This is a genomic window from Defluviitalea raffinosedens (assembly GCF_016908775.1).
Taxonomy (GTDB): Bacteria; Bacillota; Clostridia; order Lachnospirales; family Defluviitaleaceae; genus Defluviitalea; species Defluviitalea raffinosedens.
The window spans coordinates 173,015-230,685 of sequence record NZ_JAFBEP010000002.1 but is presented as its reverse complement, the minus strand read 5'-3'; the positions used below and the strand labels follow the sequence as shown (position 1 = coordinate 230,685).

The following is a 57,671-nucleotide window of genomic DNA, read 5'->3' as shown; positions in this document are numbered from 1 at the left end:
TTCTATATCTCCAAGCATCGGATTTTCCGTAATTTTATCTATATACATGTGATCATTTAACATGAACATAAGTCTTCCATATCGATCCTGAGTGACATCCAGAGTGATATCTCTTGTTCTTTTTGCTTCAGATTCATTGAATCTTTTTACAGTAGTCAGGAATTTTGGCACTTGACTTTCATCCGTGCCTTCTCTGGAAATAACTCTAAACTGCATGATTAATCCTGTTGTATTAGGGTCAGGAGGAGCACCGAAATCAAAAGGAGTACGCGCTGTATTTGTTAATATAATGTTTGAACCAACGGGTTGCTCACTAAAATCAATGATTACATCCACCCGCTCTGCCGGTGCTATAGTGATTTCATCCACAGTAACCGGTCTTTGCAATAATCCTCCATCGGAACCTATCTGTACAAAGGGTTGGCCGGAGTCTAGTCTCATGCGATAAAACCTTTGATTAGAGGCATTTAAAATACGGAAGCGATATTTTCTTTGTTCAACTTCCAGGTAAGGCCATATCTTTCCATTTACAACAATGAAATCTCCTACAAAACCTGGAATAATCGAAGGATTGGGAAATTCGGGAGGAGGATTATCTACTGTTCTGGGATAGAAAAGAGAACCATCCTCATTAAAAGACTTATCTTGAATGATTAAAGGAATTTCATATTTGCCTGAAGGAAGGCCAAGAGAATCCTCCTGTTCGTTACGGATAATATACATTCCTGCAAGGCCAGCATAAACATTTAAACGAGTAATTCCCAGGGCATGGTCATGGTACCAGAGTGTAGCCGGTTTCTGATTATTAGAGTATTTATAAACCGTATGTGCAAAACGAGGACCACATTGTGCAAAATCTCTTGAAAACTAGGCTTCCGGATGGCCGTCACTTTCAGGTTCTACTTCAGCTCCGTGGAGATGAACGACTGTACGGACATTAGGCATATCTTCACCTGAGCCATGAATAGTATGGTCAATTGGTAGCAAATGTCTATCAGGCAGATCGTTTATCCATTTTATATGGACACATTCGCCTTGAGTTACCTCAATTGTAGGGCCGGGAATTTCTCCTTCATACCCCCATACTCTCGTATTGGGAAGATTCGAGTGGAAATTATGCAAAAACTCTTTCATTGTAACTTCATAATAAGTAAAACATTTGAATCGTTCCTTTGGCTGTAAAGTTCTTGTAAGTGGAAGGGGATCTACAAAAGGCTCAAGAGTCATGGCATTCCTCCTTAAATGAGTTTTTACTATAATATGTCAATAAGCATGATAAAATGCTAATGAAAATATCTTTAAAAAATTCATACTGCTATGTAGAACAGTGATATATTCTATTAGATAAATGCAGTTTTTGTTAGGAAATTCATAAAAGGTATGATAAAATAAATTAAAAATCTATTATGTTTTCAGGAATTTTAAGTTGATCATGCAATAAATCTATGACTAAAATATATTTATAAATACGACAATTAAGAAAGGCCAGGAAAGAGACTATGAACAGACAGCGTTTTAGAGCATTCATAAGCTTTGTAGCACTTATGAGTCTTCTCATTTTTATTGTTACAGGGTGCTCGATAGAAATTGAAACGGAAAATGAGAAAGAACCAAGTGGGAACCTAAAGGTTCATTTTATAGATGTCGGGCAAGCAGATGCCATACTTATTGAGCAAAATAATCAGTATATGCTCATTGATGCAGGCAATAATAATGACAGTGACTTGGTTGTAAATTATCTTACAGAACATCATGTTGACAAATTGCAATATTTGATAGGAACCCATCCCCATGAAGACCATATAGGAGGAATGGATGCAGTTATTAACAATTTTGATATAGAGCAGATTTTTATGCCGAAGGTGACAAGTACTACTAAAACCTTTAAAGATGTCATCATGGCTGTTAAAAATAAAAATCTTAAAGTTACCACTCCTAAAGTTGGAGATTCCTATACTTTGGGAGATGCAGAGTGGATGATACTTGCGCCTAACAGCGAAGAATATACAGAACTCAACGATTATTCTATTGTCATTCGCTTAGTTTTTGGAAGTAATTCTTTTATGTTTATGGGGGATGCAGAAAAAACATCGGAAGAGGAGATCTTGGAGCTTACCTACCAAGAACTTGAATCGGATGTTCTAAAAGTCGGTCATCATGGCAGCCATAGTTCTACATCAGATGAATTTTTGGAAGCTGTTCATCCACGTTATGCTGTGATTTCCGCAGGGAAAGACAATAAGTATGGTCATCCTCATGAAGAAACAATCACTAAGTTGCAGCAAGGAAATATAGAAATCTTAAGAACAGATCAAAGTGGTACGATTATTTTTTCAGCAGACGGAAAAGGAAATCTAGTCTATGAAAAGGAGTATTAGAGGTGAATTATGTTTATTACGATTGACAGGTTTGAAAATGGATTTGCTGTTGTAGAATTAGAAAACGGCAAGGTTATTGATATGCCGAAAGAACTTATCCCTGAGGGTGCGAAAGAGGGAACAGTTCTTGAAATACGCATAGATGATCAGGAGACAGAGAAGAGAAAGCGGGAAATAGAGGAGATGGCTAAAGACTTATGGACATAAGAACAGTTATTTCTTTAGCCTGAAAGAATTGACTTTACCACTGATACGCTCGATTTTTTCTTCTTTGAGTAAATAATCAATCAGATGTCTTACGAAACTGTTTAAATCCGTAATGCCTAATCTTTTTTTGCTCCAAATGACGGAAACAGTTTCGTTTTTTATTAGATTTCGGATTTCAGGGATAGTGATTGATTCATTTTTTTCTAAATATTTAATGACTTTTCTTGCGCATTTTTTGTAAAGCCTGTTAGCCAGTTCTATAGGGAGATTTTTTTCTTTTATGATCCCTATATACATGAGAACCATTGTAATAACAGTGATGGAAAGGATATATAATACATACTTCATAATTAGCCTCCTATTTCAGATGGATAAAATTATTCTCACGCAAACTTTTCATATATATGAGCAGTCTTTCTAAAACGGGATGAGCCTTTTCGCCGAAATTCTCTTCTAAAAGGTTTGAGAGATCACCTATCGTATTGGTTCCGTCACATTTTTGCCATATAAATGAACCAAACTCTTCCAATTCTACAGTAGTCTTCAGAGGGGTTTTAAATAACTTGTTCATCAAACGATCAAAAGTTCGATCTCTGTTAATGGTTAAGAGTACCTTATCCTCTTTGACTTCCCATAGTATTTTTTCATTTCGTACAGGGATCATTTCCAGTACATTTCTGTCGTTTTTCATCATTTTACCTTCCTTTTTACAGTAACTAACTTAATTATAACATTAAAGAAGGAATCTTAAGACAATCTATTCTTTAAGATTCCTTCTTTGCATTATGAAATAAATATTATTTTTTCACAGTTTTCTCTTCTGTTTTCTTAAAGAATACATAGTATATCAATGATAGTATGACTAAGCAGAAGAGGATGAGAGCACCTAATTGTCCTAATGGGTAATTTCCAACTGCAAGATCTACATTGGCTGCAGCAAATCCTGCCAGTATTATTCCCATTAATCCTTCCCCTGCAATTAAGCCGGAGCTGTACAATATACCATTTTCAGTTTTAGCTTTATTTTCTTCGTTATTTTTAACCAAGAGATCAAGCGCACCTTTTACAAGTCCACCAACCATGATTGGAGTGGATAAATGAATTGGAAGGTAGATGCCGATAGCAACTGGTAGAGAAGAAATGCCTAATACTTCAAATATCAATGAAGAAGAAACACCGATAAATACAAGATTCCAAGGCAAGTTTCCATCCATAATACCTTCAATAACAAGTTTCATAAGAGTTGCCTGAGGTGCTCCCAATTCTTTAGAACCAAAGGTGTAGGCATTGTTTAATAGAATCATGATGAATCCGATTGCTACTGCAGAAGCAGCTACACCTATGATTTCACCAAGTTGTTGTTTCCATGGAGTTGCTCCTACAAGATAACCTGTTTTTAAGTCTTGTGAAGCATCACCAGCAATTGCTGCTGCTGTACAGATTACTGCGCCTACGCAAAGAACGGCAATCATTCCGGGTTTGCCGCTGGCTCCAGTGGCTTTCATAATGATGGTAGTGAATAATAATGTTGCAATTGTCATACCTGAAACAGGGTTGGAAGAACTTCCAAGAAGACCAACGATTCTTGAAGAAACGGTTACGAATAAGAAACCGAATATTGCAATCAATATAGCGCCCATTATTCCAACGGGGATAACAGGTAGTATGCCCATTAACACGATAATAACAATGGTTGCAATAGTTACATATTTACCATTCAGGTCTTTATCAGTTCTTTCAATTTCACCTGAAGCTTTTATTCCAAAACCTTTTACTGCATCTCTGAAGGATGAAATCATAACAGGCAGAGATTTAATCATACTGATAATACCACCGGCTGCAACGGCTCCGGCACCTATGTAGCGGATATAATTAGACCAGATTCCCCAGTAACCTAAGTCTTTGATTAAGTCTGCTGCTGGCAATACAGCTGATGTCAAATCACTTCCAATGAAAGTAATCATGGGGATAAAAGCAAGCCATGCCAATATTGCACCGGCAAGCATATATGCAGAAATTTTTGGTCCAATAATAAAGCCAACGCCAAGAAGAGCAGGTAAAACATCCATACCAATAGCTGCTCCATCAAATCCTTTTATCGGAGTTTCAATTTCAGTTGGGAACAGTTTTAATCCATCCCCTAAGAATTTATAAATGAGTCCTATTCCACCACCGGCAAAGATCAATCCCGCACCGCTTCCACCTTCTTCTCCAGCAAGAAGAACTTCAGCACAGGCTGTTCCTTCCGGATATGGTAATTTACCATGTTCTTGTACAATCAAGTATCTTCTGATAGGGATCATGAATAATACCCCAAGTGCACCACCTGCTAAGGTGATCAGAGTCATCGTTAATGCGCTGGGTGATTCGCCCCATAAGAACAACGCTGGTAACGTAAAGATTGCACCGGCTGCAAGGGATTCACCGGCTGATGCGATGGTTTGAACCATGTTGTTTTCCAGAATAGATTTTCTTTTTAATATAACTCTAACAATGGTCATAGATATAACTGCAGCTGGTATGGAAGCTGATACAGTCATACCAACCTTCAGGCCTAAATAAGCATTTGCTGCACCGAATACTACGGATAGCAATATACCCAATACAATAGATAGACCTGTAAATTCAGGCATAACCTTGTTAGCTGGAACATATGGTGTAAATTTTTCACCATCTGCTCCTGTGGCTACATTTTTTTGTGCCATATTCTTTCCTCCTTTATCATAATAAAATTATAAAATGTAATACTTGATTTTAATTCGACAAATAATTCCGATTTCCTTTTTAGTTAAAAAATTTTTTAATTGATACTATTGAATATATTTGCAATATTATTTCAATATTAACATATAAAGAGATTGTAAAGTTTGAAATTTTATATTACAAATCTTGTAAAGTTGTTCTATAAGATGAAGATTAAATAATAGTTTAAAAATAATCTTTGATTCTGATATTTGTGTATAGCTAGTGTTATTTTGGTTATTAGAACATAAAATGAGTATTTGCATTATTTTCAAAAATAAAGAGATATATGATGAGTATATCACTATTTTATAAGTGTAGATATCCACTTTTATGGTGGAATTTTAAGGGGGACATTATGTGCTAGCAAAAAAGATACAGTCGAATACAGAAAATGATTTAGATTTACCAGGTTTTTTTCAGTTTCACCAATGTATTTACTGATAACCTGGGATAAATCTATTTTATATATCTCCTATTGATTTCTTTAGCTTATGACTTGTGCAGCCATGGTTTTACCGGTTCCGGGAGGACCAGCAAACACAACGCTTAAGTCCTTGCCGTAGGACAATTTTGAATCAAATCCCCATTGATTGAGCACAACGTGTTTGAATTTGACTTGATTGGCAGCATCTTTTAATTCTTTAATCTGTTCTTTGGGAAGCACAACATCATCACAATTGTATATGGGTTTTAGGAGAGTAGCCTTTTTCTCAAGGTTATGGCATGTTTGATTGTAACAAGCTTAGTTAAGATGTCCTTCGCTTATGAATTGGCTGTGATTCCAAATGGATATATCTGTTCTTGACAGTACAATTCCCTTGAATTTATTGGAATTTTGTTCCCCATCTTCCTCGGATTGCTTAAACAAAAGAAAAAGTTGTAGTTATAGCAACTTAAGCAGATCTTGAAGGTACTGAAAATTGTTTTTATACGGCATATTTTTAGAAGATATGTCAAATTTGCTATTAAAATAAACGGACATAGACAAGTCCCCCCTAATGAAAAACATATTATTCTTCAACTGCCATACCAGAGATTTTTAGAATAGCTCTCTGGACAGCGTCTTTTGAGTTTTTCCATGGTTCTTCTTTGAATCTGTAGTCGAATTTTTGGATGAACCAATCCAGTTCTTCTTCTATTCTTTTAAAATTTTCAAGTTGAATGGGAAAAACAATCTGAGTAAAATGATTGTATTGCTCCTTATTTAAAGCGGAATTCGCGCTTTCAATAAGGAAAGCAAAGTGGTTTAAGCAAAAGCCTTTACCATCAGACACTAAGGAGACAAATTCAGGATCTTTTTTCCATAGATAAAAAAAAGTGTCCATATAGCGTTCGAAGGTTTTCTCAATCTTATTGCATATGTAGCAGTCATCATAGATAGTATTGAGGTCTGAAGAAATAGGATTTTTATATGGTTTGGAAGGCACTCTTTTCTTAATCAGTCCGGACAGAAAAGAAGAGTTGCGGGGGGCTGAGTCCTTTTGTGAATCTATTGCGTTAGAAAGAAATTTATTAACTTCCTGGAAATGAGTATGAAGTATAAGTGCCAGACCAAGACGATTGTTTTCGTTAAAAAGCATTTGATAATGATGGGGACAAAAACCACTTTTATTGGTTTCCATTCGAATGTCATCTTCCATGTAAGATGCTCCAAGCATAAAGTCGACGCTTTCTCTTTCTAAAGCCTGGTGCAATGTGCAAAAAGGGCATTCCGAATTTTCTTTAAATGCATCAATAACTGGTATTGTATAAATTTGTTCTTTCATTTAACATCACTCCATGGTTTAAATACTCTTAGTATATCATGGATATTTTTAGAGAGGAAGGAAAATATGAAATATAAGCAAATAGAAGACAAAATCATATTAAAAGCAGAGGACAGCTTTGAAATAGAGCAGATTTTGGAATGCGGACAATGTTTTAGATTTCATAAGCTCGCTCAAAATGATTACGTGATTGTTGCCAAAGGAAAGGTATTAAGAATTCTCCAGACAAAAGAGGAGATCATTCTTTATCCGACTTCCGCAGAAGAGTTTGAAAATTTATGGAGTTCTTACTTTGATTTGGACAAAGACTATGATATAATTAAACGACACTTGGCTGAAAAAGATATCCATTTGGCCCGGGCAGTTCAGTTTGCTCCCGGAATCCGGATTCTTCGCCAAGAACCCTGGGAATGCCTTATATCCTTTATCATTTCACAAAATAAGCAAATTCCGCATATCAAACAAGTAGTAGAGAATATAAGTAGAATGTTTGGAAAATATATTTGTACTTTTGAAGGATATGATTACTATACCTTTCCTACAATTGAGCAATTGGCAATGGCAAATGAACAAGAGCTCAGAAATTGTAAAGCAGGCTTTCGGGCACCTTACATTATGGATGCATGCCAAAAAGTGAAGAATAAGGAAGTAGAGCTTGAAAAGCTTGCAAATATGCCCTATGAAGAAGCCAAAAAAGAACTTCTGAAAATAAAGGGTGTAGGACCAAAGATTGCAGATTGTGTTCTTCTATTCGGCATAGGTCATGAGGAAGCTTTTCCTGTTGACGTATGGGTAAAAAGAGTAATGGAATACTTCTATTTTAATAGAGATACAAGTCCAAATGAGATTCAGGCTTTTGCCAAAGAATACTTTGGGAATTTAGCAGGGATCGCGCAACAGTATTTATTTTATTATGCGAGACAGCTAAGACTTGGCAAATGAGGAGGAATTCGATGCTGGGAACGACTGTAAACGCTTTGGCAATTTTTTGTGGGGCGTTAGTGGGGATGTTTTTAAAAAACGGCTTGAAAGAAGACTACAAACAGATCGTATTCCATGGAGTTTCTTTAGCCGTACTATTTATTGGAGCGTCAGGTGCTATCGGAAATATGATTCAGCCTTCAAGTCACCCCATACTGTTTATTATCAGTCTTATTCTTGGAGGACTCATTGGTCAGTGGTGGAATATTGAATTGAGACTGGAGAATTTAGGGGACTATCTTCAGAGTAAAATGCAAAAGGGGGATAAAGGCGACAACATATCCCAGGGATTCGTTTCTGCCAGTTTGCTTTTTTGTGTAGGGACTATGGCCATTATGGGGGCTTTGGAGAGCGGTCTCCAGGGAGTACATAAAACTTTGTTTGCAAAATCCGTATTGGATGGTGTTACTTCTATTTTATTATCTTCAACCTTAGGTATAGGGGTCGCCCTGGCTGGAGTTTCGGTATTTATTTATCAGGGGGCAATTACTTTACTGGCTCAGTGGATTGAACCCTATATGACTGCTGATATGATCAGAGAGATTTCAACCGTTGGCGGTATTTTAATTTTTGCTATAGGACTCAATATGCTGGAGATTAAGAAAATAAAAGTCGGTAATCTGCTTCCGGCAATTTTTATTCCGATTTTGTATTATCTTCCTTTCGTTCAAGAATTATTCTTAAAATTAAAAAGTCTATTGAATATTATTCTGTGATACAAAGAGAAAATGTTAGTAAATCAAAGAAAAACGAAGAATATTTGAAGTAATTTATGGAAACACTAGCTAAAGTGTAATTTTAGGTGAAATATAGCCTTGCACAAACAACATGCTTTTATTAATATTATTTTTGTAGTTAGCACTCAATTGTGATGAGTGCTAATAAGCCGAAAAATAATGAGTAAAAAGTACATATTCTGAAGGAGGTTATACAATGAAACTCAAACCATTAGGTGACAGAGTGGTTATTAAGCAATTAGAAGCTGAAGAAAAGACAAAATCTGGTATCGTTCTTCCCAATCAGGCAAAAGAAAAACCTCAAGAAGCTGAAGTTGTGGCTGTAGGACCTGGCGGAGTAGTAGACGGAAAAGAAGTTAAAATGGAAGTAAAAGTTGGCGATAGAGTAATTTACTCAAAATATGCCGGAACAGAAGTAAAAATTGATGATGAAGAATATATCGTTTTAAGACAAAGTGATATTTTAGCGATTGTAGAACAATAATAGATCAAATTCAATTATAAAAGGAGGATGTAAACATGGCAAAGCAAATTAAATTTGCTGCCGAAGCCAGAGCAGCATTAGAAGCTGGTGTGGATAAATTAGCGAATACAGTAAAAGTAACTTTAGGACCAAAAGGACGTAATGTCGTTTTAGATAAAAAATATGGTACTCCATTAATTACTAATGATGGTGTTACTATTGCTAAAGAAATCGAGTTAGAAGATCCATTTGAAAATATGGGCGCTCAATTGGTTAAAGAAGTTGCAACCAAAACCAACGATGTTGCAGGGGACGGTACAACTACTGCTACAGTATTAGCTCAGGCTATGATTAAAGAAGGACTTAAAAATATTGCAGCCGGTGCAAATCCTATTATTTTAAGAAGAGGTATGCATAAAGCAACTGATAAAGCAGTAGAAGTAATCAAAAATGCCAGCCAGACAATCAACGGCAAGCAACATATTGCAAGAGTTGCAGCGATTTCTGCCGGAGATGATGAAATCGGTAACTTGATTGCTGATGCTATGGAAAAAGTATCCAATGACGGAGTAATTACTGTTGAAGAATCCAAAACCATGCACACAGAATTAGAAGTTGTAGAAGGTATGCAATTTGACAGAGGATATCTGTCTGCTTACATGGCAACGGATATGGATAAAATGGAAGCAGTTCTCGAAGATCCATACATCTTGATTACAGACAAGAAGATTTCCAACATTCAGGAAATCCTTCCACTTCTTGAACAAATTGTTCAACAAGGTGCAAAACTCCTTATCATTGCTGAAGATGTAGAAGGAGAAGCATTAACTACATTAATTCTGAATAAATTAAGAGGAACATTTAACTGTGTAGCAGTAAAAGCACCAGGATTTGGTGACAGAAGAAAAGACATGCTTAGAGACATCGCTATTTTAACTGGCGGTACAGTGATCTCTGAAGAAGTAGGCTTGGAATTAAAAGAAGCTACTTTAGATATGCTTGGAAAAGCTGCAACTGTTAAAGTTCAAAAAGAGAATACTATTATTATCGGTGGAGCAGGAAAGAAAGAAGACATCGATGCAAGAGTAAAACAAATTAAAAATCAAATTGAAGAAACAACTTCTGAATTCGATAGAGAAAAATTACAAGAAAGATTGGCTAAATTAGCAGGTGGTGTTGCAGTAATTAAAGTTGGAGCTGCAACAGAAACTGAAATGAAAGAAAACAAACTTCGTATCGAAGATGCTTTGGCAGCTACAAGAGCAGCAGTAGAAGAAGGAATTGTTGCTGGTGGTGGTTCTTCTTACATTCATGCGATCAAAGAAGTTGCAACTTTATTAGATACCACAACAGGCGATGAAAAGACAGGTGTAAAGATTGTGCTTAAAGCTCTTGAAGCACCTCTTCGTCAAATTGCAGAGAACGCAGGATTAGAAGGTTCTGTGATTGTAAATAATGTAAAAGAATCGGAAAAGAATGTTGGATTCAATGCACTTACAGAAGAATATGTGAATATGATTGATGCAGGAATCCTTGATCCAACTAAAGTAACAAGAAGTGCTCTTCAAAATGCAACTTCCGTTGCTTCTACATTATTAACAACAGAATCTGTTGTTGCAGATATTCCTGAAAAAGAACCAGCTATGCCTGGCGGAGCTCCAGGAATGGGAATGATGTAATAAATTTTACTTAAAAACAGCTTGTCCTTTGGGCAAGCTGTTTTCTTGATATTTAGAATTTTATATGTTACCATATACATTATTAAGCAATCTAATTTGTGATTAAGAGATGATAAAGGGGTGAAGATGTGGGAGATATATTTAAAGAACAGCTTGTGTCCAAGAAACGTACTGCAAAAGATGGTATGATTACGGCATTGGTTATTCTTGCTGCAATTTTACTGGTTGCTGCATCATTCCTTTTTATTCCTCAGGCTTTTGTACTGGTCGTGATTATTGTAGCCTATGGAGCATATTGGCTTGTACAAAGACAAAACATTGAATATGAGTATAGTTTTACAAACGGTGATTTGGATATTGATAAGATCATCAATAAAAGCAAGCGTAAAAGACTGATTTCTGTTTCTGTTAAAGATTTTGAAGCAATGGCTCATGTGGAAGATAAAGACCATTCCCATGAATTAAGTGGTTTTGAAAAAACTTTGGATTTTAGCAGCGGAGAGATCAAATCCAATACATATGCTGCAGTATTCATGCATAATAACCAAAAGGTAAAAATGATTTTTGAACCTAACGAAGAAATTTTAAAAGGAATTTTTCATTTAATTCCTAGGAAATTGCATATAAAAAAGTGAGGCGGTATGACCCGCCTTTTTTAGTAGAATGGATTTATTGCTTGATACAAAATTCTACATAAAATTTGAAGAAAAGACATACTTGCAAATAAAAAAGGAAACATATAAAATAGTTGACAAGGTTACAATCTTTTGATACACTTTAGCGAAAAAATTAAGGAGAGGTTGAGAAATGCATAAAATTATTAAACAGGGAGTAACATTTGATGACGTTTTATTGATACCTGCCTACTCTCAGGTTCTTCCTAAGGACGTAGATTTATCTACGAATTTGACCAAAAAGATCAGATTGAATATTCCTGTAATGAGTGCGGGGATGGATACTGTGACTGAGTCAAGAATGGCTATTGCAATGGCACGTCAGGGAGGTATTGGAATTATACATAAAAACATGTCCATTGAACAGCAAGCAGAGGAAGTAGATAAAGTAAAACGTTCTGAAAATGGCGTTATTACAGATCCATTTTCCTTATCTCCTGAACACTATGTATATGAAGCCAATGAATTAATGGCAAAATATCGTATTTCGGGAGTTCCTATAACCGAAGGAACTAAACTGGTGGGAATCCTTACCAACAGGGATTTGCGTTTTGAAACCAATCATAATAGAAAAATAAAAGAAGTTATGACAAAAGAAAATCTCATTACTGCACCGGAAGGAACGACTTTAGAAGAAGCAAAAGAGATTTTGTCAAAGTATAGAATAGAAAAGCTGCCTATTGTAGACCAGGAAGGAAATTTAAAAGGACTTATTACGATTAAAGACATAGAAAAAGCAATTTTATATCCTAACGCTGCAAAAGATTCAAATGGCAGACTGTTAGTAGGAGCAGCAGTTGGAGTTACAGCGGATGTTCTTGACAGAGTAGCAAAATTAGTAGAAGCAAAAGTGGATGTGATCGTTATAGATACAGCCCATGGACATTCCCAGGGTGTGTTGGATACTGTAAAGAAAGTAAAATCCGCTTATCCAGAATTGCAAGTGATCGCAGGAAATGTGGCAACCGGTGAGGCAACAAAAGCCCTGATTGAAGCAGGGGCTGATGCGGTTAAAGTTGGAATCGGACCTGGATCCATTTGTACAACGAGAGTTATAGCAGGGGTCGGTGTTCCTCAGATTACTGCAATTTACGATTGTGCTGAAGCTGCAAAACCTTACGGCATTCCGGTTATTGCTGACGGAGGAATCAAATATTCAGGAGATATTGTAAAAGCAATTGCCGCTGGAGCCAGCGTAACGATGATGGGAAGTTTGTTTGCAGGTTGTGAAGAAAGCCCTGGAGAAACCGAACTGTACCAGGGAAGAAAATATAAAGTATACAGAGGAATGGGTTCTCTTGCAGCTATGGAAAAAGGAAGTAAAGACAGGTACTTCCAGCAAGATGCTAAGAAGTTAGTGCCTGAAGGTGTAGAAGGCCGTGTTCCTTATAAAGGATCTGTTGAAGACAGTGTTTACCAATTGATGGGAGGCCTTCGTGCAGGAATGGGGTACTGCGGAACGAGAACTATTGATGAACTAAGAGAAAATGGCCGATTTGTTCAAATTACCGGAGCAGGCTTAAAAGAAAGTCATCCTCACGATATTCATATTACAAAAGAAGCGCCTAACTACAGTGTAGAATATTAGTTTATGGTAATCCGGATTGACAGCAGTCTTTCCGGATTTCACAATTATCGCTGATGGAAGATGCTTAATCCGACGATATCCATTGCAGCTTTAAACAATAAACTATTTTTAGGAGGAAAGCTATGAATCACGAACTGATTATTGTATTGGACTTCGGGGGTCAATACAATCAACTGATCGCAAGAAGAGTCAGGGAAGCCAATGTATATTGTGAAGTGCTTTCTTATGATACATCCATAGACGAAATTAAAAAGAGAAATCCTAAGGGAATCATTTTCACCGGCGGACCAAGTGTTGTGTATGAAGAAAATGCACCCATGGTAGAAAAAGAAATTTTTGAGCTGGGCATACCGGTATTGGGTATTTGCTATGGTTCTCAGCTTATGGGTCATGTTTTAGGAGGAAAAGTAGCTAAGGCAGACCAAAGAGAATATGGGAAGACAGATTTAATTGTTCGTACAGACAATCCATTGTTTAAAGATGTAGAAGAACAGACCGTTTGCTGGATGAGCCACACCTATTATATTAGCGAGCCGCCGGAAGGCTTTGAAGTCATTGCCACTACTGGAACCTGTCCTGTAGCGGCTATGGCAGATACCAAAAGAAAACTATATGGTGTTCAATTCCACCCAGAAGTTATGCATACGCCAAAAGGTACTCAGATGCTTAAAAATTTCCTGTATGATGTATGTGGCTGCAGCGGCGACTGGATTATGAAAGACTTTGCAGAGGAATCCATCAAGAAATTAAAAGAAAAAATAGGTAATAAAAAAGTACTTTGTGCTTTATCTGGAGGAGTGGATTCTTCTGTTGCGGCAGTACTCATTCATAAAGCGGTAGGAAAGCAATTAACCTGTATTTTTGTAGATCACGGCCTTCTTAGGAAGAACGAAGGGGACGAAGTTGAGAAAGTATTCAGAGAACAGTTTGATATGAACCTGATTCGTGTTAATGCCCAGGACAGATTTTTAGACAAACTAAAAGGTGTTACAGATCCTGAAACCAAAAGAAAAATCATCGGAGAAGAATTCATTCGTGTATTCGAAGCCGAAGCAAAGAAAATTGGAACGGTAGATTTTCTGGTACAGGGAACCATTTATCCTGACGTAATTGAGAGTGGAACTAAAAATGCAGCGGTTATTAAAAGCCATCATAATGTTGGCGGACTCCCTGATTATGTAGATTTTAAAGAAATTATCGAGCCTTTAAGAGACCTCTTTAAAGACGAAGTGCGAAGTCTAGGAAGAGCCCTTGGCATTCCCGAATTCTTAGTATCAAGACAACCTTTCCCGGGCCCCGGCTTAGCCATCAGAATTATAGGAGAAGTGACCAGAGAAAAAATAGCCATTCTTCAAGAAGCTGACTATATATACCGTGAAGAGATAGTCAACGCAGGCCTTGATAAAGAAATAGGACAGTACTTTGCAGTACTTACCAATTTACGTTCCGTTGGAGTCATGGGAGATGAAAGAACTTACAGCTATACCATAGCCCTTCGTGGAGTATCTACAACGGACTTTATGACAGCTGATTGGGCAAGAATTCCCCATGATGTATTAGCAAAGATTTCTAATAGGATTGTGAATGAAGTAGAACACGTTAACAGAATCGTTTATGATATAACCAGTAAACCACCAGCAACAATTGAGTGGGAGTAAAACTAAAAGCCCTGTAAACCGTGAAGGTTTTTAGGGCTTTTTCATTTGGATGAGTTATGATATGTTATAGTATAGAGATTGGATTTAAAAGCACTAAAACATAGTAAGAAATTTAGATGCAAATTATTATGAATAGATATTCAAAATTGTTCAAACCATATAGAAAGAATCATTTTGATATTTATACTAAATAATGTTACAATCAAAGAAATGAACTATCAGGAGGAATGAATATGGAAGATAAACAACTAGCGGCTATGATCGATCATACTGTTTTAAAGCCGGATGCAAAAGAAGAAGACATCAGAAAGCTATGCGAAGAAGCAAAAGAATATGGATTTGCTACGGTTTGTGTAAATCCCTGTTATGTGCCAATGGCAAAACATTTATTACAGGACAGTAATGTAGGCATTACAACCGTAATAGGCTTTCCTTTAGGCGCCAATACCATTACAACCAAAACTTCTGAAGTACAGGAAGCCATAGAAAATGGTGCTACAGAAGTGGACATGGTGATTAATATCGGTGCTTTAAAAGATAAAAAATATGATTATGTTAGAGACGAAATTAAAGCAGTAGTACATACTGTTAACAAAAGAGCAGTGGTTAAGGTGATTATAGAAACATCTCTTTTAACCGATGAGGAAAAGGAAAAAGCTTGTCTGCTTGCAAAAGAAGCGGGAGCAGATTTTGTAAAAACTTCTACCGGTTTTTCTGGAGGAGGCGCTACCAAAGCCGATATTGAATTGATGAGAAGAACTGTAGGAGAGACTATGGGGGTAAAAGCATCCGGAGGGGTACGAACCCGCCAGGACGCTGAAGCCCTTGTAAAAGCAGGAGCGAATCGCATTGGAGCCAGTGCTTCTGTAGCTATTATAAAAGGAGAAAAGAGCAATAGCTCTTATTAATCGAACATTATACATAAAATCAAATAAAAAGTTCGAAAAACTGTTGACAAGAAGTATTATAGTTTGCTAGAATACTTCTGTAAACATCAATAATAAATGCGTTCACTTATATAAATCTAGAAATATGGTCTAGATGTCTCTACCGACAACCGTAAATTGTCTGGCTATGGGTGAAACGAATGTTTTAGTAATAATTCTGCAGGATTATTATGTTCGTTTCCCATTGGTATGGAAACGAACTTTTTTGTTTTAAGGAAAAGCTATTGATTTTTTTAATCAAAATTACTTAAGGGGGATATTAAAGTGACGCAAGCAAAGAGCCAGCTTCAAAACAATAGCTTCTTAGAAAAAGTATTCAGACTAAGTGAGAACAATACTAATGCAAAAACAGAAGTCATTGCAGGGTTTACAACATTTATGACGATGGCTTATATTTTAGCCGTAAATCCTGGAATGTTAGCAGCTGCAGGAATGGATCAGGGTGCAGTATTTACAGCGACTGTTTTGGCAGCGGTTGTTGGAACATTAGCCATGGCATTTTTAGCAAATTACCCATTTGCATTGGCACCTGGTATGGGACTTAACGCATATTTCGTTTATACTGTTTGTTTAACAATGGGCTACAGTTGGCAAATTGCTCTAGGAGCAGTATTTGTAGAAGGAGTTATATTTATTATTTTAACGTTCTTAAATGTTCGTGAAGCAATTTTTAATGCATTTCCACAAACATTAAAGCATGCAGTTGGTGCAGGAATCGGTTTATTTATTACTTTCATCGGCTTCCAGAATGCAGGTATCGTTTCAGGAGATGCGGCAACTCTTGTAACTTTAGGAGATGTAACAAATGTTGTTACTTTCTTGGCAATATTGGGAACTTTGATTACTGGAATTTTGGTTGTTAAAAGAGTAAAAGGCTCTATACTTATTGGAATTTTAATAACTTATGTATTAGGAATTATAGCAGAATTAGTTGGATGGTATGTTCCAAATCCAGAAGCAGGACTTTATAGCTTAATTCCATCGACATTGTTCTCGGCACCTCCAAGCATAGCTCCAATAGCATTTAAACTGGATTTAAGTCAAGTATTTTCATTAAGTTTCTTTGTGGTTGTATTCGCATTCTTGTTTGTTGATTTATTTGATACTCTAGGAACTTTAATCGGTGTATCCAGCCAGGCTGGAATGTTAGATAAAGAAGGCAAACTTCCAAATGTAAAACAGGCATTATTAGCTGATGCAATTGGTACAACTGCCGGAGCATTATTTGGTACCTCTACCACCACTACTTATGTAGAAAGTGCTTCAGGGGTAGCAGAAGGAGGAAGGACAGGATTAACAGCTTTTGTTACTGCAATCTTCTTTGTTATTGCATTATTCTTCTCTCCAATTTTCTTAGCGGTACCAAGCTTTGCAACAGCACCTGCCCTCATCATCGTAGGATTTATGATGATGCAATCTGTAGGTAAAATAGATTTTACAGAAGCAAGTGAAGGAATTCCTGCTTTCCTGGCATTAATAGCAATGCCTTTAGCATACAGTATCGCAGAAGGAATTGTATTCGGAACAGTATCCTATGTAGTGATTAATGCAATAACAGGAAAAGCAAAGAAAGTTCATCCTGTAATGTATGTTTTAGCAATTATCTTTGTACTGAAATTTATTATAGAAAAAGTGGGTTAATTTTATACATTACTTCATTACTTTGTATGACTGGCGGATTAAGTGGGAGTACCCACAGGGAATACAAAGTAAAAAACGCCGACCGCCTGGGCAAACAGACCGTTTGAATCTGTTTATCCAGGCGGTCTTTTCTATTTAAGAAAATAGGAGGCGAAAACATGCAAAGAAATCCATGGAAAGGCTTTAGCGAAGGAGTTTGGCAGGAAGAAATAAATGTCAGAGATTTTATTCAGAAAAACTACAGTCCTTATGAAGGCAATGAAGAATTCCTGGAAGGTCCAACGGAAAGAACCAAAGTTCTATTAAAAAAATACACTGATTTATGCCGTTTGGAGTCGGAAAGGGGAGGGGTGCTGGATATAGATACCACCAGGGTATCTTCTCTGCTGACATATCCGCCAGGATATCTTGACAAGGAAAATGAGATCATAGTAGGGTTTCAAACAGATGCGCCTTTAAAAAGAGGTGTTAATCCTTTTGGCGGTATTCGGATGACAAGGCAGGCATGTGAAGCTTACGGATATAAATTGGACCAGAAGGTTGAAGAACATTTCGAATACAGAACGACCCATAATGACGGCGTATTCAGAGTGTATACTGACGAAATGCGAAAGGCCAGAAAAAGTGGTGTAATTACTGGCCTTCCTGATGCTTACGGCAGGGGAAGAATTATTGGAGACTATAGAAGGGTTCCATTATATGGTGTAGATTTTCTGATAGAGGAAAAGAAAAAAGATAAAGCAAAGCTTGGCAAGCGTTTGATGGACGATGAAAATATCAGACTTTCTGAGGAACTTTATCGACAAATCGATTTTTTGGAAAAGTTAAAACAGATGGCTCAAATGTATGGATACGATATTTCAAAACCTGCATCCAATTCCAAAGAAGCAGTTCAATGGCTATACTTTGCATATTTAGGAGCTATAAAAGAACAAAACGGAGCAGCCATGTCTTTAGGGCGAGTGAGTACATTTTTAGATATTTACTTTGAACGGGATTTAAGAGAAAATCTTTTTACAGAAGCAGAAATTCAAGAAATCGTAGATGATTTTGTCCTGAAACTTAGAATGGCAAGAGAACTTAGAACACCTGAATACAACGAGTTGTTTGCAGGAGATCCCCTTTGGATTACGGAATCCATAGGAGGCATGGGAGAAGACGGAAGAACTTTAGTGACGAAAACCTCCTATAGATTTTTACATACCCTTTATAATTTAGGTCCAGCGCCGGAGCCGAATTTAACCGTGCTGTGGTCTAAAAATTTGCCAAAACCATTTAAACGTTATTGCAGCAGAGTTTCTATTGAAACAGACTCGATCCAATATGAAAATGATGATATCATGCGGGAAATCTATGGAGACGATTATGCTATTGCCTGCTGTGTATCGGCTATGAGAATAGGAAAGCAAATGCAGTTTTTTGGTGCAAGATGTAATCTGCCCAAAGTACTTTTAATGAGCTTAAATGGTGGTGTGGATGAGATTACTAAAGAGCAGATAGGTCCCAGCAGAAAACCGATTTCAAGAGACATTCTTAGCTACGAAGAAGTGATGGACCGGTTTTCCTTTTATCGTAAATGGCTTTGTGAACTGTACGTTAATACCATGAATGTGATTCACTATATGCATGATAAATATGCTTATGAAAAATTGCAAATGGCGCTGCATGATACAGAAGTTGAAAGATTTATGGCTTTTGGGGTTGCTGGTCTTTCAGTTGTTGCGGATTCTCTTAGTGCAATAAAATATGCAAAAGTTAGTCCGATTCGAGATGAAAACGGCTTGATTATTGATTTTGAAATAGAGGGAGATTTCCCAAAGTATGGTAATGATGATGAGAGAGTAGACAGTATTGCAAAAGAACTGGTAAAAGATTTTTATGATGATCTAAAGAAAATTCCGGCATATAGGAATGCAAAACATACATTATCTATCTTGACCATTACTTCTAATGTGGTTTATGGCAAAAAAACTGGAAATACGCCTGACGGACGAAAGAAAGGAGAACCCTTTGCGCCGGGGGCAAATCCCATGCATAACAGGGACACAAAAGGGGCTTTGGCTTCTCTTAATTCGGTGGCTAAGATTCCTTATGATTGCTGCAGGGACGGAATATCCTGTACTTTTAGTGTTGAGCCCAATACTTTAGGGAAAACAGAAGAAGCCAGAATTGACAATCTGACAGCTATATTGGATGGATATTTTGCAAAAGGGTCTCATCATTTAAATGTAAATGTTTTAAACAGAGAGAAACTTCTAGAAGCTATGGAACATCCGGAAAAATACCCTAACTTGACCATTCGCGTATCTGGCTATGCAGTGAATTTCCATAAACTAAGCAAAGAACAACAAGAAGAAGTTATTAGCCGAACATTTCATGGCAAATTATAAAAAATGGGAGGAGATTCAATATGAAAAGAGCATTAATTAGTGTTTCTGACAAAACTGGGGTAGTGGAATTTGCAAAGCAAATCAGTGAATTAGGCTTTGAAATTATTTCCACAGGAGGAACTGCTAAAGCGATTATGGATGCAGGCATCAAAGTCATTGGAATTTCTGAAATTACGGGCTTTCCAGAATGCCTGGACGGAAGAGTAAAAACCCTCCATCCTAACATTCATGCGGGACTTCTGGCGATCAGAAGTAATCCAGAACACATGAAGCAATTAAAAGAACTGAATGTGGACACCATTGATTTGGTAGTAGTGAATTTATATCCTTTTAAACAAACTATTTTAAAAGACAATGTAGAATTGGAAGAAGCCATTGAGAATATTGATATCGGCGGGCCTACAATGATTCGTGCAGCAGCTAAAAACTATCAGGATGTAGCAGTGATCGTGGATCCCAAAGACTATGATAAGGTTATAGAAGAATTAAAAGCAAAGGGTGAAGTATCTAAAGAAACTAAATTTTATTTAGCGTCTAAAGTGTTTGAGCATACGGCAAGTTATGATACCCTTATTGCAAATTATCTCAGAAAGCAAAGAGGGGCTGAGGACTTCCCGGAAACTCTAAGCTTAACCTTTGAAAAAGTTCAGGATATGAGGTATGGAGAAAATCCTCATCAAAAAGCTGCATTTTATAAAGAAATCGGTAAGAACACAGGATGTCTTAGTTCTGCCATTCAGCTTCATGGAAAAGAACTTTCCTTCAATAATATTAATGATACCAATGGGGCTCTGGAACTTCTTAAAGAATTCGATGAACCCACCGTGGTGGCCTGCAAACATGCAAACCCCTGCGGTGTAGGAAGCGCTGACAATATTTATGATGCATATATGACGGCTTATAAAGCTGACCCAGTGTCGATTTTCGGAGGAATCGTTGTAGCCAATCGTGAAATAGACGAAAGAACCGCAGAGGAAATGAATAAGATCTTTATTGAAATCATTGTGGCACCTTCTTATACCGAAAAAGCTTTAGAAATTCTAAAGCAAAAGAAAAACCTTCGTATATTGCAGCTGGATCACATTTCTGTTAAGCAGCCGAAAGGCTCTTATGATTTGAAAAAGGTAGCAGGGGGATTACTGGTTCAGGAGGTAGACAATGTATTGCTGCCTGAAGAAGAACTCAAAGTAGTAACCAAAAGACAGCCTACCGAAAAAGAAATGGAAGATTTATTATTCGCATGGAAAGTTGTTAAATATGCAAAATCTAACGGAATAGCTATTGCTAAGGATAAGCAATCTTTAGGTATAGGACCGGGACAAGTGAATAGAATTTGGGCTTGTAAACAAGCTATTGAACATTGTATCGAGCAAATAGGGGAAGAGGCATTAAAAGGAGCGGCTCTTGCCTCTGATGCATTCTTCCCGTTCTCAGATTGTGTAGAGGCAGCGGCGAAAGCAGGAATTACTGCGATTATTCAGCCAGGGGGCTCTGTACGAGATCAGGAATCCATTGATGCCTGTGATCAATATGGAATAGCTATGATATTTACAGGTATGAGACATTTTAGACATTAATAAAAGGGTAATGTGATCATCGTTCTAATTGATATGAAAAAGTATATTAAGAAAAGATAATGCAAAATATACCCTATATGAAGACCTTACAAAGGGTCTTCTATAGGGTGTTTTTAATTTAAATTAAAATGATGCGTTTAGTTTATAATAATAATGTTGTATTTTATACTGAAATAAATTACTATAAATGTACAATACTTATTAATAACAAATTAGTGCTAACAGATAATGGATTGCAAGAGGAAGGGTACGAATGAATGGTATAATTGATGATAACTTATTACAGCAGATTAAAGCATATAAGAAGCTCTTTGACAGTGTCAGAATTGTAGAACCTTTTACAAATAAAATTCTTTTCAAGGACGGGGAAATCATAGAAGATTCTGCTTTTTGTTATACTTGTGAAATGGAACATAAAGCGTGTACAAAATGTATTGGTCTTGAAGCATTAAAAAGCCAGAAATCTTTTATGAAAATACAACACGTTGGAGATAAAATGTTATTGGTTTTCTCTGTTCCAATAGAAGAGAACGGGAAACTGGTCTTAGAGCTGATTAAAGATATTAGTGAGGGATTGGTTATTGAAACAATCTATCGCAGTCGGGAACATGACTTGCAAAATATTGTGCAAGATTTAAATACCCTGATCATGAAAGATCCCTTGACCAATCTTTATAACAGAAGATATATGGACAGAATGTTACCTCAGGAAATCAGCAAGTGTGATAAAAAACATCCATTATCTATTGCCATGATTGATATTGATCATTTTAAGACGATTAATGATACGTACGGTCATAATGTAGGAGATATTGCCATAAAAGCAATTGGTGACATATTATTAAATTCTATCAGAAATGAATCGGATTGGGCAGCAAGGTATGGAGGAGAAGAATTTTTAATATGCTTGCCCAACACCAGCAATGAAAAAGCCTATAAGGTTCTGGAAAGAATCCGAAAAACTATAGAAAAAACAATGATCAGATTTGACGATAAGAAAATTAATATTACCGCTTCCTTTGGATTATTTACGATAGACAGCAGTGAATTTGCTGTGGATGAGTTGTTTAAATTTGTAGACCATAAACTTTATCAGGCAAAAGAACAGGGACGAAACAGAGGTATTAAATAAAACTTGATTTTTCAAATTTCATCGGATGTGTTACAATAGTACATGGACATAATAAGCAAAGCGGAATACATAAGATGAATTTAAGGAAACGTAGTTGAAGGAGATGTAATTTAATGAAGTATGTTTTAGACACTCACTGTCATACAGTTGCCAGTGGGCATGCTTACAGTACAGTGCAGGAAAACGCAAAAGAAGCTGCTAATAAGGGCTTAGAACTGATCGCTATTACAGACCATGCCGCAACGCTTCCCGGCGGCGCCCATCTGTTTCATTTTCATAATTTGATTGTAATTCCCAAAAAGATCTATGGCGTAGAAATTTTAAGGGGAGCAGAAGTTAATATTTTAGATTTTGAAGGCCATGTAGATCTGGAGGAAGAAACATTGGAAAATCTTGATATGGTTATAGCCAGTTTCCATCCTCCATGCATAAAACCTGGAAGCATCCAGGAAAATACGAATGCATTGATTAAAGTGATGCAAAATCCCCATATAGATATTATTGGACATCCAGGGGATCCGAGGTATCCTATAGATATTAAAGCTGTCGTTGAGGCGGCTAAAGAATATGGTACACTTCTTGAGATCAATAACAGTTCCTTAAAGCCAGACAGTTTTAGAGCAGGAGGTTCTGATACAGTCCGGGCAATTATTAATGAATGCATTAGGATGGATATGCCGTTTGTTTTTGGAAGTGATGCGCATATATCTTATGAAGTTGGAAATTTTGAACACATTGAAAAACTTATTGAAGGAATGGAAATACCGGAACATTTGATTGTGAATACATCTGTGGCATTGCTAAAAGGTTTTTTAGCTTGACTTGTGCTCCTTTCATACTATACAATATTAAAGAACTGGTATGATAAAGTTGGAAAGGAGTACTCCAATGAATTCAAAAATTAAAGATGATGCTACGGACCATCTTTTCGAGGCGATTTTACTGCTTGAAAATATAGATGAATGCTATTCATTTTTTGAAGATATATGTACCATTCATGAGATTAAATCCCTGGCACAAAGATTAGAAGTGGCAAAGATGCTAAGACAACGTAAAACGTATTCGGAGATTACTGAGAAAACGGGAGCTTCAACAGCAACTATCAGCAGAGTCAACAGGGCATTGACTTATGGCTCAGATGGATATAATATGGTACTTGATCGATTAGAAAAAAATAATAAATTATAAACCCTTTCCACATTTTGTTGGAAAGGTTTTTGTTTAGAAAAGAAAAAAGGAGAATAGGTATGAATTTAGTAGAGGGTTTGAATCCAAAACAAAAAGAAGCGGTACTGCAGACAGAAGGGCCGGTATTGATTCTGGCAGGAGCAGGTTCTGGAAAAACAAGAGTACTAACCCATAGAATTGCTTATCTTATTCAAGAGAAAAATGTTCTTCCATGGAAGATTCTTGCAATTACATTTACAAATAAAGCTGCTAAGGAAATGAGAGAAAGAGTGGATCAGCTGGTTGGAAAAGGAGCTGAAGAAATTTGGGTAAGTACATTCCATTCAGCCTGTGTAAAAATTCTTAGAAGAGATATAGATAAGATCGGCTATAGCCGTTCTTTTACTATTTATGATACGGCAGACCAGAAGGCACTGATTAAAGAATGCCTGAAAGAATTAAATTACAATGAGAAAAATTATCCTGTGAATTATGTGCTGGGAGAAATCAGCAATCAAAAAAATGAGTTGATTTCTGCCAGTGAGTATGAAAAAAATAGTGCAGGGGATTTCAGAAAAGAAAAATTAGCCCATATTTATACCCTTTATCAGAAAAAATTAGCAGGAAATAACGCCTTGGACTTTGATGACATTATTTTTAAAACCGTAGAATTATTTATTTACCATCCAGATGTCTTGGAACATTATCAAAACAGATTTGAATACATCATGGTAGATGAGTATCAGGATACCAATACTGCCCAGTACAGATTGGTAAGATTATTGGCCTCAAAGCACGAAAATCTTTGCGTTGTAGGAGATGATGACCAGAGTATTTACGGCTGGAGAGGGGCAAACATAAGAAATATACTGGACTTTGAAAAAGACTTTAAAAACGCAAAGGTCATTAAACTGGAGCAAAATTACCGTTCTACCAAGGTAATATTGGATGCAGCCAATGCAGTGATTAAGAATAATTATGGAAGAAAAGCAAAGGCGCTTTGGACGGAAAATGAGCAGGGAGATTTAATAGATGTTCGTGAAACGGAAAATGAACATGAGGAAGCAGAGTTTGTTGCAAATGAAATTGTAAAGCAAATCGAAAAAAGAGGAAAAGAATATAAGGATTTTGCTGTGCTCTATCGCACCAACGCTCAATCCCGTGTAGTAGAAGAACACTTTATAAAACATGGAATCCCTTATCGACTGCTTGGGGGTGTCAGATTCTACGAGAGAAAAGAAATCAAAGATTTATTGGGATATTTAAGAGTGATTTTAAACCCTTCGGATGATTTATCTTTAAAGAGAATTATTAATGTACCCAAGAGGGGTATTGGAGATACAACCATTGGTAAAGTAGAAGAAGTTGCTTCAAATTATGATATGAGTTTTTTTGATGTGATCAGAGAGGATGAAATCGTATCACAATTTGGACGAGCAGCATCAAAGTTAAAAAAGTTTGCAGATTTAATTGGAGTTTTGCAAGCGCAATCCCAGCTGGGAACCGTTATGGAACTTATTGAGAATGTACTGGAACGCACAGGTTATTTAAAAGAGCTGGAAGAAGAAAATACAGAAGAGTCAAAAGAAAGAATACAAAACATCAAAGAATTGATATCTAAAGCAGCAGATTATGATCAAAATGCAGAAGAACCAAGTCTTGAAGGATTTTTGGAGGAAGTTTCTCTTGTGGCGGATATTGATAACTATGATGCAGAAAATAATGCAGTAGTATTAATGACCCTTCATAGTGCAAAAGGGTTGGAATTTCCTTATGTTTTTATTACCGGTATGGAAGAAGGTATCTTCCCCAGTTATATGAGTGTTGTATCCGAAAATGAAGATGCAGTTGAAGAAGAAAGAAGATTGTGCTATGTAGGTATTACAAGGGCAAGGCAAAAACTTTATTTATGTTATGCCAAGTCCAGGATGCTCAGGGGGCTTACACAATATAACAGGGCTTCTAGATTTATTTCCGAACTTCCCCAAGAACTGATTGCCGTCGGAAGCAAAGCCAAAAAGGCAACGGATCCTTTAGCTGGAATAAGACCAAAGAATAAAGTACTGCATACTTATACACCTTATCAGGGTGCTGTATCAAACAACGCCAATAGTTCTTCTGACAATTCTCCTCTGGAATTTGGATGCGGAGATTTAGTGAAACATATAAAGTTTGGAGTAGGAACGGTGGAAGATATTCGCTATGCAGGAGCGGATTATGAAGTTACAGTATTATTCCCTAAATTTGGAAGCAAAAAATTAATGGCCAGACTAGCGAAATTGAAGCTGGTTCAATAAAATTAATTTATAAAAAGTGGAATAAATCGAAGTAATTCTATAAAAAATAAAGATAATCAAAGATAAATGCATTTATTTAATTATTTTGGCAAATTTAAACTCATGGAAAAATTGTAATAAAAAGTAAATTATGTTATAATGCATTCAGTTAATCGATTCAATGAATGATTCCGATTTTCTCTATAGAGACAATATTAACCAGGAAAGTGGGATGTCATGAAGAACGAAAATAGTCCTGAAATTGTGAGATTAATTGAAGTTACAAAGAAGTTTATTGAATTTGCCGGGAAGCTTCTGGATAACGGGAAGATAACGCAGGAGCAGTATACCGCCATGACCCAAAACAAAATTCGTTTTCTTAATGACATGGAGAGAAAATTAATCAGCAAATAAAAATACAGACCAGGGAGTCTGTATTTTTTTTATATATTGTTGTATCATAGAAGAATACAATATATTTATGATGCTCACTACATAAGAATGCTTTATATAAGGAGAAAGAATATGGAAAGTATGAAAAGAATGAAAGAATTGATTCGTATTCTAAACGAGGCGTCTAAAGCGTATTATCAGGAAGATAGAGAAATCATGTCCAATCAGGAATATGATGCTCTCTATGATGAATTGGAAAGATTAGAGAAAGAAACCGGCATTGTATTGGCGGATAGTCCTACTCAGAAGGTAGGGTATGCACTCCTTAGCAGTCTTCCAAAAGTAAGACATAATCAAAGGATGTTATCCCTGGACAAGACGAAGGACATTTCCAAGTTAAAGAGCTTCTTAGGGAATCAGAAAGGGATTCTTTCCTGGAAATTGGACGGTCTTACTATTGTTCTTACCTATAGGGAAGGGCATTTGCAGCAGGCAGTCACCAGGGGGAACGGTGAAATAGGCGAAGACGTAACGAATAATGCAAAGGTATTTAAAAATATTCCTCTGCAGATTCCTTTTAAAGAGGAATTGATTTTAAGGGGAGAAGCAGTGATTAAGTATTCTGACTTTGAAAAAATCAATGAAAAGCTTTCTCCAGAAGAACAATACAAGAATCCCCGGAATTTATGCAGCGGCAGTGTAAGGCAGCTGAACAATGAAGTTACGGCCAAAAGAAATGTTTACTTTTTTGCTTTTAGCCTTGTTACTGCAGAGGGGAAAGACTTTGGAGATTCCAAGTTAAATCAATTAAAATGGCTGGAAGCCATGGGGTTTGATGTTGTGGAACATAAACTGGTAGATAGGGGAAATATTGAAGAAAAAGTTTATGAATTTGAAAAGAACATTCCATTAAACGATTTTGGCTCGGATGGTTTAGTTCTTACCTATGACAGTATATCTTACTCTGAATCCTTAGGAACCACGGCTAAGTTTCCAAGAGACTCTATTGCGTTCAAATGGAAAGATGAAATGAAGGAAACCAAACTCTTATATATTCAGTGGAATACCTCCAGAACCGGATTGATTAATCCTGTGGCTGTATTTGAAAGTGTGGAACTGGAAGGAACAACAGTAAATCGTGCCAGTGTACATAATTTAAGCATTTTGGAAGAACTTCAGTTGGGTATTGGGGATACCATAAAGGTATATAAGGCCAATATGATCATTCCTCAGATTGCGGAGAATTTAACCAGAAGCAATAATATTGAAATACCCAGGGAATGCCCTGTATGCAAAGGAGAAACGGAAATAAGGCAGCTTAGAGAAGGTAAAGCCCTATACTGTACCAATCCTAACTGCAGTGCCCAAAGAATTAAAGCTCTGACCCATTTTGTTTCCAGAGATGCTATGAATATTGAAGGCCTTTCAGAAGCAACCCTTGAAAAGTTCGTTGCCAAAGGTTTCATAAAAGTCTTTATTGATATCTATTATTTACATAATTATGAAGAGGAAATAAAGAATATGGAAGGATTCGGAGAAAAGTCCTATAATAATCTGATCCATTCCATAGAGAAATCAAAAGATGTTGAACTGCCTAATTTTATATATGCTCTGGGCTTAAATCATGTAGGTTTAAGCAATGCCAAGTTATTATGCAAACATTATCAGTATGACTTAGACAGAATCCTTCAATGTACGATGGAAGATCTCATGGAGATCGAAGGATTTGGAGGAGTGATTGCCCATTCCATATTCAGTTACTTTAGTCAGGAGGAGAATAAAGAGCGAGTTAAGAAGTTGCAAAGTGTATTAAGGATCAAAGAAAAGCAAAAAGATGATAATGTCCAAGTTCTGGCAGGCAAAACTTTTGTAATCACAGGGAGTGTGGAACACTTTAAAAACAGAAAAGAATTAAAAGAAAAAATAGAATCCCTGGGAGGAAAAGTGACAGGAACAGTAACGGGTAATACGGATTATTTAATTAATAATGATATTCACTCCAATTCTTCGAAGAATAAAAAGGCAAAAGAATTGGGTATTCCGATTATCACAGAAGAAGAATTTTTAAAATTTCTTCCTTAGTCCTAAAGGAACAGATGATCTTCAATCTGTTCCTTTTTTATTTAAGATATTCTTTGGGATGGGAGTATTCTTCCTTAAGAGAAGTCTCAAAATAAGGACAATCAATTGAGAAATCGTCATCAATGCATTGAGATACACTGGTTGTTCTGTCCAATGTACATTTTCCATCGAGCTGATGACGGCATTGATGCGTGCAATTTATATCACTCATATGAGACACCTCCCCATATAGTTTGCCCAGAAAAGAGAGAAAAAAATTCGACAAAGATTACTTGGAAATATTTAAATATTACAAGATTATTTCAAATTACTGATATGCTTTTATCAACCATCAAATTCTGATATAATTTTTATATGGTAAAATCAGTATGACAATTAAGGAAGACTAAAAAGAGTATGGAGGTAGAATAATGAAGTTTTTCAGATATATAACGTTTATATTAGGATTGGCATTTTTCTTAAATTTATCAATGGTACATAATGTTTATGCAGACGCATTGGCGTTGAATTATGATGGGCAACTTCATATCTATAACGAAGCGCCCATTAAATTAATTGTAAAAGGAAAAGAAGTCCAATCGGTGATGCCTCCCATTATTTTTAATGGAAATACACTGGTACCTACCAGAGAAGTTTTTGAGGCAATGAATGCTGTTGTAGAATGGAAAGCTGCAGCAAAAGAAGTTTATATTGGCATGGATGATACATTGGTCATTCTTAAGATCAACAGCAATCAGGCCTGGGTGAATGGGGAAAGTAAGAATATTCCCATGCCACCCAAAATTATTAATGATAAAGTTATGATCCCAGTTCGATTTGTTGCTGAAACAATAGGATTTAATGTGCAATGGTCGGAAGCTGCCCGGGAAATAAAGATTGATGCGCCTCAAAATGGCGGGGAAAATCAAAATGTTGGCAATCAGGCAGGAAATAAAACAGATGAGAATAAATCAGAAAACAAAGTAGATGTTCAAGAGCCAGGGTATACAATTCCTTCAACGAATGTTTCGAATCTTCCGACTCAGTTGGCATTCAACCCAATCATTTTGGAGTCTGATGAAGATATAGCTGATACTTCACCAGCTCTTCCAATTACGAGTGTTTCCAATCCTACGACCGATATCGTGGCTGTTAAAGCCTTAGATGCGTCCAGTGGATTATATCAGTTTAAAATATCGGCAAGTTCGCCCATTACTTCAATTGAAGATATGCTTTTAGACAATAGTAGAATAGTTGTAGATATTATCAATGCAAACTTAAAGGTTTCGGACACCAATATAGAAGTATCCAACAACCCCTTTGTTAAATCTATAAGGTCCAGTCAATACAGTTCCAATCCGAAAACTGTAAGAGTAGTATTTGATTTAAAGACTCCAGCATCTTACGATATCACTATGGCATCTGACAGAATGAGTGTCATTGTGCAACTTAGGAAGTCCATCATAAAGAAAGTAGAATTAAGCCAAAATACAAGCGGAGATCTATTGACGATCTACGGCAATACAAGTCCTGCGGCTAATGTATTCCGCCTGACCAATCCCAACAGGCTAGTCATCGATCTTCCTTATTCGGAAGCAGCTTTACAATCCATTGAAAAATCTGTACAAGGTCAATATGTAACGGGAATCAGAACAGCGCAGTATGATTCCAATACCTATAGAATTGTACTGGATTTAAACGGGCAGCCAGAGTACATCCTATCTCAAGTGGGAAGTGACGGGATATCGGTTCAAATTCTTACCCCAACCTATAAAAATATCCAGTACAGTAATGGAGACAGTACGTTGGTTCTGTTAAAGAAACCTTCACAGGCTTTCAACATTAACAGCATTGTTCATAAAGATGATTACATTAATAAAGTGTATAAGCTTATTTTGCCTGGAGATTATTCTTCGACATATGGTTATGGTACTTTCCATATAGGGGATGGCAAAATCGATTCCATTCAGATTGGGAAAAACAGCGAAGGGAAAACAGAACTTACTTTTAATGAAAAAAGTATTTTTTCATATAATGTGAGTGAGAATTCAGAATACATTATCATTTCCATTGTGAAGCCAAGCCAAAAGTATAGAAAGATTATTGTTTTAGATGCAGGCCATGGCGGAAAAGATCCGGGAGCTTCAGGGAATGGAGTTATTGAAAAAGAAGCCAATTTGTCTATTGCTTTGAAGCTTAATGAACTGCTTAAAAATACGGACATCAAAGTATATACAACCAGAACCGCCGACACCTATCCAACGCTTCAGGAGAGAGCTGCACTGGCAAATGAGGTAGAGGCAGATATATTCTTAAGTATTCATAATAACTCATTTAACGGCCAACACAGAGGAACTGAAGTCTTATATTTCCCAACCAGCAATGATCAAGGACCTGGACTGACGGGGAAGAAAATGGCGCAGATTTTCCAAAATGCCTTGGTAAAAAAACTGGGAACAAAGGATCGAGGAATTAAAGCACGTTCAGAACTTTATGTACTTAAAAATACAAAAATGCCTGCAGTGATCACAGAAATTGCTTTCGTGGATCATAAGGAAGATGCAGCACTTCTTAAATCTGATGATTTCAGGCAAAAAACTGCTCAGGCGCTTTACGAAGCCATTTTAACAATTTTTGAACAATATCCTACGAACAGATAAGAGGGGAGCCTTTCGGGGCCCCTATTTTTTTATTGTATCAGACAAAAATGATGTAAATTATTTTCTAAAAATGAAATTTAAATTTGGTAAAAAATATGATAGTATAGTATTATGTAGAAAAGGCACAATGAAAACAGCTTGTACTTACCTACCTTATGGTATAAAATGGTAAATAATAAGGAGGTAGGTACAATGAGTGAATCAACGTATTTTTTTATTTTGCTCTTTATGGGGCTAATGTTTGTTTCACCGGCCTTTTCACAGCAAATTTCATCCCATCAGATTAATATTGTAAAGGAAAAAAAGGTGGAAGAATTATTTGCAGAACTTTTAGGGGATACTTCTAAAGAAGACAAAATTATTCCGGAAGGAACAAAGCTCCTTAGTTATTCACTTGAAGACCATCATTTAATTTTGGACTTCTCAGAAGAAATCAAAAACTATGGTGGAACTTTAAGAGAGCAGTGGATTGTATCCCAAATTTTATCCACAGGTTTTTCAATGCCAGAAGTAAATTATATTACAGTGCTTATTGAAGGACAAAAAGATTATTTTCCAGAGGGAACTATAATAGATGCGTACAAAAAAGAGGATTGGCTAGAAGAAAGGATGAAAAATGAATGGAAAGAGTTGACAAAAGAGAATACGGGATGATAAGACCTGTAAAAATTACACGTAATTATATTAAATATCCGGAAGGATCTGTACTTATAGAGATGGGAGAAACAAAGGTGATCTGTAATGCCAGCGTAGAAGACAGAGTTCCACCTTTTAAAAAAGGCACAGGAGAAGGTTGGGTTACTGCAGAATATTCGATGCTGCCAAGAGCAACTGAAACCAGAAATCAAAGAGATATTAATAAACTTAGAATGAACAACCGCTCTGTAGAAATTCAAAGATTGATCGGACGTGCTTTACGTTCTGTGGTAGATTTTAAAGCATTGGGTGAAAGGACAATTACACTGGATTGTGATGTCATCCAGGCGGATGGAGGAACGAGAACAGCCTCAATCACAGGAAGTTTTGTGGCTTTGGCAGATGCCTGTTATCATCTTTTACAAAAAGAAATGATTAAAGAGATGCCTATTAAAAATTTTGTTTCTGCCATTAGTGTAGGGGTTGTAGAAGGAACGCCTCTGCTAGATTTATGTTACGAAGAAGATAGTCGTGCAGAAGTAGACATGAATATAGTCATGACGGACAAAGGAGAATATATAGAGGTACAGGGAACAGGAGAAAAATATCCCTTTTCTTATGAAATGCTTAACAATTTGCTTGAATTAGGCAATAAAGGGACCAGAGAACTCATTGAAAAGCAAAAAGAAGCATTGGGTGAAATTGCTAATATTATCGGGGGAAGTAATGAATGAGAAGAATTATATTTGCAACAAAGAACAAAGGGAAAATTCTGGAAATCAATGAAATTATGAAGGATTTGAATATAGAAGTTGTATCTATGGAAGAAGCAGGCATAAATATTGACGTAGTAGAAGACGGAACTACTTTTGAAGAAAATGCCATTATTAAAGTGAAAGAGATCATGAAAATTACAGATGACATTGTTATGGCAGACGATTCAGGCCTTGAAATAGACTTTCTTAACAAAGCGCCGGGTGTTTATTCTGCTCGCTTTGAAGGAGAAAATACACCCTATGATATAAAAAATAAAAAGATTTTAGACATGTTATCAGGGGTTCCGGATGAGAAAAGAACGGCAAGGTTCGTATGTGTGATTGCAGCGGGATTTCCTGATGGAGAAATCATTACTACAAAAGGAACTGTAGAAGGACGAATAGGATATGAAATAAAAGGGGAAAATGGTTTTGGATATGATCCTATTTTCTATGTCCCGGAATATGATATGACAACAGCCCAGATGCCAAGAGATTTAAAAAATAAGATCAGTCACAGGGGAAAGGCATTGGAGCAAATGAAAAGGGAGCTAAAAAAGCGACTGGGGGAATTAGAATAAATGAAGCTTTTGATTTTCAGTGATACTCATCATGCTCTTTACGTTGCAAAAAGTGTTATCGAGAGAATTAAAGACAGAATGGACATGTTCATTCATTTGGGGGATCATGATTTGGATGCAGTAGAACTAAGCAAAGAGTTTCCTGATATTCCTGTTCATTATGTTGCAGGAAACTGTGATTTTGGTTCCTCCTCTCCAACGGAAAAGATTATCCGTGTCGGAGGCAAAAAAATATTAATGATTCATGGTCATAAGCATAATGTGAAATGGGGGTATGACAGAATAAGCTATTATGGAGAGGAAAAGGAAGTGGATGTAGTACTTTTCGGTCATACTCATATTCCTTTAATTGAATATAGCGGACGCGTTCTGATTTTCAATCCAGGAAGCATAAGCCAGCCCAGGGGGACTATAACCCCCACTTTTGGCATATTGGATATCGATCGTGATGGCAGAATAGAACCAGCTATAATGACCATTGGAAAAGACAAAGAGATCAACCGTTTAAAGATGGTCTGAAATTTTTTGAAAAAAAGTATTGACGAATAAAGGTGAATCAGATATAATAATCGATGTCAGTTGTCGCGGGGTGTGGCTCAGCTTGGCTAGAGCGCTTGATTTGGGATCAAGAGGTCGCAGGTTCGAATCCTGTCACCCCGACCATTTGCGGGTGTAGTTCAATGGTAGAACACCAGCCTTCCAAGCTGGATACGTGGGTTCGATTCCCATCACCCGCTCCATGATACGTGCCTGTAGCTCAGCAGGATAGAGCAGTGGCCTTCTAAGCCACGTGTCCGGGGTTCGAATCCCTGCAGGCACGCCATTATTTTTAAATAGGAATGGTTATGGTGGGTATAGCTCAGCTGGTTAGAGCGCCAGATTGTGGCTCTGGAGGCCGTGGGTTCGAATCCCACTATTCACCCTTAAGGAACGATGGGTAGTCGCCAAGCGGTAAGGCACAGGACTTTGACTCCTGCATGCGAAGGTTCGAATCCTTCCTACCCAGCCATTTTTTATGTCTTTTATGGGCTACTAGCTCAGCCGGTAGAGCACTGGACTTTTAATCCAGGTGTCCCGGGTTCGAGTCCCGGGTAGCTCATAATTCATTTAAAATTAAATATGAGCGGATGTGGCGGAATTGGCAGACGCACTAGACTTAGGATCTAGCGCCTTTGGCGTGGGGGTTCGACTCCCTTCATCCGCATTTAAAAATAAAACCATGACTTTTGTCATGGTTTTATTTTTATTCTTTTGGTACTCCATAAACAGCAATATTACTGTTTTTATACCTGCTGTCATGCGTCACATCTTTTCCAAACCAATGGGGAGGAACAAACTTTTCTGAATCCTTTTCTGATTTAAATTCCACTTCAACAGTAAATAGTCCTTCGAGATCTCCGTGGTAAATATCCAATTCTGCAATGAGACGATCTTCCAGGGGAATGTTGTATCGGGTTTTATAAATAGTAGCTGAATCTACTTTAGTCCAAAGATTTTCAAATTGTTCCCTGGTCAATGGAAATTCCAACTCTTCTCTTTTAAGATGTCCTTTGCTTTTAACTGTCAGGAAATACTCATCATTACTTTTTCTTAACCTGATTGTCGGATCAATTGAAATATATCCTTGTACAATCTCTCTTTTTTCAAACTTTTCAAGATTTTCTGGTAATTCATTAACTAGGTATTTTTTTTCAATTTCCATATTATAACCTCTTTTCTAAGCGAGCTACTTTTTAATTATATTATATTGTAAAATCCACGTTTTTTCAAAGTATTAAGCAAATTAATTTTATTTTTAGGAACCGACAAGATAAAGTGTAAATAATTGCAAATCGAAATATTTAAATTGCAAAATAAAAATTTTAGTGCTATACTATTCATGTTTTTAATTGCTTAATACTTTAATTAAAATATTTAAGGAGGCTATTCAATGAAACTAAAAAAACAATGGTCTATGTTCCTAGCTGTTGTTATGATTTTTGGTGTTGCATTAACAGCTTGCGGCACAAAAGATGAAACGCAAACAGTTGGTGAAGCAGGACAGCAGACAGAGCAAAACAGTGAATCCGCTTATGAGGGAGAGAAAGTATTAGATTACTACTTGTCTTCAGAACCTCAAACTTTGGATCCACAACAAATGTGGGGGCAACCAGATATACAGGTTGAAAATATGTTTATGGAAGGTTTAATGAGATTTGGTAAAGATGACTCTTCTCTTGAACCGGGGGTTGCCAAAGGTTATACCTATGATGAAGCAACCAACACTTATACTTTTGAACTTCGAGAAGATGCAAAATGGGCTGATGGAACTCCGATTACAGCCGATGATTTCTTCTTTGCATGGAGATTGGCAGTAGATACATCAGGAGCATACAGCTTCTTAATTGCTGATTATATCGAAGGCGCTGCTGACTATGCAGCATATGATAAGGCTGCTTTCTTAACAGAAAAAGATGCAAGCTTTGCAAATCTTAGTGAAGAAGATCAAGCCGCACGCATCGAAGCGATGACAGAAGAAGAATTAAATGCATTCCAGGCTAAAAAAGATGAGCTTTGGAGTAATGTAAAAGCTGTTGCAGAAGGAAATAATATTATAATTACCCTGGCAGTGCCAGCACCATATTTCCCTAACTTGACTGCATTTGCGGTATATGCACCTGTTAAAGAAGAATTCTACAATGAGCAAAATGCTGCAAGCAAATATGGTATCGAAGCAGAAGGACTTCTTGCTAACGGACCTTGGAAAATTGCAGAATGGGTTCATAAAGATTACTTTAAATTAGTTAAGAATGAAAATTACTGGAATAAAGATAACATTAATATTGATGTGATCAATATGAAAATAGTAAACGACGTAGAAACAAGAACAAACTTGTTAAAAACCGGAGCTTTAGATGGTTCTGCAATTCAATCAAAAGACGTACCTGATTTTGAAGATATGGCGACATTGGAACAATTAAATCTGCAAGCAATGATTAATCGTTCCGACTTTAGTATATTCTATATTGATTTCAACCATTTTGATAATCCAATTACACAAAATGCAAATATCCGTAAAGCATTAATGTATGCAATGGACAGAACATCTTTTGTTGAAAAAATTAATATTGGAGATGAACCAGCATTAGCAATTATTCCTGAAGCTTTCCCTGGTCTTGAAAAAACTTTCCGTGAAGAAAACGGAATAGAATTATTCGAAGATAACAATAAGGAAAAAGCTAAAGAATATTTAGCTGCAGGTCTTAAAGAATTAGGAATGAGTGAATTGCCAACCCTTGACTTACTCATCGGGGATGGAGACATTGACCAAAAAGTTGCTGAAAAGTTCCAGGCTGACTGGAAGGAAATCGGAATTAACGTAAACCTTGTTCCGCTTCCATGGGCAGAAAGATTAACAAGACTTCAAAACGGTGATTTTGGAATGAGTGCTTCCGGATGGGGCCCTGATTATCCTGATGCCATGACTTTCTTGGAATTGTTTGAATCAGTAAATCCAAACAATAACGGTAAATATAATAATCCTGAATACGACAAGTTAATTCAGGCAGCAAAGCAAGAAAAGGATGCAGCAACACGTATTCAATATCTGTATGATGCAGAGAAAATTGTTATAGAAGATGCTGTTATAGCACCAATGTACTACAGAAATGTTCATTTCACATTCAAAAACTATGTAACTGGTGTTGTAATCAGAGGAGTAGGAGCAACTACAGATTTCTATTGGACAGATATTGACATGAATGCAAAAAACGCAGAAAAGCAACAATAAATTAAGAAGCTATTAAAAACACTATAGAGAGAGGGGTATATGTGCATATACATATACCTCTCTTAGTATCAAGAAAGCTTAGGCAGGAGGTATAAGAGTGCTAAAGTATATTTTAAAACGGCTTTTGATGGCATTGGGAACGCTCTGGGTCATAGCAACTCTGACATTTTTTTTAATGCATGCACTTCCTAATGATCCATTTACTGATCCAAAATTAAAGCCGGAAGTCAAACAAGCATTAAGAGTAAAATATGGTTTAGATAAGTCCCTTTCCGAACAATATATTATTTATATGAAAAATATTGCCAAAGGAGACCTGGGAACATCTATAAAATATCCAGGCCGTTCTGTAACGGATATGATCAGACAAAGTTTCCCAAAATCTTTTGCGTTGGGATGGAGAGCTTTGATTATTGCTGTGGTCCTTGGTATCTTTTTGGGAGTCCTTGCAGCGCTTAATCATCAAAAAGCAATGGATTATTTGTCCATTATTATTGCAATCATCGGAGTATCCATACCCTCAATTATTTTAGGACCTATATTGGCTTATTTTTTTGGCGTTCAGTTAGGATGGTTCCCTGTAACTGTAGATAAAACTCAATGGTCACTTATTTTACCGTCTATTACCCTGGCATTAAGTTCTTTGGCTACAATATCAAGATTAATGCGTACAACTACTCTTGAAGTACTTGGGCAGGATTACATCAGTACGGCAAAATCCAAAGGGCTTTCAAAATATCAAACGGTATGGAAACATGTGCTAAGAAATGCCATTATGCCCGTTATTACTGTATTAGGGCCGTTATTTGCATCCCTTATTACAGGATCAATCGTTGTTGAAAAGATTTTCGCTGTAGCCGGATTGGGTGAATATTTCGTTTCTACAATTACGGAGCAGGATTATCCTATGATCATGGGTATTACTATTTTCTATGCCGCATTGATTATCCTTTCTATTTTAATAGTAGACATCGTCTATGGTTTTATAGATCCTAGACTTAGAATCGCAGGGAAAGGAGGAAAATAGATGACTGATATGAAATTAGATAAGAGTGATTTTACTCATGTAGGCAAAAATTTAAAGGCTGCCGGAGAAATCAAAAGACCGAGTTTATCCTATTGGAAGGATGCATACAGAAGGCTGAAAAACAATAAAGTGGCAATGGTCTCATTTTACGTTTTAATAATTTTAATCATTATGTCAATTGTAGGACCGATTATTTCAAAATCTTTATACGGGCATACCTATGATAAGCAAAACCTGGCAGAGCAGAATCAAACACCTATTATGAGCAACGCCAGAAGTATTACGCTTATATCCAATGATGTTTTTAAATATGGAGAATATGTGCCTAATTATCGTAAAAGTAAAGTTAAGTTTAAAAATGTTCAGCTTAAATCTGCCGGTAAATTAGGCTTTAAAATTGGAAACCAGGCAGATGAATCCTGGCAGGGAGATAAAAAAGAATATCAACTCGTTATAGATGTTGAGAATACAGATACATGGGCGAGTATTGTAGACAAGCTCAATGCTGAAGGTGAAAAATTGCTTGCACAGGATCCTGATTTCAGAGGGATAAAATTTGATAAAAAAGGTTCCAATTTAGTTGTAGAAACTAAGGGAGAAAAATGGTTTAATAAAACCCATTGGTTTGGGACGGACGAATTTGGAAGAGATCTGTTTACTCGATTATGGGAAGGCGGACGTATTTCCTTCTTTATTGCATTTATATCAGTGTTCATAACAGCTATTTTTGGAATCATTTATGGGGGAGTATCAGGATATATTGGGGGCAAAGTCGATGATCTCCTTATGCGTGTTGTTGAAATATTAATGACGGTACCGGATATGCTTTACACCATTTTGCTGCTTACAGTAATGGATCCGGGAATTAAACCGATCAGTATCGTATTAATTGTAACAGGATGGATGGGAACAGCCCGTATTGTCCGTGGAGAAGTGATGAGGCTTAAGCATTCGGAATATGTAATCGCTGCAAAAACCTTGGGAGCCGATTCTAAAAGAATTATTTTAAAACATCTTATTCCAAATACCATGGGACCTATTATTGTGGATATGACCATGATGATTCCTAAAATGATTTTTGCAGAAGCATTTTTAAGCTTTATCGGTCTTGGAGTGCCTGTGCCTTATGCATCTTGGGGATCTTTGGCAAACCAGGGGGCAAAGATTTTCAGACAATTTCCGCACCAATTGCTGGTTCCAGCCATTGCGATCAGTTTAACTATGTTTGCTTTTAATTTATTAGGGGACGGACTTAGGGATGCCCTTGATCCAAGACTTAGAAAATAGGAGGTGAGTCTCATGAAAAAAATATTAGAGGTTAAGAACTTAGAAGTTGTGTTCGATACCTATGCCGGCGAAGTTCAGGCGGTAAGGGATATTTCTTTTGATCTTTATGAAGGAGAAACTTTAGCGATTGTAGGAGAGTCCGGTTCAGGAAAATCTGTTACAGCGAAATCCTTAATGCGACTTAATCCTGAACCTCCTGTAAAATATAAAGGTGGACAAATTCTGTTTAACGGCAAAGATATTCTAAATACCAGTGAAAAAGAAATGCAAAAAATCAGAGGTAGCCAGATAGGAATGATTTTTCAGGATCCTATGACTTCTTTAAATCCGACGATGACTGTGGGAAAACAGATCATGGAAGGATTAAAAAGACACCAAAAGATAGATGGGGCGACAGCAAAAGAAAAAGCCTTAGAAATGCTTAAGTTGGTGCAAATCCCTAATCCAGAACAAAGATTTAATGAATACCCTCATCAATTTTCAGGAGGTATGAGACAAAGGGCAATGATTGCTATTGCTCTGGTATGTAATCCTCAGATTTTGATTGCGGATGAGCCTACTACAGCTTTAGACGTAACGATACAAGCTCAAATATTGGACTTAATGAGGGATCTGCAGAAAAAGATTAACACATCTATCATATTGATTACCCATGATTTGGGAGTTGTAGCCCATTCAGCCCAAAGAATCATCGTTATGTACGGAGGAAAGATTGTAGAAAGTGGTACAACAGATGAAATCTTCTATCATTCCAAACATCCTTATACATGGGGATTGTTAAAATCCGTACCACGCCTGGATCTTAGAAAAGAAAACGGAAAATTGGATTCTATCGAAGGTACACCTCCGGATTTATTAGCACCGCCGAAAGGATGCCCTTTTGCAGATCGATGCGAGCATGCAATGGAGATTTGCAGAAAACAGATGCCTCCGCAGTTTAAAACAGGAGAGAACCAATACTCTGCATGCTGGCTGAATCATGAACTGGCACCGAAGGTAGAGAATCCGACTGAAATAGCTAAAAAGTCTCCGGCCCAGGGAGGTGTAAAATAATAATGAAAAATAAAGAAAAGGAAGTCCTTATTAAAGTAAGAAATCTCAAGAAATATTTTGAAGTAGAAAAAGGCGTTTATCTTAAAGCAGTGGACGATATTTCTTTTGATATATATAAGGGTGAAACTCTTGGATTGGTTGGAGAATCAGGATGCGGTAAGTCCACGACAGGAAGAACTCTTCTTAATATTTATCCTGCCACAGAAGGAACCATAGAGTTTAAAGGACAAGATATTTCTAAGCTTAAAGGCAAAGCAGCAAAGGATTTTACAAAGAGTGCCCAAATGATTTTCCAGGATCCTTATGCTTCTTTAAATCCCAGAATGCTGGTTTCTAATATTATAGGAGAAGGTATTGATATTCATAACCTCTTAAAAGGGCAGGATAGGATCGATCGGATTCATGAGCTCCTTGAATTAGTAGGTTTAAATAAAGAGCACGCCAATCGATTTCCCCATGAATTTAGCGGAGGACAAAGGCAAAGAATAGGGATTGCAAGAGCTCTGGCAGTTAATCCTGAATTTATAGTATGTGATGAGCCGATTTCCGCATTGGATGTATCTATTCAGGCTCAGGTAGTAAACCTTTTGGAAGAGCTTCAGCAAAAGATGGGACTGACGTATCTTTTTATTGCACATGATCTGTCCATGGTAAGATATATTTCTGACAGGGTAGCGGTAATGTATTTAGGATCCATAGTAGAGTTAGCGGATAGTGATGAATTATATGAAAATCCAATTCATCCATACACTAAAGCACTTTTATCGGCTATTCCTATTCCAGACCCGGAGATTCAAAGAAAAAGAGAGAGAATTGTTTTACAAGGGGATGTTCCAAGCCCGATCAATCCTCCAAAAGGATGTAAATTTGTAGACAGATGTCCTATGGCAACAGAAAAATGCAGGGCTGAAAGACCTGCATTACAGGAAGTAAAACCGGGGCATTATGTTGCATGCCACCATTGGGAAAATAATGAGAAGCAGAATTAAAAAAAAGTGACTTGCCTTCATGATTTTGAGGTAAGTCACTTTTTTATCCTCTTTATTCCCAAATTTGAACAGGTATGTACTCAAATAAGGTTTTGATATTTTCAGAGGTTATTTCATTTATATTTGATTCTGCCATAGCATCCATTATTTTCTGTGGATTAAGCTGGTAAATATAGGCTATATCTTCAACGGTATAAACGTTTTTTGAGCCTCTTTGCAATTCTCTCCTTAAAAGTCCACATATGTAACTGCTGCCTTGAACCATGATCATAAAAAAAGAAGCAGGATTAATACTACTGATATTATATTTGAGCATTAAATCTTTTATCTCTTCTTCACTTATATTCAATAGCTCTGAGGTGGTGTGGATATTTAGTTTTTTTGGAGAAGTTTTTAGAAACAAATCGATTTTTTGAAGTTTTTCTTCGATATTTCTTTGATAGACTTGCAGAAATGTGTGCTTGCAGAATTGATTGGCTTGAGATGAATCCATTATTGTCTGTCCTCCTTGACCATAAAAGCAATAGTAGTGATTTCATTATATCAAACTTTATTCTGATTTTCATATGTAATAGTTGGTACAAAAGGGATTCAATCAATAACATAAATTTCCTGACAAAATATCTAATATTGTTTTACAAAAAGAGACATAATACTACTAGGGAGGTGAAAAAAATGGCTAAAAGCCCAAGCAGAAAAGCAGTTCCTCAAGCTAAAGCTGCTTTAGACCAATTCAAATATGAAGTTGCAAATGAAATTGGAGTACCTTTAAAACAAGGCTATAATGGTGACTTAACATCTGCTCAAGCTGGCTCTGTAGGCGGATATATGGTTAAAAAAATGATTGAAAAACAAGAACAACAAATGGCTGGCACAACTCCTGTTAAATAGGAAGCAAAAACTAAAAAGGGCTCTTCTTTGAAGAGTCCTTTTTATATTAAGTGTGAGACGGGATTCGAACCATGATCCTGTCCTACAAATACTGAAAAGAAAGGAATTCCATCCATTTCTTATTTTTTTGCTCACATAATAGTACACATAGTAAAGCTTTTTTCAAAATCAATGAGGCAAATTGGAACTTGGTGTTACATACTTATAGTGATCAATTAAACAAAAAGACACCAATATACCCCGAACTTATCAACTAGAGAGAACATACATGGGCTATAATCACATGGTCCAATAGGAACGTGAATAATTGCTTCGTCTTTCAACACCTCATAAGCTTTTTTGACATGAATTTCGCCTCCCTCCCCAAAATGAAAGCAAAACTGCATGTTATTTCCTTCGATTGGCTTTTCTGTAATCTCAGACACAGCTAATACCTGACCATGAACATTTAACTCGGAGTGCATATATCCACCTTTATCATCAGGATATAAGCAAAGAATTTCAGCGTTAAAAGCTTTTTGATAAAGATTCACTGCTTCAATGGTTCCTTTTACATATACTTGCATCAATGATCTTAACATATTGAATCCCCCCAACAAATTTACTTGTAAATTGTAAACTATAATACCATATTTACGAGATTAATTAAATTATTTCTTAAACGATACGTTAGATACTCACTTTGAAGAAAAAAGTACAATTCAATCACGGTGTATTCAGCTTATGTTTCAATTGAAAATCAAGGGATTAATTAAGCGTGAGACGGAATTCGGAGCTGATCAGTTCTTCGAAAATACTATTAAAAAACTCCGTGAATTAGGAAAGCTTATTTTCACGGAGCATTATTTGACAGTGTGTAAAGATCAGAGGCTAACACTCTTACTTAAATTTAGTAAATCATCAGCAGTATGATCAATTACGTTAAACGAAGATAGTATTTCTTGCATTACAGTTGATTGAACGGAGGTATCCGAAGCGATAGATTGAATTTGATTAAGTGACTTTGATGTAATTGATTTTGTATTGGAAATAATTTCGGAAATTTCACGTCCATATTTTGAGGTTTGATTACTGCTTTTTGTAATTTCTTGAATTTCCTGATTAGAAGTTTCTTGTAGTTTTTTTAATTTCTCAAAAGATCTTCCTACATTTTTAACTAAATCAATGCCTGATTTAATGGTTACAGAACTTTGGTCTATAGAATTTACTGACTTTGTAGTATCTTCTCGTATCTGACTTATGAGATTTGAAATATCTTTAGCTGCAGTTGATGATTTTTCTGCTAGTTGCTTAATTTCCCCAGCTACTACGGCAAAACCTTTACCATGTTCGCCAGCTCTTGCGGATTCAATGGCGGCATTGAGTGCCAGAAGATTGGTCTGTTCTGTAATACCTGTAATAATTTCCGTGATCCTTCCAATTTCTTCTGATCTAAGGCTTAAACTATTTATGATGTTTTTATTCTGCTTTGTAGACAATTCAATTTCTTCCATATAACTGATTGCCTGATTAATGATCTTTTCGTTTTCTTCTGTTGCTGCAGATGTATCTTGAGATATTTCAGATAATGTCTGAGTTTTAGTTGAGATGGATTCAAGAGCAACCGATATATTTGTAACAGTAGTATTGGCATTTTCTATGTATCGTAAATTCTGCTCGCACCCGATAGAAGCGTAATCAGCATTATGGTTAATATTCTCATTTGAAATGGTAGTTTGTTCGATTGCTTGTAAAAGTTGTTTTACAGAAGTTGATAGTGTTTCCGAAGCATTCTTAGAACGATTCATAATATCTTGTAATTGATTGATGTATACCAGAGATTGTTTTTCTGAATTTGTTAATTTATTAAGGATGTTTCTTGTCCTTTTAGCGATCCATATGAAAATTACGGCAAGGATGAAAGTTTCAATGAACTGACCTGCTGTAACAGCGATATAATTTCCAATTGGATCATCAGAATAAAACGGATTTGTTGTTATTCTAGGATAATTTGTGACAATAGTAATGATAATCTGTACGCCTGTTGCGAACAGAGTAAGTTTTTTATCAAAATAAATGCAACTTACTGCAATAGGCAGTATTAACGTTATGTAAACACCTACCTGGTTGTTTAGATTGAGTGCGCCTACAGTCACTCCAGACATGACAATCACATAATATTTTAAAAAACTGTTATTAACCCCCAGCTTTCTTAGTACAAAAGGAGAGACAGAACCTATAGTTCCAATCAGACAATATATGCTTAGCCTAATTTAGATCAAAAGGGAAGAGCCCTATCCATCCAAGGAAAATTAACGTAGGAAAAGCTATAGTTGTAAAAAGTAAAATATTGGTTGTAAATTTGTTTGCAATTTCATCACTTGTACTTATAAGGCCTTGTTTGATCATAGGCAGTCCCTCCAGAAGATAATGATTTTTAATATTTTAAGAAGTTATCAACATTATCCATTATACTATAACAAGCAAAACATTTCTATGAAATTTGACATTTTGCGACAAAGTTCTTATAAGTTTTGATATATGAAAACTAAAATTTTTAATCCCATATCAGGATGAAGAAACAAGAAAATTACATGATAAGGCTTTAACTTATAAAAACTGGTGTAATCAATCATAATACAAAAAAAAACGCAAATCCTTTAATTATAAGGATTTGCGTGTTTATATATTAAGCGCGAGACGGGATTCGAACCCGCGACCCTCGCCTTGGCAAGGCGATGCTCCACCACTGAGCCACTCGCGCATATTGACTTACTTATTCGTACATCATTCAAATGCAGATATAAGTATAATATAAACTTTACATTATGTCAATAGATGAATTTCAAAAATTTAATCATTAATGCTGTCCAGTAGTATTTTTATAAATTCATTATATTTGTAAACTTCCCCAATTGCGTAATATTATCATGGGTAATCGTAAATTTGTCTGGTTATTTTCATTATGAATATACGTTAAGATAAAATCAATTATTAAAATGTATAAAATACAGGGGGAAATACGATGGCCAAGGTACATGCAAGAAACATGATAGATGCTGCTAAATTATTAGCTTATGACTATTTTAAGGATCTGTTGGATTCAGAGAAAGCTTATGACTATCAGTTTATTAATTTACAGTTTACCAATGTAATTGTAATAGGAAGCTTTACTTATAAAATTCCGGCAATTAGTGAGATTTCTAAAAATGAGATCATTGGAGAATTCTTAAATTCCCTGTCCAAAGAAGAATCCCATTTCTTTCAAATAAATTGGAATGAAGAAACAATACATTATTATGTGTATTCTGATGGAAATGTTGCCAAAAGAGCATTAGATAAGGAAATTCAAATATTAATCCTGCAATTACTTTCAGATTATGAAACATGGGCTGGCTATCTTGATGAAAATGGGGACCATATTATGGATCTTAAAAAACCATCACCTGGACCTCATTTTTCTACGAATATGTTACTAGGAAACCGTATAGGATATCCTAACCCATTGCAAACGACTCCAAAATCAGTAATTGACCGATTTGGGGGAGGCAGTTTCAGAGCTCATGCGGCAACCCAGGTATTAGCAACAAGATGGGATATGTTACAGGAAGAGAACGGTTTTCCTGCCAACCGTCAATTCTATTTGGTTGAAGATGGAAAGCAGATTTTCTATTCTGCCAATGTCACCGATCAAAATATAAAATCAGCAAAGTGCAGACACTCCCAAAACTATACAGAGATCGAATATTATACAGAATGCGGATTGAAGATTACTAGAAGAATATTTATATTGCCTCAATACGAAGGACTGCCAGTGGCAACAGAAGTTCAGCGTATTACTATTAAAAATCAGTCCGATCAAGTAAGAAAATTAAGATTAGTTATGACTGGAATGCTGGGTTCACCAGTTCCTCAAGCATTTATGGAAGATGTAGTTTATTCTACAATCATCATGGAAGCAGGAGTTATACAGAATGAAAATGGGGACTTTTTAGCTTATGTGCCTCATTATTATCCTGAACCTTGTCAAAAAGATATACGATTCATGTCAGGAATGTTTTATGAAAAAGGAAATAAGTATTGTCCTGAAGAAATTGGAACCCATTATGGTGAATTTATTGGCAATGGTAATTTGCATTATCCTCAGGGATTAAAGAAATTATCCAATAAATTGAACACAAAGGGGCCTGGATTTATAGCATTGGGGAAAGAGTTTGAGATTAATTCTGGAGAAGAAGTTATTGCGGATCAGTATACAGGATTGATTTCTCAGTTCGGGGATAAAGTTTCATATGACATCATTTATAACCAAATTCAGGCGCTTCATAATAAATTTAGTGACAAAGATGTACTTGAAACAGCTTTTCAAGAACAGATGGACTGGTACAGGAGATACAAATCTTATTTAAGGATTGACTCAGATAATAAATTACTTAACGAGTATGTCAATAACAACTTGCCATTTCAGGTATTATATCAGACCTTTGTTTCAAGATCCTTTGATCTGACCCAGAAAGGTTACAGAGAAATTGGGTTCAGAGAGATCCAGGATATATATGCTTCCATGTATTATTTTATAGCTATGGGAAAAGAACAGCTCGTAAAAGAACTTTTGGCCGAATGGATTGAGAAAGTACTGGAAGCAGGATATTGTTATCATAATTTCTTCTGGGTTGGTAAAGAAGCTGGCAAATGGTCCGATGATGGATTATGGCTCATCCAGGCGGTATATCGATATGTTCAGTTTACTAAGGATATAAAATTCCTGAATGAATTACATCTTATCCCAGAAACAGGCGGGAAAAAACGAAGTGTTTACGATACCTTAAAAGCAATTATTCACTATTCCAGTAAAATATCCATAGGACAACACGGGTTGCCTTTAATTGATTATGCTGACTGGAATGATTGCTTAAAAGTGGACTCAGATTATTTATTGGGCAAGGATAAGGAGAATTTGACAGGCCCTATCGATCATTATTCAGAAAGTGTTATGAATGCTTTTCTGTTAAAAATAGCTATGCTTTATATGAAAGAACTGGCTTCACAAGTAAATGACCAGGAATATGAGTCAGAACTTGAAAAAAGCATTAATGATCTGAGCAATTCTCTTCAATTGCATGGCTGGAAAGAAGATTTTTATGCCCGGGTATTATTTAATCGCTATGGCAATGAAATCACTTATTTGGGTGCGAAAAACGATGGATTTTCCAATGATGAAAATATCGACGGAACATATTTTATTAATTCTTTCAGCTGGTCAATTATCTCAGAAGAAGCTACTGAATCTCAGATTGAAATTATGGTAGACCGAATTGAAAGATATTTAAAGAAACCTTTTGGATTTGCTCTCATGAGTCCTACAGATTTATCCAAGATATCAAAAGTTACAGCTACAGGGGAATATTTCCCGGGGGACAGGGAAAATGGAGGAATATTCAAACATGCGTCTATGATGGCTGCATTTGCTATGATTAAAGCAGCTAAGGAAGTGACGAATCCTGAATTAGCAGAGAGATTAAGAAATATGGCTTATTGGATGGTGGATAAAGTATTTCCTTATCATACATTGAATGATCCTTATGCACTTTGCGGTAATCCCAGATGGTGTACCCAATATATCAATAGCAATACCGGTGAGCATATAGGGCCTACGTTAAGCGGAACATCTACATGGCTCACTTTAACCCTGTTTGAAATGCTGGGCATAGAATATCGTGGTAACAAATTGCTTCTTAATCCTATGCTTGCAGAAGAAGTGGAGGTCATGAAATTTTCCATTAAATATTTGGACAGCCATTATTCCTTCAGTATTCATAAGCCCAAGGGGCTTTATCGTATAAAAGATTGTAAATACACTTTAATCATGGACCAACAAGTATTAGAAAATAATACAGTAGATTTAATAAATGATGGAAAACAGCATACCATCGAAATGAAGTTTGAATAATATGCTTAGCCATAGATTATTAGGGAAATTTAGTAATCTATGGCTTGTATTTGTTATAAAAATTATATAATTTAATATTATAAGAGTTTAATATTTCAGTATTAGAAAGGGGAGGCAGAAAGGTGTTTAATGTGCAGATCGTAGATGATGAACCTATCGTAAGAATTGGTTTAAAGAAACTTATACCCTGGGAAGAGTATGGGTTTAAAGTAGTTTGCGAGGCTCAAAATGGCGTTGAAGCTTTGGAACAACTCAATGAATACAAAATTGATCTTGTAATAACAGACATTGAAATGCCGATTATGAACGGTATAGATTATATTAAAAAAATCAATGAAAGAAAAGTAAAACCAGTTGTAGTCATTCTTACAGCTTATGCTGAATTTGAATATGCAAAGACAGCTATAAACTATGGGGTTTCAGGGTATATTTTAAAACCTATTGTTGAGAGCCAGATTTGTGAAACATTACAGCAGGTCAAAAAAAATCTTTCGATCACTGTGGACCGTAAATTTAATAGTGAATTGGATAATAAATTAATCGATACTGTATTGCTGACGGACCACAGCGCATTCCAAATCCTTGAATCTGTCATTGAAGAAGAAAATAGCTATGGTGAAAATGATCTGAATTATACTTGCTTCCGCTTTTTTTACATTCTTGAAACGATTATCAATCATATTAAAAAGAAATACATTAACTTAGATAAATTAGAAAATTTAGATATATATCTGAACTTGAAAAATAAACAATTTATAACGAAGGAAGATTTAATATCAGAATTTAAAGAGGAAATAACCAGGATTTTTAATATATTAGAGAAATATTACTTAATATATAAGGACAATATTGTACGACAGGCTTGCAACTATGTTATTGACCATATAGATGAAAAAATCAGTCTAACTATTGTAAGCAATGCATTAGGAATCAGTAAGAATTATTTCTGCAGTTTATTTAAACAGGAAACAGGAGAGAATTTCTTAAGCTACGTTACCAAAATGAAGATGCAGCGAGCCAAATATTTACTGAAAGAAAAGAATATGAGAATCTACGAAGTTTGCAACTATTTAGGATATGTTGACACTACTTACTTTACTAAATTATTTAAAAAGTACTGTGGCATGACACCACAAGAATATAAAAAATCTGAGTGTGAAAACTATGAATTTGTGGAGAAAAAAATTATCTAAAAAAGAGCATAATGTAACCATTACAAATGTATTAATAGGAAGCTATATCCGTTCAATGCTCTTTTCATTAATCATAGGGATTGTATTGTTTGTGGGCATAACAGGAATGGAAATGAGTTATAGACGTTCTCTGAGCAATGAACGGATTCTCAATATCGTAACCTACATTATTAATGATAAATTGGAAGATATAAGGCAATTTAGTGATGAACTTGTAATTGACGATGAACTGCAAAGTATTTTTAGAAAAAAATCAGACTTAAGAAGCAATTTATTGAGTAGTTTTCTTATGAAAAGGCTAGCTCAGTTAGGCGAGGTTTCTTCTATTCATGTTATATGGGAAGATGCTGTTGTGTCGGAATTTAAGTCTCCTGTTTATGGTTATGATAAATATGAAGTTGTAAGAAATTTGAAATTGAATTTTAAAGGAGATTATTGCTGGGAAATAGGAACGGACCATGTAAATACGGATGAAAATACATTTTACATCATCAGGAATGTAAAATCAAAGCTTGATATGAAGCATTTAGGGTATCTGGTGGTTTATCTGGACATCAATCAGCTACAACAGGATATAAAACATTATTTAGGAAATGAAGCAGAGATCATCGTTCAAAGTGCCCAGGGTGAAATCATTACTTTTCCTGGGGATTTGCCTGTTGAAAACGTCAAAAAAAGAGTAAATATCCTGAACAGAGGTGAAAACAGCTGGAAGTATTTATCAGGAAAATATAGCATAAAAGAATTGACAAATATCAACGGAATAATGCTTATAACTTCAAAACAGTCTATCTTTAGCCCCAATTTGGAATTTGCAATCATATTTATGCTTATTATTATAATAGATTTTACTATAATTGCTTCAAAAGTGTTGAAAAAAAGAGTCATAGGACCACTGGAAGAGATTGCTGCAAGAGCAAAAGAAATAGCCGAAAAAGAAAATTTGGACATGCAATTTCCTCAAGAAGAGTATTATTCTGAAGCGGACGATATTTCCAATGCCTTAAACGAAATGATGACTCAGATCAGAGGATTATTAGAAGATGTTAAGAAAAAAGAAAAATTGCAGCGGCAGCTGGAGTTATCCGTAATCAATCATCAAATCAAACCACATTTTTTGTATAACACTCTAAATGCTGCCAGTATTTTAGTTAGTGTTGAAGAGAAGGAGGCAGCAAGGCAACTGATCATGACCCTGGCAAGTTATTACCGGGCTTGTCTGAATCACGGCAATGATATTATTTCTTTAGAGGGTGAGCTTAATATTATAAAAGATTATGTTAAAATCGCTTTAATCAGAAACCCTAACATTGCCAAGTTAAGTTATGATATTGACGAAAGTTTATTGTCACTGCAAATTCCTAAAATGACAATACAGACACTGGTGGAGAATAGCATCAAATATGGAATTAAATCCATAGGGCAGCCGATTTCCATTTCAGTTTCAGCAAAAAAAGTCGAAGACCATGCAGAGATCATCGTAGAAGATGATGGGGTAGGAATGAGCAAAGATACAATAGAAAAAGTTATGAAAGGTGAAGAATTGGAAGTAAAATCTGGCTTTGGATTAAGATCTGTTTTGAATCGATTGGCACTGTTATATGAGATCAAAGATTACAGTAATATTATGAATATTCAATCTGAACCAAATAATTATACAAAAATTACATTAAAGTTAAAATTGTAAACCAAACAAAGGTTAATTTGAATAATAATATTGTCCCCCTATATCGTAATTTTACACAGTTATAGCAGGGACAGTTTTTTTTTATAATAAAACCATCAAAAAAAAAGGGGGATATAATATGAAAAAAGCATTATCCATCATCCTTGCAACAGCACTTTTAGTGAGTGCCTTTGTAGGATGTGGAAAAAAAGAAACATCCAATCAAGCAACTAATGAAACAGGACAGCAAGTTACTAACAATGAACAGCAAGCAGGAAATGATTCGCAAACACAAAACAACGGAAACTCTGATGTAACAAAATTAACTGTGTGGATTATGCCTAACAGTGGGCATGCAGAAGAAGATTTTCGTGATGTATTGAAACCTTTCCTGGATCAAAATCCAGATATACAAGTAGATGTTACTGTATTAGACTGGGGTTCCGCATGGACTAAGATTACGACTGCTGCAACCAGTGGAGAAGGTCCAGATATTACTCAATTAGGTACAACGCAGATTGCCGCTGTAGCTGCTATGGGAGCTTTGGAGGATTTAAGCGGTGTATATGATCGTTTTGGCGGCGAAGGGGCTTTTGTTGAAGCAACGCTTCCAACAACTCAGATTTTAGGCCAGGGTGACGCAAGATACGCTGTACCATGGTTTATTGATACAAGAGCATTGTTCTACAGAAAAGATATTTGTGAACTAGCAGGAATTAATCCAGAGACTGATTTTGAAACATGGGAATCCTTTGAAAAAGCTTTGGGCAAGCTGAAAGGGTTAAAAGTAGATGGAAAAGAAGTAGTTCCACTTATTATGCCTGGTAAGAATGACTGGAACGTAATACATAACTTTGCACCATGGATTTGGGGCGCAGGCGGAGACTTCATTGCTGAAGACAACAAAACCTGTATCATCAATTCACCTGAAGCAGTTGAAGGTATCAGATTCTATTCTGAATTAGCTACCAAAGGTTTAATGAGTATGACACATCTCGAGAAAAACTCTGCAGAAGTTGAAACTATTTTTAACTCAGGAGAAGCAGCAATGATCTTTACTGGTGCTTACAATATCAGCACACTTCGTAGAGAACAGCCAGAACTGGCAGAAAAGATTGGTACAGCTCCAATGCCAGCTGGTCCAAAAGGAAGATATGTTTTCTTTGGCGGCAGTGGTTTGTGTGTGTTTAAGAATTCAAAGAACAAAGAAGCTGCATACCGTGTGCTTGAATATTTAGCATCAACAGATGCACAGGTGGCATATCAAAGATATTGCGGCAACTTGCCAACAGTAAAAGCAGCTTATGAAACAGAATTTGTTTCAGAAGAACCATTAAGAGAAGCATTCAAAAGACAATTACAATATGGTAAAGCATATCCATCTGTAGCAGGATGGGGACCATCAGAAACAGTTCTTCAAAAAGGTTTAAGTAATGTTTGGGACAACGTTATGGGTGTATACGGCCAATATGATCCGGCAAGAACACAAGAATTCTTAGATCAGATAGCAAGTGAATGTACAGTTGTTTACAGTCAGAATTAGTTAAAGCAAATAAACCGCTGCAATAAAGCGTTTATTGCAGCGGTTGATCACTTAATCGTTGAGAGGTGTAGAAATGCGTTTAGAATTGCGGCAACCGAAAATAAATGGACCAAAAAAGGCAGTAAAAGATGAAAAGACAAGACTTCTGCACAGAATTAAAAGCAATAAATTAGCATATTTGATGATTACACCGGCTGTAATAGGGATGATCATCATACATTTAATACCTATTGTATCAGGTCTATGTATGTCCTTTCTGAAGCTCAATCAATTTACTTTAAGACAGTTTTTAAAAGCTCCGTTTATTGGTCTTGATAACTATAGAACAGTGTTATTTGATCCGCAAAGCACCATTCGTTCTGGTTTCCTCAATGCATTAAGAAATACAGCGATATTTGGAACTGCATGCAGTGTGAGTGTTATTGTGATAGCACTTTTACTTGCTATTCTGCTGAATCGGGAGTTTAAATTCCGTGGACTGGCAAGAACATTATTAATGACTCCCTGGGTTGTTCCTTCTTTTGTTGTAGGTATGTTGTGGGGATTTATGTGGCAGAATGATGGAATTATAAACAGAGTATTAGTGGATATATTACATATACTACCAACCAAACCTTTCTGGTTAACAGGACCAATAGTATTGGTTGCAATCATAATACCAACCATATGGAGACAAGTTCCTTTTGTAATGTTAATGCTGTTAGCAGGATTACAGCAAATCCCGGATGAATACTATGAGGCGGCTGAAATTGATGGAGCCAATGCCTGGGGCAGATTCCGCCATGTTACACTGCCTTTACTCAGGCCTGTTTTATCTATTCAAATTTTGAACGGTATTTTAAATTATGTTTATTCCTTTAACATCGTTGCAATGATGTTTGGCCATGGTGCGGGATTCCCTGGAGAATACGGGGATTTATTAATGACAAATATTAACAGAAACTCATTCCAGATATGGCAGTTTGGAACTGGTGCTGCTGCCACAGTGATTGTAATGATATGTGTTATGATTTTAGTTGCATTATGGTATAAAGTCTTTCAGGATGATTTGGTGGTGAATGACTAGTGAATTATAAAAAACGAAAAAGAAGATTTGATATCTTAGGACATATTGTATTAGGTATATTTGTCTTTTTTGCTGTTGCACCCATTATCTGGATGGTGGTATCGTCTTTATTGACACAGGGTGAAATAGTAACCGGCGATTATGGAATACCGATGCATTTTGAAAACTATATTGAAATGTGGCGAAGAGTGAATTTCTTCCAGTATTTTAGAAATAGTTTTATCATTTGCAGCGCGACTACTGCTGTGGCACTAAGTATAGCGACTCTGGCAGGATATGCAGTTTCCCGTTTCAAATTCCCCGGCTCTAATATATTTGGTGCCACAGTTTTAGCAACCCAGATGGTTCCGGGAATTATGTTTTTGTTGCCTCTTTATTTAATGTTCATTAAGATCCAGGATACATTTGAAATTCAGTTGATCAATACTTATCAGGGAGTAGTAATCGTATATTCAGCCTTCTTTATTCCTTTCAGTATATGGATTTTAAGAGGTTTTTTTGCAAGTATTCCGACTGAATTGGAGGAAGCTGCAATCATCGACGGATGCAGTCGATTTGGGGCATTTGTAAGAATAATACTACCTATAGCTAAAGTAGGAATCATTGCAACAGGTATATACATATTTCTTATGGCCTGGGATGAACTTTTGTTTGCATGGGTATTGACGACATCAGCTGACGTAGCAACCATACCGGTAGGAATACGTTTGTATGTTGGCAACTATCAAAACCGTTACGATTTGTTGATGGCTGCTGGCTGTGTAACCACTTTACCAGTTTCAATTATATTTTTCGGGTTACAGAAGTATTTCGTTACTGGTATGACTGCTGGTGCAGTTAAGGGATAATAGATTAAAGCAAAGCAATAAACTAAAATGTAGGAACTTAGATGAGCACATTTATGTGTTCGTCTAAGTTTTTGTCTGTTTTTAGATATGTTTAATTTTACAAGGATATTGAACTATTGGAGAAAGTTTTGCGATCTGTAATTAGTAGGAAAGCTTGTATAGTATCAAAACTATATGATATAATTTACTTGTTCACGATATTTAGAAATATCTGAAAGGTGGCAGAAAAAGCTTGAAAGATAATCCGATTATAAAGCTTTTATTTTTCTTGGGGATCACTTTAATAGTTTTACTGCTAAACATTTATTCAGATTTTATTTGGGGCGATGCTTCAGATAATAAGAACAAAAAAGAAGTTATTCGAGTATGGACTATTCATGGAGATACGGAAGAGGCTTTGGAAAGAGTTTTTAAAAAGTATGAAGAAAAAAATCCCAATATTACATTTGAAATAACTGTGTATAAAAATGAAGTTTATCAAGCGGCAATAAATAATGCTTTATTTACTGGCAACCTTCCAGATATGTTTTTTTGGTGGGGATTCAGTAAACTGGAAAGATTGGTTGATGCTGATGTAGCTTATGACCTTTCGCTAGCAGTGAAAAACAGGCAGATTCAGTCAGAGGTTATTGATGGTGGTATGAATGCCTTCACTTTTAATAATAAAATATATGGGCTTCCATTATATGGATGGACGGCGACCATGTTTTGCAACAGGCAGATATTCTCAGAGAATAAGCTGAAATATCCTGAGGATTATGATCAATTTATTGAGACGATTAATCATTTACAAGAAAAGAATTATGATCCCCTGGTTACCAGCGCGTTAGAGGGCTGGGTTCCGTCTCTTTACTATATGGGTTTGGTTCAGGGAGAAGGAACGGGGAAAAGCATATTTGATGCAGTAAAAGATCACTCTTTATTTTCAACTCCACAATTTGGTAATTCAGCAAGTAAATTATATCATCTCGTTGAGTTGGGAGCGTGGCAGGATAATTATTTGGAATGTGATGGATACAATGCCGTTTATTATTTTGCACAGGGAAAAGGAGCCATGCTGTATTATGGCAGCTGGGCGACTACTTTCCTGGAAGGAGAGTTATCAAAAGTTTCAGATCAAGTAGATGTTATTCCTTTTCCAAATGGAAATAATAAAGAAGGTATAGGAGGCTTTGTAGATACATTTGTGATCAATAAAAAAGGGCTCATTGCAAAAGATGAAGAATTGGTTAATATGTACATAGATATTATGCGTGAAGTATCAGATATTATAGTATGCGAAGTAGGCAGCGGCATTCCGGTTTACTGTAATCAAAGCATTGATCAGGAGCGTTTCCCTTTGCTCTATAAGATTTGGGAAATGAACAAGGACAGAACACTATATCATGCTTATGACCAAATTATGTCTGAAGAGTTGACAGAAAAATACTACTTGTTGTTAAAAGAAATGATGGCAGGAGAAATTAACGATGAAGAGTTTATAAAAAATATGTCTGTAGATTAAGAGAGTATAGGATCAGCTTAATGGCCCAGTTGCTAAAGGATTTGCAATTTTTTCTTTTAGCAATTGGGCCATTAAGTTGTGCACGTAAATCTTAATATTGCCTAACAATATCATAATATTATGCTCTATATTATTAAAATTCAAACCGTTATACTATATTTGCTGGGCAATAACTTTTTAAAAGCAAAACAAGGAGCTGATCAGCATGCATAAGTTTATGAAGACATTAGGAATTATTTTAGTTACATCAATTGTCCTGACGGGATGTGGTCCAAAAGACGTTAACGAAAGTAATCAGAAAGGAGATCAAAAGATGGGAGCCAGCAATAACATACAAGAGGCAGCAAAAGATACTGAGCAAAAGGCAACAACAGTTCTTAAAACAGACTTGGATGCTCATGATGAAGAGCTGTTTGAAGTGGCAGATGGATGGACTAATGGCAATATGTTTGACTGTACATGGAGAAAGGACAATGTAAACTTTGAAAATGGGATCATGAAATTAACTATAAATACTGATGGAGAAAATGCCAGCCCTAAATATTCAGGAGGGGAATATCGTACCAGAGGTTTTTATAGTTATGGTTTATATGAAGTAAGAATGAAACCTATCAAAAACGATGGTGTTGTGTCATCATTCTTTACATATACCGGTCCCAGTGACAACAATCCCTGGGATGAAATAGATATTGAGTTTCTGGGTAAAGATACTACAAAAGTACAGTTTAACTATTTTACCAATGGCATTGGTAACCATGAATATTTGCATGATTTAGGCTTTGATGCTTCTGAAGATTTTCATACCTATGGATTTGAATGGCTGCCAGGCTCAATTACCTGGTATGTGGATGGAGAACCAGTATATACAGCCACCGAGAACATTCCTGTTACTCCTGCCAAAGTAATGATGAATGTGTGGCCGGGAACAGGTGTTGACGGTTGGCTCAATGCTTTCGATGGGAAAGTACCATTGACAGCAGAATACGACTGGATTCGTGTGACACAATATGATCGCTCTGAATAATTGTGGCTATACTAGGCTAAATTCTTTTTAAGATATTCCTTAAGAAGAGTTTAGCTTATTTTGTATTCAAAGATCGAATGATTTTTCAGAGCACTTTGTTCTTTTTCATAGAATATGATAATATAGTTTATAATATTCCTATATGGAGCATCCTATTTATTTAGGAAAAACATATAAATGGAGTGTTATTATGATCATTGGAACATGCAAGATTTATTTCCGGGCAAACTGGGTATCGTCATTAAAGGAAAAGAGAATGATTTTAAAAAGTATTATAAGCAAAGTCAAACATCGCTTTAATGTATCCATTGCTGAAATAGAAATGCAGGATTCCCATCAGAATGGAGTGATAGGCATTGCCTGTGTTTCTCAGGAGACCCAACATGCCGACCAAATGATTCAAAATGTAATTAATTATATAGAAAATAATATTGAAGCGGAAATTTATGATATCGAAATAGAAATCATATGACGCCTTGACGTTGTTTTTTTTATTAGATATAATGTTTTGGAAACTGGTGATAATAAAGAAAATATGCATTTTAGTAGATTTACAGTATAGTATATGGTATAATATTTAAATGGCTATTTGTAAATTTTACTTTACAAAAATACTATGTGCACCTGATAAAGCAATGTACATAGATAAAAATATCGTTCAAGGAGGACAAATGAATGAGTTCGCAGTTAGAAAGATTAGAAAATAATCAAGTTAAATTGACAATTGGAGTTTCGGCAGAAAGATTTGAAGAAGGTATGCAATATGCCTTCAATAAAAATAAAAAACATA

At 36.1% G+C, this 57,671-nt stretch carries 53 protein-coding genes, 8 tRNA genes, 1 pseudogene and 2 riboswitches (2 of these 64 running past the window's edge); of the genes and pseudogenes, 47 read left to right on the top strand and 15 right to left on the bottom strand.

The genetic code is table 11. The features are described from left to right. From JOD07_RS15965 to JOD07_RS15330, 3 genes and pseudogenes are all read right to left on the bottom strand, one after another. Nucleotides 1–723 carry the 5' portion of a multicopper oxidase family protein gene (locus JOD07_RS15965; protein WP_243429224.1) on the bottom strand. 381 nt of this gene lie to the left of the window's left edge, so only the first 723 of its 1,104 coding nucleotides appear in the window; the start codon lies at nt 721–723; the stop codon falls past the left edge of the window. After that, a pseudogene (locus JOD07_RS15960) lies at nt 712–816 on the bottom strand (multicopper oxidase domain-containing protein); the annotation flags it as partial. The pseudogene JOD07_RS15960 and the gene JOD07_RS15965, both read right to left, overlap by 12 nt. A 51-nt stretch (nt 817–867) precedes the next feature. Further along, entirely contained in the window at nt 868–1,227 is a 360-nt protein-coding gene (locus JOD07_RS15330) for a multicopper oxidase domain-containing protein (RefSeq protein WP_243429223.1), read from the bottom strand. A 272-nt stretch (nt 1,228–1,499) separates the two neighbouring features. Between JOD07_RS15330 and JOD07_RS03015 the strand changes: the two genes are divergently transcribed. Together JOD07_RS03015 and JOD07_RS03010 are read left to right on the top strand one after the other, a co-directional pair. Further along, entirely contained in the window at nt 1,500–2,378 is an 879-nt protein-coding gene (locus tag JOD07_RS03015) for a ComEC/Rec2 family competence protein (RefSeq protein ID WP_158741290.1), read from the top strand. A 9-nt stretch (nt 2,379–2,387) separates the two neighbouring features. Further along, the gene (locus JOD07_RS03010; protein WP_158741291.1) at nt 2,388–2,585 is read left to right on the top strand and encodes a DUF3006 domain-containing protein; all 198 of its coding nucleotides are present in this window, start codon (nt 2,388–2,390) and stop codon (nt 2,583–2,585) included. 6 nt (nt 2,586–2,591) lie between these two features. Here JOD07_RS03010 and JOD07_RS03005 read toward each other — a convergent pair whose 3' ends face one another. The 5 genes from JOD07_RS03005 to JOD07_RS02985 all read right to left on the bottom strand — a co-directional run bounded on the left by JOD07_RS03005 (nt 2,592) and on the right by JOD07_RS02985 (nt 7,096). After that, nucleotides 2,592–2,933, bottom strand: a complete 342-nt coding sequence (locus tag JOD07_RS03005) for a hypothetical protein (protein ID WP_158741292.1) — start codon at nt 2,931–2,933, stop codon at nt 2,592–2,594. 10 nt (nt 2,934–2,943) lie between these two features. After that, entirely contained in the window at nt 2,944–3,276 is a 333-nt protein-coding gene (locus JOD07_RS03000; RefSeq protein ID WP_204612135.1) for a PqqD family protein, read from the bottom strand. Between the two features lie 106 nt (nt 3,277–3,382). Beyond that, nucleotides 3,383–5,290, bottom strand: coding sequence for an OPT family oligopeptide transporter (locus JOD07_RS02995; RefSeq protein WP_204612133.1), 1,908 nt, complete (start codon nt 5,288–5,290; stop codon nt 3,383–3,385). Between the two features lie 524 nt (nt 5,291–5,814). After that, entirely contained in the window at nt 5,815–5,994 is a 180-nt protein-coding gene (locus tag JOD07_RS02990; RefSeq protein ID WP_158741295.1) for a P-loop NTPase family protein, read from the bottom strand. Nucleotides 5,995–6,340: 346 nt separating this feature from the next. Continuing rightward, entirely contained in the window at nt 6,341–7,096 is a 756-nt protein-coding gene (locus tag JOD07_RS02985) for a DUF6062 family protein (protein WP_204612125.1), read from the bottom strand. 66 nt (nt 7,097–7,162) lie between these two features. Between JOD07_RS02985 and JOD07_RS02980 the strand changes: the two genes are divergently transcribed. The 17 genes from JOD07_RS02980 to ligA all read left to right on the top strand — a co-directional run bounded on the left by JOD07_RS02980 (nt 7,163) and on the right by ligA (nt 28,481). After that, a complete protein-coding gene (locus tag JOD07_RS02980) occupies nt 7,163–8,038 on the top strand; it encodes a DNA-3-methyladenine glycosylase family protein (RefSeq protein WP_158741297.1) in 876 nt (291 codons plus the stop codon). Between the two features lie 11 nt (nt 8,039–8,049). Then, nucleotides 8,050–8,793: a DUF554 domain-containing protein gene (locus JOD07_RS02975; RefSeq protein ID WP_158741298.1), complete on the top strand. Its 744-nt coding sequence runs from the start codon at nt 8,050–8,052 to the stop codon at nt 8,791–8,793. 217 nt (nt 8,794–9,010) lie between these two features. Beyond that, nucleotides 9,011–9,298, top strand: coding sequence for a co-chaperone GroES (groES, locus tag JOD07_RS02970; protein WP_158741299.1), 288 nt, complete (start codon nt 9,011–9,013; stop codon nt 9,296–9,298). A gap of 35 nt (nt 9,299–9,333) precedes the next feature. Then, nucleotides 9,334–10,956, top strand: coding sequence for a chaperonin GroEL (groL, locus tag JOD07_RS02965; protein ID WP_158741300.1), 1,623 nt, complete (start codon nt 9,334–9,336; stop codon nt 10,954–10,956). A 128-nt stretch (nt 10,957–11,084) separates the two neighbouring features. Next, nucleotides 11,085–11,591: a DUF6106 family protein gene (locus tag JOD07_RS02960; RefSeq protein WP_158741301.1), complete on the top strand. Its 507-nt coding sequence runs from the start codon at nt 11,085–11,087 to the stop codon at nt 11,589–11,591. A 172-nt stretch (nt 11,592–11,763) separates the two neighbouring features. Next, entirely contained in the window at nt 11,764–13,218 is a 1,455-nt protein-coding gene (gene guaB / locus JOD07_RS02955; RefSeq protein ID WP_158741302.1) for an IMP dehydrogenase, read from the top strand. Nucleotides 13,219–13,340: 122 nt separating this feature from the next. Then, nucleotides 13,341–14,876: a glutamine-hydrolyzing GMP synthase gene (gene guaA / locus JOD07_RS02950; protein ID WP_204612123.1), complete on the top strand. Its 1,536-nt coding sequence runs from the start codon at nt 13,341–13,343 to the stop codon at nt 14,874–14,876. 233 nt (nt 14,877–15,109) lie between these two features. After that, a complete protein-coding gene (gene deoC / locus JOD07_RS02945; RefSeq protein WP_204612109.1) occupies nt 15,110–15,784 on the top strand; it encodes a deoxyribose-phosphate aldolase in 675 nt (224 codons plus the stop codon). An 86-nt stretch (nt 15,785–15,870) separates the two neighbouring features. Continuing rightward, nucleotides 15,871–15,971: riboswitch (purine riboswitch) on the top strand. A gap of 116 nt (nt 15,972–16,087) precedes the next feature. After that, nucleotides 16,088–17,464, top strand: a complete 1,377-nt coding sequence (locus tag JOD07_RS02940; RefSeq protein WP_204612107.1) for an NCS2 family permease — start codon at nt 16,088–16,090, stop codon at nt 17,462–17,464. Between the two features lie 16 nt (nt 17,465–17,480). Continuing rightward, nucleotides 17,481–17,563, top strand: a riboswitch (ZMP/ZTP riboswitch). 59 nt (nt 17,564–17,622) lie between these two features. Next, the gene (gene pflB / locus JOD07_RS02935; protein ID WP_204612105.1) at nt 17,623–19,854 is read left to right on the top strand and encodes a formate C-acetyltransferase; all 2,232 of its coding nucleotides are present in this window, start codon (nt 17,623–17,625) and stop codon (nt 19,852–19,854) included. 20 nt (nt 19,855–19,874) lie between these two features. After that, nucleotides 19,875–21,431: a bifunctional phosphoribosylaminoimidazolecarboxamide formyltransferase/IMP cyclohydrolase gene (gene purH, locus JOD07_RS02930; protein WP_204612103.1), complete on the top strand. Its 1,557-nt coding sequence runs from the start codon at nt 19,875–19,877 to the stop codon at nt 21,429–21,431. Nucleotides 21,432–21,684: 253 nt separating this feature from the next. Beyond that, the gene (locus JOD07_RS02925; RefSeq protein WP_158741307.1) at nt 21,685–22,563 is read left to right on the top strand and encodes a GGDEF domain-containing protein; all 879 of its coding nucleotides are present in this window, start codon (nt 21,685–21,687) and stop codon (nt 22,561–22,563) included. A gap of 113 nt (nt 22,564–22,676) precedes the next feature. Continuing rightward, the gene (locus JOD07_RS02920) at nt 22,677–23,384 is read left to right on the top strand and encodes a phosphatase (RefSeq protein ID WP_158741308.1); all 708 of its coding nucleotides are present in this window, start codon (nt 22,677–22,679) and stop codon (nt 23,382–23,384) included. Between the two features lie 67 nt (nt 23,385–23,451). After that, nucleotides 23,452–23,751 (top strand): YerC/YecD family TrpR-related protein, encoded by a 300-nt coding sequence (locus tag JOD07_RS02915; RefSeq protein ID WP_158741309.1) that lies wholly within the window; start codon nt 23,452–23,454, stop codon nt 23,749–23,751. Between the two features lie 59 nt (nt 23,752–23,810). Further along, nucleotides 23,811–26,027: a DNA helicase PcrA gene (gene pcrA, locus JOD07_RS02910; protein WP_158741310.1), complete on the top strand. Its 2,217-nt coding sequence runs from the start codon at nt 23,811–23,813 to the stop codon at nt 26,025–26,027. 216 nt (nt 26,028–26,243) lie between these two features. Continuing rightward, a complete protein-coding gene (locus JOD07_RS02905; RefSeq protein ID WP_158741311.1) occupies nt 26,244–26,420 on the top strand; it encodes a hypothetical protein in 177 nt (58 codons plus the stop codon). 111 nt (nt 26,421–26,531) lie between these two features. Further along, entirely contained in the window at nt 26,532–28,481 is a 1,950-nt protein-coding gene (gene ligA, locus JOD07_RS02900; protein ID WP_204612101.1) for an NAD-dependent DNA ligase LigA, read from the top strand. A gap of 37 nt (nt 28,482–28,518) precedes the next feature. Here the strand turns inward: ligA and JOD07_RS02895 are convergent, their stop codons facing one another. Beyond that, entirely contained in the window at nt 28,519–28,692 is a 174-nt protein-coding gene (locus tag JOD07_RS02895) for a hypothetical protein (RefSeq protein ID WP_158741313.1), read from the bottom strand. Nucleotides 28,693–28,891: 199 nt separating this feature from the next. Between JOD07_RS02895 and JOD07_RS02890 the strand changes: the two genes are divergently transcribed. The 12 genes from JOD07_RS02890 (at nt 28,892) to JOD07_RS02835 (ending at nt 34,296) form a co-directional block, all read left to right on the top strand. Continuing rightward, entirely contained in the window at nt 28,892–31,120 is a 2,229-nt protein-coding gene (locus JOD07_RS02890; protein ID WP_204612099.1) for an N-acetylmuramoyl-L-alanine amidase family protein, read from the top strand. 192 nt (nt 31,121–31,312) lie between these two features. After that, nucleotides 31,313–31,774, top strand: a complete 462-nt coding sequence (locus JOD07_RS02885) for a GerMN domain-containing protein (RefSeq protein ID WP_204612097.1) — start codon at nt 31,313–31,315, stop codon at nt 31,772–31,774. Continuing rightward, nucleotides 31,741–32,490 (top strand): ribonuclease PH, encoded by a 750-nt coding sequence (rph, locus tag JOD07_RS02880; protein ID WP_158741316.1) that lies wholly within the window; start codon nt 31,741–31,743, stop codon nt 32,488–32,490. Before JOD07_RS02885 ends, rph begins: the two co-directional genes overlap by 34 nt. Beyond that, nucleotides 32,487–33,092: an XTP/dITP diphosphatase gene (locus JOD07_RS02875; protein ID WP_158741317.1), complete on the top strand. Its 606-nt coding sequence runs from the start codon at nt 32,487–32,489 to the stop codon at nt 33,090–33,092. The genes rph and JOD07_RS02875 overlap by 4 nt, the downstream gene beginning before the upstream one ends. Continuing rightward, nucleotides 33,093–33,611: a metallophosphoesterase family protein gene (locus JOD07_RS02870; RefSeq protein WP_204612087.1), complete on the top strand. Its 519-nt coding sequence runs from the start codon at nt 33,093–33,095 to the stop codon at nt 33,609–33,611. A gap of 66 nt (nt 33,612–33,677) precedes the next feature. Beyond that, nucleotides 33,678–33,755, top strand: a tRNA-Pro gene (locus JOD07_RS02865). A gap of 3 nt (nt 33,756–33,758) precedes the next feature. Beyond that, a tRNA-Gly gene (locus tag JOD07_RS02860) sits at nt 33,759–33,832 on the top strand. 6 nt (nt 33,833–33,838) lie between these two features. Then, a tRNA-Arg gene (locus JOD07_RS02855) sits at nt 33,839–33,915 on the top strand. A gap of 25 nt (nt 33,916–33,940) precedes the next feature. Next, nucleotides 33,941–34,014: transfer RNA gene (locus JOD07_RS02850), tRNA-His, on the top strand. Between the two features lie 12 nt (nt 34,015–34,026). Next, a tRNA-Gln gene (locus JOD07_RS02845) sits at nt 34,027–34,101 on the top strand. A 17-nt stretch (nt 34,102–34,118) separates the two neighbouring features. Next, nucleotides 34,119–34,191: transfer RNA gene (locus JOD07_RS02840), tRNA-Lys, on the top strand. A 24-nt stretch (nt 34,192–34,215) separates the two neighbouring features. Continuing rightward, a tRNA-Leu gene (locus JOD07_RS02835) sits at nt 34,216–34,296 on the top strand. Nucleotides 34,297–34,335: 39 nt separating this feature from the next. Here JOD07_RS02835 and JOD07_RS02830 read toward each other — a convergent pair. Continuing rightward, on the bottom strand, nt 34,336–34,794 hold the full coding sequence (locus tag JOD07_RS02830) for a CYTH domain-containing protein (RefSeq protein ID WP_158741319.1): 459 nt from the start codon (nt 34,792–34,794) through the stop codon (nt 34,336–34,338). Between the two features lie 228 nt (nt 34,795–35,022). Here JOD07_RS02830 and JOD07_RS02825 point away from each other — a divergent pair, with 228 nt between their 5' ends. The 5 genes from JOD07_RS02825 to JOD07_RS02805 all read left to right on the top strand — a co-directional run bounded on the left by JOD07_RS02825 (nt 35,023) and on the right by JOD07_RS02805 (nt 41,217). Then, the gene (locus JOD07_RS02825; protein WP_158741320.1) at nt 35,023–36,861 is read left to right on the top strand and encodes a peptide ABC transporter substrate-binding protein; all 1,839 of its coding nucleotides are present in this window, start codon (nt 35,023–35,025) and stop codon (nt 36,859–36,861) included. A 97-nt stretch (nt 36,862–36,958) separates the two neighbouring features. Further along, nucleotides 36,959–37,888: an ABC transporter permease gene (locus JOD07_RS02820; protein WP_204612086.1), complete on the top strand. Its 930-nt coding sequence runs from the start codon at nt 36,959–36,961 to the stop codon at nt 37,886–37,888. Beyond that, nucleotides 37,889–39,175, top strand: coding sequence for an ABC transporter permease (locus JOD07_RS02815; protein WP_158741322.1), 1,287 nt, complete (start codon nt 37,889–37,891; stop codon nt 39,173–39,175). A gap of 12 nt (nt 39,176–39,187) precedes the next feature. Then, a complete protein-coding gene (locus tag JOD07_RS02810) occupies nt 39,188–40,228 on the top strand; it encodes an ABC transporter ATP-binding protein (RefSeq protein ID WP_158741323.1) in 1,041 nt (346 codons plus the stop codon). Between the two features lie 2 nt (nt 40,229–40,230). Beyond that, nucleotides 40,231–41,217 carry an ABC transporter ATP-binding protein gene (locus JOD07_RS02805; protein WP_158741324.1) on the top strand — a complete coding sequence of 329 codons (987 nt, stop codon included), beginning with the start codon at nt 40,231–40,233 and terminating at the stop codon, nt 41,215–41,217. A gap of 52 nt (nt 41,218–41,269) precedes the next feature. On the opposite strand, the gene JOD07_RS02800 is transcribed toward JOD07_RS02805, so the two are convergent. After that, on the bottom strand, nt 41,270–41,710 hold the full coding sequence (locus tag JOD07_RS02800; RefSeq protein ID WP_158741325.1) for a hypothetical protein: 441 nt from the start codon (nt 41,708–41,710) through the stop codon (nt 41,270–41,272). A 182-nt stretch (nt 41,711–41,892) separates the two neighbouring features. On the opposite strand from JOD07_RS02800, the gene JOD07_RS02795 reads away from it, so the two are divergent. Next, nucleotides 41,893–42,108, top strand: a complete 216-nt coding sequence (locus JOD07_RS02795; RefSeq protein ID WP_158741326.1) for an alpha/beta-type small acid-soluble spore protein — start codon at nt 41,893–41,895, stop codon at nt 42,106–42,108. A 215-nt stretch (nt 42,109–42,323) separates the two neighbouring features. Here JOD07_RS02795 and JOD07_RS02790 read toward each other — a convergent pair whose 3' ends face one another. The 4 genes from JOD07_RS02790 to JOD07_RS02775 all read right to left on the bottom strand — a co-directional run bounded on the left by JOD07_RS02790 (nt 42,324) and on the right by JOD07_RS02775 (nt 44,851). After that, nucleotides 42,324–42,689, bottom strand: coding sequence for a VOC family protein (locus JOD07_RS02790; RefSeq protein WP_204612084.1), 366 nt, complete (start codon nt 42,687–42,689; stop codon nt 42,324–42,326). 282 nt (nt 42,690–42,971) lie between these two features. Next, nucleotides 42,972–44,252, bottom strand: coding sequence for a methyl-accepting chemotaxis protein (locus JOD07_RS02785; RefSeq protein WP_204612082.1), 1,281 nt, complete (start codon nt 44,250–44,252; stop codon nt 42,972–42,974). A 103-nt stretch (nt 44,253–44,355) separates the two neighbouring features. Continuing rightward, nucleotides 44,356–44,496, bottom strand: coding sequence for a hypothetical protein (locus JOD07_RS02780; protein ID WP_158741329.1), 141 nt, complete (start codon nt 44,494–44,496; stop codon nt 44,356–44,358). Between the two features lie 283 nt (nt 44,497–44,779). Beyond that, nucleotides 44,780–44,851, bottom strand: a tRNA-Gly gene (locus tag JOD07_RS02775). 261 nt (nt 44,852–45,112) lie between these two features. Here JOD07_RS02775 and JOD07_RS02770 point away from each other — a divergent pair. From JOD07_RS02770 to tig, 10 genes are all read left to right on the top strand, one after another. Next, nucleotides 45,113–48,037 (top strand): GH36-type glycosyl hydrolase domain-containing protein, encoded by a 2,925-nt coding sequence (locus JOD07_RS02770; protein WP_204612080.1) that lies wholly within the window; start codon nt 45,113–45,115, stop codon nt 48,035–48,037. A 122-nt stretch (nt 48,038–48,159) separates the two neighbouring features. Continuing rightward, nucleotides 48,160–49,230 carry a response regulator transcription factor gene (locus JOD07_RS15780; RefSeq protein ID WP_158740119.1) on the top strand — a complete coding sequence of 357 codons (1,071 nt, stop codon included), beginning with the start codon at nt 48,160–48,162 and terminating at the stop codon, nt 49,228–49,230. Continuing rightward, nucleotides 49,202–50,917: a sensor histidine kinase gene (locus JOD07_RS02760; protein WP_204612071.1), complete on the top strand. Its 1,716-nt coding sequence runs from the start codon at nt 49,202–49,204 to the stop codon at nt 50,915–50,917. The genes JOD07_RS15780 and JOD07_RS02760 overlap by 29 nt, the downstream gene beginning before the upstream one ends. 118 nt (nt 50,918–51,035) lie before the next feature. Further along, a complete protein-coding gene (locus JOD07_RS02755) occupies nt 51,036–52,439 on the top strand; it encodes a sugar ABC transporter substrate-binding protein (RefSeq protein ID WP_158740121.1) in 1,404 nt (467 codons plus the stop codon). A 73-nt stretch (nt 52,440–52,512) separates the two neighbouring features. After that, the gene (locus JOD07_RS02750) at nt 52,513–53,505 is read left to right on the top strand and encodes a carbohydrate ABC transporter permease (protein ID WP_158740122.1); all 993 of its coding nucleotides are present in this window, start codon (nt 52,513–52,515) and stop codon (nt 53,503–53,505) included. Then, on the top strand, nt 53,505–54,353 hold the full coding sequence (locus tag JOD07_RS02745) for a carbohydrate ABC transporter permease (RefSeq protein ID WP_243144574.1): 849 nt from the start codon (nt 53,505–53,507) through the stop codon (nt 54,351–54,353). Before JOD07_RS02750 ends, JOD07_RS02745 begins: the two co-directional genes overlap by 1 nt. A 232-nt stretch (nt 54,354–54,585) precedes the next feature. Next, nucleotides 54,586–55,857: an ABC transporter substrate-binding protein gene (locus JOD07_RS02740; RefSeq protein ID WP_204612068.1), complete on the top strand. Its 1,272-nt coding sequence runs from the start codon at nt 54,586–54,588 to the stop codon at nt 55,855–55,857. Nucleotides 55,858–56,062: 205 nt separating this feature from the next. After that, complete coding sequence (gene bglS, locus JOD07_RS02735; RefSeq protein ID WP_279380837.1) at nt 56,063–56,881, top strand: beta-glucanase; 819 nt, start codon at nt 56,063–56,065, stop codon at nt 56,879–56,881. A 190-nt stretch (nt 56,882–57,071) separates the two neighbouring features. Next, nucleotides 57,072–57,353, top strand: coding sequence for a DUF503 domain-containing protein (locus JOD07_RS02730; protein WP_204612060.1), 282 nt, complete (start codon nt 57,072–57,074; stop codon nt 57,351–57,353). A 203-nt stretch (nt 57,354–57,556) separates the two neighbouring features. Next, a protein-coding gene (gene tig / locus JOD07_RS02725; RefSeq protein WP_204612058.1) for a trigger factor crosses the window boundary here: on the top strand, nt 57,557–57,671 show its beginning. The gene runs 1,175 nt beyond the window's last position; only the first 115 of its 1,290 coding nucleotides appear in the window; its start codon is at nt 57,557–57,559; its stop codon lies off the right edge, out of view.

Excerpts from the sequence above, each read along its gene's own strand:
- JOD07_RS15330 (WP_243429223.1), bottom strand. The coding sequence starts at position 1,227 with ATGACTCTTGAGCCTTTTGTAGATCCCCTTCCACTTACAAGAACTTTA.
- JOD07_RS03015 (WP_158741290.1), top strand. The coding sequence starts at position 1,500 with ATGAACAGACAGCGTTTTAGAGCATTCATAAGCTTTGTAGCACTTATG.
- JOD07_RS03010 (WP_158741291.1), top strand. The coding sequence starts at position 2,388 with ATGTTTATTACGATTGACAGGTTTGAAAATGGATTTGCTGTTGTAGAA.
- JOD07_RS03005 (WP_158741292.1), bottom strand. The coding sequence starts at position 2,933 with ATGAAGTATGTATTATATATCCTTTCCATCACTGTTATTACAATGGTT.
- JOD07_RS03000 (WP_204612135.1), bottom strand. The coding sequence starts at position 3,276 with ATGAAAAACGACAGAAATGTACTGGAAATGATCCCTGTACGAAATGAA.
- JOD07_RS02995 (WP_204612133.1), bottom strand. The coding sequence starts at position 5,290 with ATGGCACAAAAAAATGTAGCCACAGGAGCAGATGGTGAAAAATTTACA.
- JOD07_RS02985 (WP_204612125.1), bottom strand. The coding sequence starts at position 7,096 with ATGAAAGAACAAATTTATACAATACCAGTTATTGATGCATTTAAAGAA.
- JOD07_RS02980 (WP_158741297.1), top strand. The coding sequence starts at position 7,163 with ATGAAATATAAGCAAATAGAAGACAAAATCATATTAAAAGCAGAGGAC.
- JOD07_RS02975 (WP_158741298.1), top strand. The coding sequence starts at position 8,050 with ATGCTGGGAACGACTGTAAACGCTTTGGCAATTTTTTGTGGGGCGTTA.
- groES (WP_158741299.1), top strand. The coding sequence starts at position 9,011 with ATGAAACTCAAACCATTAGGTGACAGAGTGGTTATTAAGCAATTAGAA.
- groL (WP_158741300.1), top strand. The coding sequence starts at position 9,334 with ATGGCAAAGCAAATTAAATTTGCTGCCGAAGCCAGAGCAGCATTAGAA.
- guaB (WP_158741302.1), top strand. The coding sequence starts at position 11,764 with ATGCATAAAATTATTAAACAGGGAGTAACATTTGATGACGTTTTATTG.
- guaA (WP_204612123.1), top strand. The coding sequence starts at position 13,341 with ATGAATCACGAACTGATTATTGTATTGGACTTCGGGGGTCAATACAAT.
- deoC (WP_204612109.1), top strand. The coding sequence starts at position 15,110 with ATGGAAGATAAACAACTAGCGGCTATGATCGATCATACTGTTTTAAAG.
- pflB (WP_204612105.1), top strand. The coding sequence starts at position 17,623 with ATGCAAAGAAATCCATGGAAAGGCTTTAGCGAAGGAGTTTGGCAGGAA.
- purH (WP_204612103.1), top strand. The coding sequence starts at position 19,875 with ATGAAAAGAGCATTAATTAGTGTTTCTGACAAAACTGGGGTAGTGGAA.
- JOD07_RS02925 (WP_158741307.1), top strand. The coding sequence starts at position 21,685 with ATGAATGGTATAATTGATGATAACTTATTACAGCAGATTAAAGCATAT.
- JOD07_RS02920 (WP_158741308.1), top strand. The coding sequence starts at position 22,677 with ATGAAGTATGTTTTAGACACTCACTGTCATACAGTTGCCAGTGGGCAT.
- JOD07_RS02915 (WP_158741309.1), top strand. The coding sequence starts at position 23,452 with ATGAATTCAAAAATTAAAGATGATGCTACGGACCATCTTTTCGAGGCG.
- pcrA (WP_158741310.1), top strand. The coding sequence starts at position 23,811 with ATGAATTTAGTAGAGGGTTTGAATCCAAAACAAAAAGAAGCGGTACTG.
- JOD07_RS02905 (WP_158741311.1), top strand. The coding sequence starts at position 26,244 with ATGAAGAACGAAAATAGTCCTGAAATTGTGAGATTAATTGAAGTTACA.
- ligA (WP_204612101.1), top strand. The coding sequence starts at position 26,532 with ATGGAAAGTATGAAAAGAATGAAAGAATTGATTCGTATTCTAAACGAG.
- JOD07_RS02895 (WP_158741313.1), bottom strand. The coding sequence starts at position 28,692 with ATGAGTGATATAAATTGCACGCATCAATGCCGTCATCAGCTCGATGGA.
- JOD07_RS02890 (WP_204612099.1), top strand. The coding sequence starts at position 28,892 with ATGAAGTTTTTCAGATATATAACGTTTATATTAGGATTGGCATTTTTC.
- JOD07_RS02885 (WP_204612097.1), top strand. The coding sequence starts at position 31,313 with ATGAGTGAATCAACGTATTTTTTTATTTTGCTCTTTATGGGGCTAATG.
- rph (WP_158741316.1), top strand. The coding sequence starts at position 31,741 with ATGGAAAGAGTTGACAAAAGAGAATACGGGATGATAAGACCTGTAAAA.
- JOD07_RS02875 (WP_158741317.1), top strand. The coding sequence starts at position 32,487 with ATGAGAAGAATTATATTTGCAACAAAGAACAAAGGGAAAATTCTGGAA.
- JOD07_RS02870 (WP_204612087.1), top strand. The coding sequence starts at position 33,093 with ATGAAGCTTTTGATTTTCAGTGATACTCATCATGCTCTTTACGTTGCA.
- JOD07_RS02830 (WP_158741319.1), bottom strand. The coding sequence starts at position 34,794 with ATGGAAATTGAAAAAAAATACCTAGTTAATGAATTACCAGAAAATCTT.
- JOD07_RS02825 (WP_158741320.1), top strand. The coding sequence starts at position 35,023 with ATGAAACTAAAAAAACAATGGTCTATGTTCCTAGCTGTTGTTATGATT.
- JOD07_RS02815 (WP_158741322.1), top strand. The coding sequence starts at position 37,889 with ATGACTGATATGAAATTAGATAAGAGTGATTTTACTCATGTAGGCAAA.
- JOD07_RS02810 (WP_158741323.1), top strand. The coding sequence starts at position 39,188 with ATGAAAAAAATATTAGAGGTTAAGAACTTAGAAGTTGTGTTCGATACC.
- JOD07_RS02805 (WP_158741324.1), top strand. The coding sequence starts at position 40,231 with ATGAAAAATAAAGAAAAGGAAGTCCTTATTAAAGTAAGAAATCTCAAG.
- JOD07_RS02800 (WP_158741325.1), bottom strand. The coding sequence starts at position 41,710 with ATGGATTCATCTCAAGCCAATCAATTCTGCAAGCACACATTTCTGCAA.
- JOD07_RS02795 (WP_158741326.1), top strand. The coding sequence starts at position 41,893 with ATGGCTAAAAGCCCAAGCAGAAAAGCAGTTCCTCAAGCTAAAGCTGCT.
- JOD07_RS02790 (WP_204612084.1), bottom strand. The coding sequence starts at position 42,689 with ATGTTAAGATCATTGATGCAAGTATATGTAAAAGGAACCATTGAAGCA.
- JOD07_RS02785 (WP_204612082.1), bottom strand. The coding sequence starts at position 44,252 with ATGTCTGGAGTGACTGTAGGCGCACTCAATCTAAACAACCAGGTAGGT.
- JOD07_RS02780 (WP_158741329.1), bottom strand. The coding sequence starts at position 44,496 with ATGATCAAACAAGGCCTTATAAGTACAAGTGATGAAATTGCAAACAAA.
- JOD07_RS02770 (WP_204612080.1), top strand. The coding sequence starts at position 45,113 with ATGGCCAAGGTACATGCAAGAAACATGATAGATGCTGCTAAATTATTA.
- JOD07_RS02760 (WP_204612071.1), top strand. The coding sequence starts at position 49,202 with ATGAATTTGTGGAGAAAAAAATTATCTAAAAAAGAGCATAATGTAACC.
- JOD07_RS02755 (WP_158740121.1), top strand. The coding sequence starts at position 51,036 with ATGAAAAAAGCATTATCCATCATCCTTGCAACAGCACTTTTAGTGAGT.
- JOD07_RS02750 (WP_158740122.1), top strand. The coding sequence starts at position 52,513 with ATGCGTTTAGAATTGCGGCAACCGAAAATAAATGGACCAAAAAAGGCA.
- bglS (WP_279380837.1), top strand. The coding sequence starts at position 56,063 with ATGCATAAGTTTATGAAGACATTAGGAATTATTTTAGTTACATCAATT.
- JOD07_RS02730 (WP_204612060.1), top strand. The coding sequence starts at position 57,072 with ATGATCATTGGAACATGCAAGATTTATTTCCGGGCAAACTGGGTATCG.